This window comes from Allobosea sp. 10L417 (assembly GCF_056395485.1).
Genome location: NZ_JBFTJP010000003.1, coordinates 285793 through 342266, shown reverse-complemented (window position 1 = coordinate 342266; position 56474 = coordinate 285793). Strand labels below are relative to the sequence as shown.

The window sequence follows — 56474 nt, the reverse complement described above, 5'->3', positions numbered from 1 at the left end:
TATCCTTCCAGCCTAACGTCTACTCGGCTATTCAAGCCCTCATTCTGAGGAGCCGCAAAGCGGCGTCTCGAAGGATGCTCCAGTGCGCTCGAAAGCCTCCTGAAACATCCTTCGAGACGCGCCTGCGGCGCTCCTCAGGATGAGGGCTGGTAACTCAAACAAGCTGCCTAGCGCACCATGATCGTGCCGAGCGCCATGGCGACCGCCGCTTGCGTCGGGTCGATCACGGGCACGCCCAGCGCATCTTCCAGCGGCCTGCGATGACGCGCCATGCCGGCGCAGCCCATCACGATGGCGCCGGCGCCATCCTCATCCCTCAACTCGCGTCCGATCGCGACCATGCGCGCGAGCGTGCCTTCGCCGGACGCGCTCTCGGCCACCGACATCTCCAGCGGGCGTTCGCCGGCCAGCCGATCCATCAGCCCCATCTGGCGGAGGTAGCGGATATGGCGCGGGATCGAGCGCGACTTGATCGCGATGACGCCGAAGCGGTCGGCCCGCGTCAGCGCCGTCAGCACGCCGCATTCGGCGATGCCGAAGACCGGGCTCTGCGTGCCCTCACGGGCGACATGGAGGCCGGGGTCCGAATAGCAGGCGATGACGAAGGCATCGACGTCGTTTGCGGCCTCGATCCGGCGGCGCAGAGGAAGGGCCACGCTCTCGACATGCTCCTGCGTCTCGATGCCGATCGGCCCCTCCGCCAGCGTCTCGCAGACGATCTCCGGGCCCTCCGCAAAGCTGAGCGGCACGAGCGCCTGGCGCAGCCCTTCGGTGACCATCTCGTTCGAGTTGGGGTTAAGGACGAGGATGCGGGAGCGGCGGTTCATCGGTGAAATCCCGAGATGGTGGGCTGGTCGTTCAGCATGGCATCGCTCGGCGCTTCAGGCGACTTCTTGCACGACCCAATCTGCAAGGATCGTGCAGGCGGCCAGGAAATCCTCAATCTCCATCGCCTCCTGCGGATTGTGGCTGCCATGCTCGTTGCGCACGAACAGCATCGCGATTGGGACGCCGGCAGCGGCGAAGGCGGCGGAATCATGCGAGGCCGGGCTGCCGAGCGGCATCGTCGCGATACCCTGCCGATCCGCCGCCGCCTCCAAGCCGGCAAAAATGCCGGGGTCGACCGGCCCGACGGCGGCGCTGGCGCGGGCGCCGAGTTCGAAGGTGACGCGCCTTCGCGCTTCGATCTCGCGGATGGCGGCGATCATCTTCGCCTCGACGCGCTCCAGCACGGCAGGGTCATAGGCGCGCACGTCGAGGCTGAAGGCAAAGCTGCCCGGCACGGTGGTCAGGCCGTGGACGGCCGGATCGGTGTGGAAGCGGCCGAGCGTGACGGCCATAGGGAAGCCGTTGGCCTCCTCCTCCTGCCAGAGCCGGTCGAGCATCACCGCGAGTTCGGCGCCGGCCATCGCGGCGTCGCGGCGGAAGCGGCGGGGCGTGCCGACATGGTCGTGCCGCCCGACGATGCGGGCGTCGGGATAGCGGAAATTGCCCGGCACGCCCGTGCAGATCGCGACCGGCAGCGCGGATTCGACCAGGGTGGGTGCTTGCTCGATATGGACTTCGAGGAAGGCACGGATCGCCGCGGGGTCGAGATGGCGCTCACGCCGGCGGATCGCCGCGGAATTGCCGCCGCAGGCGTCGATGCTCGCGGCGAGCACGCGGCCATCGTCGATGCGCTTCGCTTCCAGCGCGCCGTCCGGCAGGGTTCCGAGCGCCGAGCGGCTGCCGATATAGGAAACCTGGAACCAGACGCTCTCCTCGGCCCGCACACCCATCGCCGCGACGTCGCAGCGCGGCTGGATGCCGAGCGCGCGCAGGGTCTCGATGACGACGAGCCCGGCGATGACGCCGGCCGCGCCGTCGAAATTGCCGCCATGCGGCACGCTGTCGAGATGCGAACCCATCAGAATGCGCGGGGCGCTCGCCTCGCGGCCGGGCAGGGTGACATAGGTGTTGGCGGCGAAGTCATGGGAGACGGCAAGCCCGCGCGCCTTGCCGTGTTCGGTCAGCAGGCGATGGCCGAAATCTTCGCCCGCGCCATAGGTGTCGCGGGTGATGCCGGGTTCGTCGCGGCTGCCGGTCGCCAGCCGGTCGAACAGGGCCTCCACCCAGCCGCGCTGGGCAGCGACGGCCGCGGCGATGGCCGCGTCAGTGTCGGGCGTCCTGGCGGTGGCAGTCATGTCGGTCCGTTCGAACGGGGCGCAGCCGGTCGGGCCGGCCTGCGTCGTCTTACGATACTTGCCGCCGGCAGGCAGCCCGGGAACCTTGGGCCAGCCCGCGCGGCCACACAATGGTGGCGTCTATGCGGATTTCCGGGGTGACATTCGCGCGTTGCATAGCGCCATCGCGCTCAGTCCTGGCCGTGTTCGCGGCTGTCTCGGCGGTGATCAACCTGACCCGCACAGGAAGGCGTCGGCCGCGCGCGAGATCCGGGCGCTTGCGCGAGCGGACGGCCGAGGCCGTCACCTCGGAAGCGGGCATGAGGGGGCGGGTAGCCAGATCGTAATGCCCGGAAAAGACCGGGGAGAGAGGGTCGACCACGGCAACGCCGACGCCGCTTTGCAATACGCGCCGCCGATCCGCCGAAAGACGGGCAGTCGGCACCAAGAGGCGGGCTGCGCGAGCATCTGGTTTCGCGAGTCGGGGGACAGCGAGCGGCTACGATTGAAGAGCGAGGCCGAGCCGCGCTTCACGAGCAGCGGCCACCTTGCGCTGGACCGGGGGCGGGATCATGCTGTCGTTGCCGGCGCCGAGATGGAGGCTGGGCTCGATGTTCGAGGCCGCGACGTTGAGTGCTGCGGTGCCCCAGGGCATCTGGAATTCGACCGCGAAGGGAACGGTCTTGGCATCGATGTCGGCGGCGAAGGAAGCAGCGCCGTCGAGCAAGCAAATATGTCGGAGATTTTGCTCCCCATGACGGTTTGACCTCGATCATCGTCACGAGCCTGAGGACGCGCTAGCCTTCGTCTCCCTTCCCTGTCTTGGCGGAGCTTGTCGGGGCCAAAGCATGAGCGATCCGAAGGAAGTCGAGCTGAAGCTGGTTTGCGATCCCTCGGACTTGGCTGGATTGCGAGAATGGCCGCGCTTTGCCGCCGAGGCACTGAGCACAGGTCGATTGGAGTCGACCTATTTCGACACCTCCGAGCGCCTGCTGCAGGCCTGCGGCTACGTGCTGCGGGTGAGACGAACCGATGATCGCCATGTCCAGACGGTGAAGGCAGGCGGTGACGGGCTGATCGAGCGGCGCGAATGGGAGGAGCCGGTCGACGGCCCCGAGCCCGATCGGGATGCCCTGCGCGGGACACCGCTCGCGAAGCTGCTCGGCAGGAAGGCGAAGCTCGCCGCGCTGTTCACTGTGTCCGTCGAGCGCGCCACTTGCCTCGTCAGCCAGGGAAGCTCTCGGATCGAAGTTGCGCTGGACCAGGGACGCGTGACGAATCCTGGCGCGGAGAATGGTTCGGACGTCGCGGCGATTAGCGAGATCGAGCTCGAGCTGAAGCAGGGAACGGCCGAAGACCTCTTCGCTCTCGCGCGTGAAATCTGCGAGCAGGTCCCTGTGCGTCTCGGCGTCGTGAGCAAGGCGGAGCGCGGGTTCGGCTTGATCGATGGGGAGGGCGATCGGGCTCACAAGGCCGAGCCGATCGACTTGTCGGACGACATGACGGCCGCCGACGCATTCCGCAGCATCGCTCATGGCTGCCTGCGCCAGCTGCGGCTGAACGAGGATGTTTTGCTCGGCCGCCACGACGTCGACGCCTTGCATCAGGGTCGCGTCGCGATCCGCAGGCTCCGCTCGGCAATGTCGCTGTTCAAGGACCTCCTGGCCGACGATCGGTTCGAGAGCATCAAGGCGGAACTGAAGCGCCTGTCGCAGCCTTTCGGGCGGGCCCGAAACCTGGATGTCTTCCTCACGGAGACGCTACCGGCGGAGCTGGCGCGCCATCCCGATCATGCCGAGCTGCTGAGCCTCGAAAAGCATCTTCAGAGCCAGTGTGCCGAAGCCTATCTCGCGGTGGTGCTGACGCTGCGTTCGGAGGATTGGCGGCGCTTCCTGATCGATCTGGTCGCGTGGATCAACGCCGGGCCGTGGCTCACGGCGCAGAATGATACCGAGCGCGACCAGCCCGTGAGACCCTTCGCGTCGCGGATGCTCGACAAGCGCAGGCGGCAGGTGGAGAAGCGCGGCCGAAACCTCGCGGCATTGGGCATCGAGGAGCGGCATCAGGTCCGCATCGCGGCCAAGAAGCTGCGCTACGGCGCCGAATTCTTCGCCAGCCTCTATGAAGGCAAGAAGGAGCGCAAACTCCAGAAGGCCTTCGCATCGGTCTTTTCGAAACTGCAGAGCAGCCTCGGCGGGCTCAACGACATCGCAGCCGGCCAGCAGCTGATGAAGCGCGTGGTCGGCTCCGATGCCGTCGGTTCCGTCCAGTTTGCCGCCGGCCTGGCATTGGCCGATGTCGAGGCGAAGGAGCAGAAGCTGCTCGCATCCGCCATCGAGGCCCATGGCGCGCTGATCGAGCTTCAACCATTCTGGCGCTAGAAGATCAGGGCGGCCGAAGAATTGCGGCGCATGCCCCTGGCATCTCCGCCCCGAATATTGTGGCGCGCGAGCCCGCGCCTCCCAGATGGGAGTTGCCGGCGAAGCCGCAGGGGATCAATCGGGATCGACCATCTCACTTGGGGCAGGTCGATCCATGGATCCCGACAGCGCTCCGGCAGGCGATGTGCCGTTGGCTTCAAACCCGATGCTTCTGGTCTTTCTCGATCTCTCGATCGAGGAGATCGAGATTCTCTGCCGTGTCGAGCGGTCGCGCGAACCGCTCGCGCCGCCCCGGAGCGGCAGCTGGCTCGGCTGCCTTCTGGCATCCCTGAAGAGCCGGGCGCCGAAAGGATCACAATAGCCGTTCCGACAGGGTTCCGCCCCTCGCTGGGCTCCGCCCCCGCCCTATGCCGCTGCCTCCGGCTTCTCCTCGGGGCGCGTCGATGGGCGCACGCGCTCGCGCAGGGATTGGAACACCACATAGAGCGCCGGGATGACGAAGATGCCGATGAAGGCCGCCGCGATCATGCCGCCGAACACGGGCGTGCTGACATTGCGCCTGGCGAGCATCGCCGGCCCTTCGGCGATGACGAGCGGCAGCAGGCCGAGAATGAAGGCGAAGGAGGTCATCATCACCGGGCGGAAGCGCAGACGCGCCCCTTCCGTCGCCGCATGCAGCAGCGGATGTCCCTTCTCGCGCATCTCCTTGGCGAACTCGACGATCAGAATGCCGTTCTTTGCCGCCAGGCCGATCAGCACGACGATGCCGATCTGACCATAGAGATCGAGCGTCAATCCGGCGACCACGATCGCGGCGAAGGCGCCAAGCAGGCCGACCGCGACCGAGAGCAGCACCGGGATCGGGATCGTCCAGCTTTCGTACAGCGCGACGAGGAAGAGATAGGCGAAGAGCAGGGCGAAGGCGAGGATGATTCCGGTCTGCCCCTCCGCGCGCTTTTCCTGGAACGACACGTCGGTCCAGGCCCCGCGATAGTTCGCCGGCAAGGTCTTGGCCGAAACCGCCTCCATCGCGGCGAGCGCTGCGCCGGAGGAGACGCCAGGCGCGGGCGAGCCCTGCAGGGTCACGGCGAGGCGGTTGTTGTAGCGGATCAGCGCCTGCGGCCCGACAACGACCTTCGCCTCGACGAAGCTGCGCAGCGGCACCATGTCGCCGGCGCGGCTGCGGACATTGATGCGGTAGATGTCGTCGACCGAGGCGCGATCGGCGCCGTCCGCCTGGACCTGAACCTGCCAGGTGCGGCCGAACAGGTTCATGTCGTTGACATAGTAGCCGCCGAGCGAGGCCTGCAGGGCCTGGAAGACGTTGCTGAGCTCGACGCCGAGGATCTGGACCTTGTCCCGGTCGATGTCGAGATAGATCGACGGAGCGGAATCCGAGAAGGTCGAGAACACACGCCGCAGCTGCGGGTCCTGATTGGCCGCGATGGTGAGGCCGCGCAGCGCCCGGCCGAGCGCCTTGGGATCCGATGTCCCCATGTCCATCACGACGTAGCTGAAGCCGCCGCCACTGCCGAGGCCGATGATCGGTGGTGGGGCCAGAGCCACGACGTTACCGTCGCGCACCGCCCTGAGCTTCTGCGAGAGCCGGGCGATGATCGCTTCGGCGGAATCCTCGCGGCTTGGCCGCTGATCGAAGGGCTTCAGCGAAATCATGACGAAGGCGGCGTTGGGCTGCGAATAATTGTCGAGGAAGTTGAGGCCGATGACGGTGGAGTAGTCGGCGATCGCGCTTTCGGTTTTCAGGATGCCTTCGACCTGGGCCATGGCTGCGGAGGTGCGGCCGATCGAGGCGCCGTCGGGCAATTGTGCGACGATGAAGAAGGCGCCCTGGTCGTCGTCGGGCAGGAAGCCCGTCGGCGTGATGCGGCTCATCCCGTAGATACCGGCGCCGAAGGCGGCGGTCAGCAGGAGGCTGATGAAGGAAACCCGCACGAGGCGCGCGACGGCGGAGCCGTAGCGGTCGCGCACCCAGTCGATCCCGCGCATGAGGCGGGCGATCGGCCCATGCCGCGGCCCTTCATGGCGCTTGAGCAGCACGGCGCAGAGCGCCGGGGAAAGCGTCAGGGCATTGATGGCGGAGAGCACCATCGCCACGGCGACTGTGACCGCGAACTGCCGGAACAGCTCGCCCGAAATGCCGGGGATGAAGGCCACCGGCACGAAGACCGAGAGCAGCACAAGCGTGATCGCGATGATCGGCGCCACGATCTCGCTCATCGCCTTCTTCGTCGCCTCGGCGGGGGTCAGCTCCGGATGTTCCTCCATCACGCGCTCGACGTTCTCGATCACCACGATCGCGTCGTCGACGACAATGCCGATCGCGAGGACCACGGCGAGTAGCGACACCGTGTTGGCGGAGTATCCGATGGCGTTAAGGACGACGAAGGCGCCGATCAGGCTGACCGGCACCGCGACCGTCGGGATCAGCGTCGCGCGGAAATTGCCGAGGAACAGGAAGACCACGAGGACGACGAGGACGAAGGCCTCGATCAGCGTCTTCTGCACCTCATGGATCGTCGCCTCGACGAAGGCCGTGGGGTCGTAGGTGACCTTCCACTCCAGCCCTTCCGGGAAGGACTTCGACAGGTCGCCGACCGTCTTCTTGACGGCGTCGAGCGCGGCGATCGCATTGGCGCCGGGCGACTGGTAGACGCCGATCAGCACGGCGGGGCCACCATTCAGCCGCGTGTCGCGGTCGAGATTGGCGGCGCCGAGCTCGAGCCGCGCGACATCGGAGAGCCGCAGGATCGAGCCGTCCGGATTGGTGCGCAGCACGATCTTGCCGAACTCCTCCGGCGAGCTCAATCGGCCCTTGGTCTGGATATTCAGCTGCAGCTGCTGATCGTCCGAGATCGGACGGGCGCCGATCCGACCGACGGCGGCCTGCGTGTTCTGCGACTGGATGGCGCTGATGATATCGCCGGTCGTCAGGTTGAGACCGGTCAGGTTGTCGGTGCGGACCCAGGCCCGCATCGAATAATCCTGAGCGCCGAACAGCGCGGCGTCGCCGACGCCGGGCGTCGAGCGGATGGAGTCGAGCAGGTTGATCGTGACGTAGTTCGAGACGAACAGCGTGTCGTAGTTGTTCTTCGGCGCATAGACCGCGATCACGCCGAGCAGGGCCGAGGACTTCTTCTTCACCGTCACGCCGTTGCGCTGCACCTCCTGGGGCAGCTTCGACAGCGCGACCTGCACGCGGTTGTTGACGTTGACGCTGTTGATGTCCGGGTTGGTTCCCAGCTCGAAGGAGACGAGCAGCGAATAGCTGCCGTCATTGCCGCTGACGCTCTTCATGTAGAGCATCTTGTCGGTGCCGACGATCTGAGCCTCGAGTGGCTGGGCCACGGTCGCCTCGATTACCGCCGCCGAGGCGCCGGGATAGGAGGCCGTCACCGAGACCTGCGGGGGCACGATGTCGGGATACTGTGCCACCGGGATGGCGAAGAGCGACAACAGGCCCGCGATCGTGGTGACGAGCGCGATGACGATGGCCAGGCGCGGCCGGTCGACAAAGACGGAGGTGAACATGGCTCAGCTCCGGCCGACCGGCGCAGGCACGGGCGAGGGCAGGACCGGCGACCCCGGCCGCAGATTCTGCAGCCCCTCGACGATGATCTGCTCGTTGCCGACGAGGCCCTGCTCGACGACGACATAGGCGCCGACCTCTGCGCCGATCTTGACGCGCTTGACCACGGCCTTGCCGTCCTCGACCGCGAAGACATAGGGGCCCTGCTGATCGGCGATCAGAGCCGATTGGGGGATCAGGACCTTTTCTTCGGGTTTGTCGGCCTGGACGGTGACGCGCACGAGCGTGCCGTCGATGAGCTTGCCGTCCGGATTCGGAACCTCCGCGCGCACCAGAACCGTATCGGTGGAACGGTCGACCGAGACGTCGACGAAGTCGACGCGGCCCTTGTAATTATATGCGCTGCCGTCCGCGAATCTGAGACTGACGGAGGGCGGGTCCTTCAGTTCCGCGACCGAGTTCGTCTTCAGCCCCAGGAACTCGCGCTCGCTGACCGGGAAGTTGACGTACATCGGGTCGTTGCTGACGATCTGGACGAGCACGCCGCTATCGGGGCCCACGACGTTGCCTTTGGTAACCTTGGTCCGGCCGATCCGGCCGGCAATCGGGGCCGTGATTTCCGTGTAGCCGAGATTGATCTGCGCAGTCTTCAGATTGGCTTCCGCGATCGTCTGGTTGCCCTGCGCGCTCTTCTCATCGGCGACACGCTGATCGCGGACGGCGACGGACCCTGCACTGGTGCGCAGGAGATCCTCGGCGCGCTGCCGCTGCACGATGGCATTCTGCAAGGTGCCCTGCGCGCCTTCCAGCGCGCCTTGCGCCTGTTCGACGGCCGCTTCGAACGGTGCCCGTTCGATGCGGAAGAGGGGCGTGCCTTCCTTGACGTTTGCACCGTCCTTGAAGAGCACTTCTTCGAGATACCCGGTGACGCGCGCGCGGATGTCGACGCGGTTGATGGCTGCGATGCGGCCTACGAAATCGGCGGTTTTTTCGACGGGCCGCTTTTCAGCGGGGACGGTGCCCACCGGAATCTTCGCCGGGGCGGCTTGCTGGGCGAGGGCGGTGGTCGCGGGATTCAAGGCGAGACCAACGGCCAGGGCCATCGCCGCAAGGCAGAGAATTCCAGGGCGCAGTCTTTCATCCGCGCGCTGCGAAAATCCAGGCATCCGCATTCCCTTCCCCTGCCATCTCGACCGCCGGATCGGCTCCATCGCGGGGATGGGCCGGATCGCGGCGATACTGGGCGTTTTTTTTGAAGGGCGCTACAGCCTTGTTCGAGCTGTCATAAAAGGTGCTCGTTGATCTTGGCTGTTGTTCATGCCGAAGAGCGGTCTTGACTGGTGCCGGCCGAAGCTTTGGCGGCATTGATCCCGGTGAGGGTGGTGCTCGCTCAGAACGCCGAAATATAGTCGCCATAGCCACAGCTTTGGCCGGGAGTGGAAAGCGGCGAGATGCCTGACCAAGTCATAAAATTATCGTCAAAATGACAGTTTTGAATTCTGCCATGTTGAATATTGTTTCTGGTGTCGATGTTCTGGCCGTGCGCGTCTGCAGAGGCAGTGCTCCGAATATCGCTCCTTGAGTCATATGTGAATTCGCGTCTAGAGTTCTGTCCGCTGTTATCGTTTGCTTGATTTCGATCAGTTCTGTTCCAGCATTTGGGAGGCGATCTGTGGCGGCGCTATCGTCGATTTTCCATCAATCCCCGGAAATTGCTCTCTTTCTGTCATTGGCGGTGGGCTACTGGGTCGGCAAGTTCCAGTTTGGCAAGTTCCAGCTCGGAGGTGTCGCCGGCTCGCTGCTCGCAGCGGTCCTGATCARCCAGGTCGGCGTCACCATCGACAACGGCATCAAATCTGTCCTCTTCGCGCTGTTCATCTATGCCGTCGGCTTCGAGAGCGGACCGCAGTTCTTCCGCTCCCTGGGTCGGCAATCGATCCGCGAGATCGTCATGGCGGCGGTGCTGGCGCTCAGCGGCCTCGCCACCGTCGTCATCCTCGCCAGGATGTTCGGGCTCGACAAGGGCTTGGCGGCAGGCATCGCGGCCGGCGGCCTGACGCAATCGGCGATCATCGGCACCGCCGGCGCAGCCATCGGCAAACTCGGGCTGGCGGCGGATGAAGCCCAGCGCCTGCAGGGCAACGTCGCCATCGGTTATGCCGTGACCTACATCTTCGGCTCCTTCGGCGCGATCATCGTCTGCGTCAACATTCTGCCCTGGCTCATGGGCCGCAGCATCCGGGACGACGCCATCAAGGCCGAGGCCGAGATGCTCGCGGGCATCCGGGTCTATGGCGCCGGCGAGCACCCGGCGGCGCCTGATCTGGTCGGTCGCCTGTTCAAGGTGGAGGGTGTCGCAGGGCGCTCGATCGCGGAAGTCGAGGCCCTGGCCGGTCCTGCCGCCTTCGCCATCGAGCGCCTCAAGCGCGACGGTTCGGTGATCGGCGTTGAACCGGACCTCAAGCTCAAGCCCGGGGACACCATCCTCGTCGTCGGCCGGCGTGCGGGCGTCGTCGGCGCGGCCAGCAAGATCGGCCCCGAGCTCCAGTCCTCCGATGGCATGGATCTGGTCGTGCTCAGCCGCGACGTCGCCATCGCCAGCCGAGACTTCATCGGCAAGACCGTGCAGCAGATCAGAGATGCGACGGCCGGCAATCTCCGCCACGGCATCTACGTCACCGGCCTGCAGCGCGCCGGCAAGCCGCTTCCGTTGACGGAGAATACCGTCATCGAAGCCGGCGACGTCGCGACGCTCTACGGCACGGCGGAAGATGTCCAGCGTGTGGCGAAGGTGGTCGGCACGCTGCTGGTCTCCAGCGACAAGACCGATTTCGTCTTCCACGGTCTGGGCCTCGTCGTCGGCCTGTTGATCGGCCTGCTGGTGGTTCGTATCGGCGATGTCCCGCTGACGCTCGGCAGCGGCGGCGGCGCGCTGCTGTCCGGCCTGCTCTTCGGCTGGTATCGCAGCCGCAATCTCGCCATCGGCAACATGCCGACGGCGGCCTCGACACTGCTGCGCGATCTCGGCCTTGCCGGCTTCGTCGCGGTGGTCGGGCTCCAGTCGGGGCACCAGGCCGTCACCACCATCGCTCAGAGTGGCCTGTCGATCTTCCTGATCGGCGTGGTCGTCACGATCCTGCCGTTGATCATCACCATGCTCGTCGGGCGCTACATCCTGCGCTACGACAACACCGCCGTCTTTGCCGGCGCATTGTCCGGTTCGCGCAGCGCCAACCCCGCCTTCGGCGAGGTTCTGGACAAGGCCGGGAACTCCATCCCGACCACTCCCTTCGCCATCACCTATGCGTTGGCGAACGTTTTCCTGACATTGCTCGGCCCGCTCGTCGTGGCTTTCACCTGATTTGATCGAGGAGACGTATTATGGCGACTGATTACAGCAAATACGCCAAGCTCAGCCCCTTCGAGCTCAAGGACGAACTGATCAAGCTGGCTTCAAGCCGCGAAAACCGCCTGATGCTCAATGCCGGACGCGGCAATCCGAACTTCCTGGCGACGTTGCCGCGCCGGGCTTTCTTTCGGCTCGGCCTCTTCGCCACGGCGGAGGCGGAGCTCTCCTACTCCTATATGCCCAACGGCATCGGCGGCCTGCCGCAGATCGAGGGCATCGAGGGGCGCTTCGAGCGCTTCATCGCCGAGAACCGCGACCAGCCCGGCGTCGTCTTCCTCGGCCGCTCGCTGAGCTATGTCCGTGATCAGCTCGGCCTTTCGGCTTCCGCGTTCCTGCACGAGATGGTCGAGGGTATCCTCGGCTGCAACTACCCGGTTCCGCCGCGCATGCTCAGGGTGAGCGAGCAGATCGTCGGCCACTACATCGTCAAGGAGATGATCGGGGGCTCCATCCCGCCGGGTAGCGTCGATCTCTTCGCGGTCGAGGGCGGCACTGCCGCCATGACCTATATCTTCAACACGCTGAAGCAGAACGGTCTGGTCAAGCGCGGCGACAAGGTCGCGATCGGCATGCCGGTCTTCACGCCCTATATCGAGATTCCCGAGCTCGACGAATACGGGCTGGTCGAGGTCGCGATCGACGCCGATCCCGAGAAGGGCTGGCAGTATCCGGATTCCGAGCTGGAGAAGCTCAAGGATCCGGCGATCAAGATCTTCTTCTGCATCAACCCGAGCAATCCGCCCTCGGTGAAGATGGATGATCGCAGCCTCGAAAAGGTCGCGGCCATCGTGCGCGAGCACCGGCCGGACCTCTTCATCCTGACGGACGATGTCTACGGCACCTTTGCCGACGGCTTCCGGTCGCTCTTCGCGACCTGTCCGCACAACACGATGCTGGTCTACTCCTTCTCGAAGTATTTCGGCGCGACCGGCTGGCGCCTCGGCGTCGTCGCGACGCACAAGGATTCCATCTTCGACAAGGCGCTGGACGAGCTGCCGAAGAGCGCCAAGCAGGCGCTGGACCGGCGCTATGGCTCGCTCCTGCCGGATGTCAGCCAGCTGCGCTTCATCGACCGGCTCGTCGCCGACAGCCGCACCGTGGCGCTCAACCACACCGCCGGCCTCTCGACGCCGCAGCAGGTCCAGATGGTGCTGTTCTCGCTCTTTGCCTTGATGGACGAGGCCGATGGCTACAAGGCGGAGCTGAAGAAGCTGATCCGCCGCCGCGAGGCGGCGCTCTATCGCGAGCTCGGCGTCCCCCAGGGCAACGACGAGAATGCGGTCGATTACTACACGCTGCTCGATCTATCGGCGGTGGCCAGAGACCTGTATGGGCCGGAGTTCGAGGCCTGGGTGAAGAAGAACGTCAATCCGGACGAGCTGCTGTTCAGGATCGCCGACGAAACCGGCATCGTGCTGCTGCCCGGCCGCGGCTTCGGCACGCGCCAGCCGGCGGGGCGCGCCTCGCTCGCCAATCTGAACGAGTACCAATACGCCAACATCGGCAGGTCTCTGCGCGGCATGGCCGAGGAGTTCTACAAAGTGTTCGAGAAGGGCGGCGGCTCGTCAAGCAAGAAGGGTGGCGGAAAGCCCGGGAAGAAGTCCAAGGGCTGATACGACGGCACAGCGGGAGCCCGCGACTTTCAGTCGTGGGCACTCGATCAAGAAAGGGCCGGCTGCTCAGCCCGAGCGGCCGGCTCTCTTCGTTTTCGACGCGTTCAGCGCAACAGCTGCGCTGATCAGCTCGGCCAGGGCCTTTTCGTCGATCGCATCGCCCTCGTGGAAATCGATGGCCCGGCGGACATTGCCGTCCAGGCTGGAGTTGAACAGGCCGGACGCGTCTTCCAGCGCCGCACCCTTGGCGAAGGTCAGCTTAACCACCGACTTGTAGGTTTCGCCGGTGCAGATCATGCCGTCGCGATACCAGACCGGCACGCCGCGCCATTTCCATTCCTCGACGACATCGGGAACTGTCTGCTGGATCAGGGCGCGGAGCCGGGCCAGCATCTCGCCGCGCCAGTCGCCGAGCTCTGCGATCCGCCCGTCGATCAGTTCGGACGGTGATTTCTCCGTCTGGGTTGCGGTGTCGGCCACCACGCTCTCCCTTCTTCAAATTCTGTGCGTTCACGCCTCTGGACTTGGCCTCAGCCCATCCGCGCCAGCAATTCCCCCAGCGCGGCGAGGAAGCGCGGCCAGCCAGCCCGGGCGCCCTGGAAGTAGCGCGGCTGGTTGTCCCGGAAGCCGGTCTGTTCCATGCGCAGCGCCGTGCCGGCGCCGGCCGGGGTCAAGGTCCAGGTCACCACCGTCTTCAGCTCGTGATCGCCCCATGTGTAGGACAGCGATTTCGTCTCCTCGATCTCCAGCACCTCGCACGAAACGGCGCCCCATTCGGCGCTGAAACCGAAACGATGACCGACGATCGGCTTGAAGTCGTTCTTCATCAGCCACTCCGCGATCAGATGCGGCTGGGTCAGGGCGCGCCAAAGCTTCTCGGGCGGGTGCGGGAATTCTCGCTCGACGACGACGGAGCGGAGTTCGGTGGCTGCTTCGTTCACTCGTCCATCCTCTTGAGCAGATTTTCGAGATCGTCGAATCGGCTCTCCCAGAACCCGCCCATCTGGCTGGTCCAGTCGATCAGCGGCGCCAGCGCCTTCGGTTGTGCGCTGTAGTGGGACTGGCGGCCTTCCTGCCGGTCCCGCACCAGCCCGGCCTGTTTCAACACGGCGAGATGCTTCGACACGGCCGGTTGCGAGACGCCGGCGCGGATCGTCAGGGCTCCCACAGTCTGTTCGCCATCCCTGCACAGCCATTCGAACAACGCCCGCCGTGTCGGATCGGCAAGCGTCCTGAAAAGCTGGTCGTGATCGGTCGAGATCAAAAGCATAACCCGTCAGTTATGGGATTGATCCATAGCTGACGGGTTATGAGAGAGTCAATCCGAACGTGGACAGCCGAGGGCCGTTCCGTCAGGAGACGAAGTCCTGCCGCATCGGTGTGAAGACGTCGACGAGCGTCCCGGCCTCCACGTTGACGGCGCCGTGCACCGCATCCGGCGGCACGGTGAAGCTGTCGCCGGCCTTCAGGCGTTCGGTGCGCCCGGAGATGGTGATGTCGAAGACGCCGCTTTCGACCAGCGAGCATTGGATATGCGGATGGCTATGCGCCGGGCCGATGGCGCCGGCCTCGAAGCGCACGCGCACCATCATGACATTGTCGCGATAGGTCAGGATCTTGCGCGCCACGCCGTCGCCGGCCGGCTCCCAGGCGAGATCGGCATCATGGGCGAAAGGCTCGTTCCTGCGGTCCATGTCGGTTCTCCCTCAGCGCGCGAGCCAGCCGCCATCGACGGGCAGCACGACGCCGTGGATGTAGGCGGCTGCGTCCGAGGCGAGGAACACGGCGGCGCCCCCGAGTTCCTGCGGCTCGCCCCAATGCCCGGCCGGGATCCGAGCGAGAATGGCCGTGTTGCGCTCGGGGTCGGCGCGCAGGGCCTGCGTGTTGTTGGTCGCGAAATAGCCGGGCGCGATCGCGTTGACGTTGATGCCTTTGCCCGCCCATTCGCAGGCGAGCAGCCGTGTCAGCCCGGCAAGCCCGCTCTTCGACGCCGTGTAGGACGGGATGCGGATGCCGCCCTGGAAGGACAGCAGCGAGGCAATGTTGATGACCTTGCCGCCCTTGCCGTCGGCCAGCATGCGCTTGGCCACGCCCTGCGTCAGGAAGAAGGTCGACTTCAGGTTCACGTCCATCACCGCGTCCCAATCGGCCTCGGTGAAGTCGATCGCGTCGGCGCGGCGGATGATGCCGGCATTGTTGACGAGGATGTCGAGCCGCGAGCCGTCGGCCTTCGCTGCCGCCTCGGCCTCTTCCACGATCCGCGGGATCGGCTCCAGCGTCGCGAGATCGGCGGCGATCTCATGGAAGAGCTTGCCGGTCTCGGCGACCAGCGCCTTCGTTTCGGCCATGCTCGAGCGGCCGACCGCGACGATGCCGGCACCGGCCTGGGCGAGCGCGACCGCGATCGCCTGGCCGAGGCCCGTATTGGCCCCGGTGACGATCGCGGTCCGGCCGCCCAAGTCAAAGGCCGAGTGCATCAGCGCAGGTCTCCGGTCGCAACCATGTCCATGTCGGTATAGTCGACATTGTCGCCACCCATGCCCCAGATGAAGGAATAGGCCTTCGTCCCCACGCCGGAATGGATCGACCAGCCGGGCGAGAGGATCGCCTGCTCGTTGGCGATGACGAGGTGGCGGGTCTCCTGCGGCTCGCCCATCAGGTGGAAGACGCGGGCGTCGGCCGGAACGTCGAAATAGAGATAGATCTCGCAGCGCCGGTCATGGACATGCGCCGGCATGGTGTTCCAGATGCTGCCTTCGTCGAGGGTGGTGACGCCCATCACGAGCTGACAGGTGTCGCAGACGCCGGGGATGATGTACTGGCGGATGACGCGCTTGTTGGCGGTCGCCTGCTCGCCGAGCGCGATCGTCCTGGCATCGGCCTCCCTGATCACCTTGGTCGGATGCGCGGCATGGGCCGGCGTCGAGAGCAGGTAGAACTTCGCCGGGTTGCCGGCATCGTCGCTGGCGAAGGAGACCTCGCCCGCTTCCTTGCCGACATAGAGCGCATCGCGTTTGGCGAGCGCGTAATCCTTGCCGCCGACCGAAACCTTGCCGGGACCGCCGACATTGACGATGCCGAGCTCGCGGCGCCTGAGGAAGGCGTCGGTACCGACCGCCTTCGGTGTCGGCAGGACCACCGGTTTGCCCGTCGGCATGGCGCCGCCGACGATGACGCGGTCGAGATGGCTATAGGTCAGCTTGACCTCGCCGGGGGCGAACAGCGTCTCGATCAGGAAGTGGCGTCGCAGTTCCGCCGTGTCGAAACCCTTGACGGCCTCGGGGTGCGAAACCTGGCGAATGTCGATGGTCATGATCAGTCCTTCAGTGGAACAGGCGCGGCAGCCAGAGCGACAGGCCGGGCACATAGGTGACGAGCAGGAGCACGGCGATGCTGGCGCCGTAGAAGGGCCAGATCGTGCGCATGGACTCGCCGATGGAGATGCGGCCGATGGCGCAGGCGACGAACTGCACCGAGCCGACCGGCGGCGTGTTGAGGCCTATGCCGGCGTTGAGGATCAGGATCACGCCGAAATGCACGGGGTCGACGCCGAAGGCCTTCACCACCGGCAGGAAGATCGGCGTGCAGATGATGATCATCGGCGCCATGTCCATGAAGGTGCCGAGCACCAGCAGGATCAGGTTGATCATCAGCAGGATGGTGATGGGATTGTCGGATACCGCCTTCATCGCTGCGATCGTCGCCCGCGGCACCTCGAGGAAGGCCATCAGCCAGCCGAAGGCGCCGGCGGTGCCGATCACCAGCAGCACCATCGCCGTAGTCCGCACCGCGCCCAGCGTCGCCTCGACGAAGGCCGTCCAGGTGAGTTGCCGGTAGACGAAGATCGTGACGAGGATGGCATAGACCACCGCGACGCAGGAGGATTCCGTCGCGGTGAAGACGCCGGAGCGGACGCCGCCGAAGATGATGCCGATCAGGAGGATGCCGGGCAGCGCCAGCACGACATAGCGCCCGACGGTCGCGAAGCCCGGGAAGGGCTCGCGCGGATAGCCGCGCTTCACCGCGACCGCCCAGGCAGCGACCATCAGCGCGGCGCAGAGCAGCAGGCCCGGCACGACGCCGGCGGTGAACAGGTCCGCGATCGAGAGATTGCCGCCGGCCGAGAGCGAATAGATGATCATGTTGTGCGAGGGCGGGATCAGCAGCGCGATGATTGCCGCGTTCGCGGTGACGTTGACGGCATAGTCGGCGTCGTAGCCGCGCTTCTTCATCTGCGGGATCATGAGGCCGCCGACCGCCGAGGCGTCGGCCACGGCCGAGCCGGAGATGCCGCCGAAGAGCGTGCAGGTGACGACATTGACCTGGCCGAGGCCGCCGCGCAGATGGCCGACGAGGCTCGCCGCCATCTGGATCAGCCGCTCGGCGATGCCGCCGCGGATCATCAGGTCGCCGGCATAGATGAAGAATGGGATCGCCATCATCGCGAAGGCGTTCATGCCGGAATTCATCTGCTGGAAGACGACGACGGGCGGCAGGCCCATAAAGGCGACGGTCGCGACGGAGGCGATGCCGAGGCAGAAGGCCACGGGGACGCCGATCAGCAGGAGCAGCGAGAAGACGCCGAAGAGAATCCAGAGTTCCATGGCTCAGGCCTCCTGGCTTTCGCCGAAATGGACGAAGCCGAGCGGAGCCTGTTCTTCACCGGTGATGAAGAGCAGGAGCTTTTCCAGCGCGAACAGGGCGATCAGCGCGCCGCCGGCCGCGATCGGCACATAGTCCCAGCCGCGGGAGATGCCGATGATCGGCATCCGGTCGGCCCAGGTCCCGGCCGCGAGCTGCCAGCCATAGCCCAGCATGGCCAAGCCGAAGGCGCAGACAAGGCCTTCACCAATGACGATCATCGCGGCGCGCAGCGGCGGTGGCGACATCACCAGCCCGACTTCGAAGCCGAGATGGTCGCTTTCGCGCACGCCGACGGCGGCGCCGAGCAGGATGAACCACGACATCAGGAAGAGCGATCCGGCCTCGACCCAGATCGGCGTGTCGTTGAGGACATAGCGGCCGAACACGCCCCAGGCGACCATCACGGTCATCAGGACGAGGCCGGCCCCGGCGGTGATCAGCGCGAACAGGCTGAGCTTGGCGTCGAGGCGTGTCAAAAAGGCGGTGAAGGCGCGCATGGGATGTCCGTGGATGCGGGTTTCTCATCCTGAGCCCTCATCCTGAGGAGCCGCGAAGCGGCTTCTCGAAGGACGGTTCCAGCGATCTCTGGATCATCCTTCGAGACGCGATCTCCGATCGCTCCTCAGGATGAGGGCTTTGGAAAGCGGAGCAGCCGTTTCGAGCCGCCCCACTTGAACGAGGCTCAGTTCACCGCCTGGATGGCGGCGACCATCTCCTTGAGCTTCGGGTCGGTGACGAACTTGTCGTAGACCGGCTTCATCGCATCGATGAAGGGCTTCTTGTCGACCTGGTTGATCTGGGCGCCGCCGGCCTTGACCTTGGCTTCGGACGCCTTCTCGCGCGCATCCCAGAGTTCGCGCATCTTGAGCACCGACTCCTTCGCCGCGGCCTTTATGATCGCCTGATCGGCTGCGTTGAACTTGTCGAAGCTCTTTTTCGACATCACCAGAGCTTCCGGCGAGAGCGAGTGCTCGGTCACCGAATAAAACTTCGAGACCTCGAAATGGCGGGTCGATTCATAGGACGGCCAATTGTTCTCGGCGCCGTCGATCACGCCGGTCTGTAGCGCGGAATAAACTTCGCCGAAGGGCATCGGCGTGGCGTTGGCGCCGAGTGCCGAGACCAGCGCGACGAACATGTCGGACTGCTGGACGCGGATTTTCATGCCCTTCATATCGGCCGGGCTGTTGATCGGGCGCTTGGAGTTATAGAAGGAGCGCGAACCGGAATCGTAGAGCGCGAGGCCGATGAGGTCGTGCTTCTCGAATTCCTTCAGGAGGTTGTCGCCGATCTGCCCGTCCATCGCCTTCCGCATGTGGTCGACGGAGCGGAAGATGAAGGGCAGGGATGGGATGTTGGTCGCCGGGATCAGGTTGTTGAACGGCGCCATGTTGATGCGGTTGATGTCGATGACGCCGAAGCGGGTCTGGTCGATCGTGTCCTTCTCCTGACCGAGCTGGGCGGAGTGGAAGACGTTGATCTTGACGCGGCCCTGGGTGCGCTCCTCAAGCAGCTTGCCCATGTAGCGGACCGCTTCGACGGTCGGGTAGTCGGTCGGATGGATGTCTGCCGAGCGCAGCGTCACGCTCTGGGCGAGGGCGGAGGTCGCCGCAACGGCCGAGATGGCCAGCGCGGCGGTATAGGCAAGGAAACTGCGGCGTGCGGTCATGGTGCGTTCTCCCCTGGGTTCAGACGCCTCGCCGTTTCCCGGCTTGTTCGGTGGCGCGTTGAACGTAAGCTTTCTGTCTGCGAGCCGAGCTTGGCCGCGACAGTCATTGTATGGTAGTATGTAGTTGTATGGTACGCAACAGGCCCTGGAGGTTTTTGGCTTGAGCCTTTCGCTGGCGTCACCCGCCGCTTATCCGGGCGCTTCGGCGGCTGGCCGTGTCGAAGCCGAATTGCGCCGGGCGATCATCGCGCTCGATCTGCCGCCCGGCACGCGTCTCTCGGAGCAGGAGATCGCTCTGAAATACGGCGTATCGCGCCAGCCGGTGCGCGAGGCGCTGATCGCGCTCGCCAAGACGCGGCTCGTCGACGTGCAGCCGCAGCGCGGCACGGTCGTGGTCAAGTTCTCCGTCCGCAAGATGATGGAGGCGCGCTTCGTGCGCGAGGCGGTGGAGGTCGCGATCGTCCGGCAGGCCTGCCTGTCCTTCTCCGCGCAAAGCCGGCAGCGCATCGCCGATCTCCTGGAGATGCAGGACAAGGCCGCGTCGCGGAACGACCATGCTGCCTTCCAGCGCTATGACGAGCTTTTCCATGTCGAGCTGACGGAAGGCGTCGGCATGCCGCTCGCCTGGGAGGCGATCCGGGATATCAAGGCGCATATGGACAGGGTCTGCCAGCTCACCTTGCCGGGGCCGGGCGCGATGCAGCCGCTGGTCGAGCAGCATCGGGGCATCGTGGCGGCGATCGATGCAGGCGACCCCGCGGCGGCCGAGGCCGCGATGCGCCATCATCTCACCGAGATCCTGCGCGCCCTCCCGAAGACCGAGGCTGCGCATCCGGACCTCTTCGAATAGCCGGCTGAGCGTCAAGTCGCGGGCAGGATCAGCGGCATCTGGCCGCGCTTTGGTGCACAATTGAAAGCGGCGTGATGCGAGTATGGGCCTCGCGGACAGCTTCGCGCATGCTATGAAGGCTGCAGAGCTGAACGTTCCAAGCCTGCTCCGTTGGAGATGCTCCATGCGATTTTGTCGAGTAGCCGCCGCAGTTGCCTTCACTGTGCTTCTGCTATCGCCGCCTTCCGCGCAGGCGCAGTCGCGGCTGAAGGCGCTGATCGAAAGATTGCGCGGCGACACGATGCCGGAAGGGATCGTCAAGACCAACGGGCGCATCGAGGCGACGCAGGTCGATGTCGCCTCGAAATATGCCGGCCGCCTGGCGGAGGTCACGGTCAAGGAAGGTGACGAGGTCACGGCCGGTCAGGTGATCGCCCGGATCGCCTCGCCGGAATACGAGGCGCAGCTGCGGGCCGCGCAGGCGCAGGTGCTGCGGGCACGCCAGGCGCTTGCCGAGGCGGAAGCCCTGATCGCCCAGCGCAAGAGCGATCAGATCCTTGCCAGGACTGATGCCGATCGCGGCAAGGAGCTGGTCGAGAAGGGCTATCTCAGCAAGCAGGTCTTCGACCAGCGTTCGGCCAAGGCCGATGCCACCGACGCGGCCTTGCGAGCCGCCCAGGCGCAGCGCGACCAGGCTCAGTTCGCGATCCACGCGTCCGAGGCCGATGCCGAGCAGATCAGGGCGATCCTGGTCGATCTCGTGCTCCTCGCGCCGCGGAGCGGGCGCGTCCAGTACCAACTGGCCCGGACCGGCGAGGTGGTCTCGGCCGGCACGCGCGTCATCACCATCCTCGACCTGTCTGATGTCTACATGACGATCTACCTGCCGGCGGCGCAGGCCGGTCAGCTCGCCCTGGGCGACGAGGCCCGCATCATTCTCGATCCCGTGCCGCAATACGTCATCCCGGCGACGGTCAGCTTCGTCGCGGCCGACGCCCAGTTCACGCCGAAGGCCGTCGAGACTGCCGAGGAGCGCGAGAAGCTGGTCTTCCGCGCTAAACTTCAGGTCGACAAGGATCTGCTCGCCAAATACCACCGGCAGGTGAAGACCGGCGTGCGCGGCCTCGGCTTCGTTCGCACCTCTCCCTCCGCGAAATGGCCCGACTCGCTCGCTGTGAAGCTGCCATGACGGAGGTCGTGCCTGCCGCCAGCCTCGCGGGCGTCACGCACCGCTACGGCAAGGTGACCGCCCTTGATGCGCTGACGCTCGATATCCCCGCTGGCCGCATGATCGGCGTGATCGGGCCGGACGGCGTCGGCAAGTCGACCCTGCTGGCACTCGTCGCCGGCGTGCGAGCGATCCAGCAGGGCAGCGTGCACGCGCTCGGCGGCGATCTCGGCGTCAAGGCCGAACGCGAGGCACGGCGCGGGCGCATCGCCTATATGCCGCAGGGTTTGGGCCGGAATCTCTATCCGACGCTGTCCGTCTTCGAGAATATCGACTTCCATGCGCGGCTCTTCGGGCAGGACGCGGCCGAGCGTCGCCAGCGCATCGATGAACTGCTCACGGCGACGGGGCTGGATCCCTTCGAGGGCCGCCCTGCCGCCAAGCTCTCCGGCGGCATGAAGCAGAAGCTCAGCCTCTGCTGCGCGCTCATCCACGATCCCGACCTGCTCGTCCTGGACGAGCCGACGACCGGCGTCGATCCGCTCTCGCGCGGCCAGTTTTGGGATCTGATCGATACGATCCGCGCCCGCCGGCCCAGCATGAGCGTCATCGTCGCCACCGCCTATATGGAGGAGGCCGAACGCTTCGACTGGCTCGTGGCGATGGATGACGGCAAGGCGATCGCCACCGGAACGCCCGCAGAGCTGCGCCGCAAGGCTGGGCAGTCGACGCTGGAAGCAGCCTTCGTTGCCCTGCTGCCCGAAGCCAAGCGGGCGCAGCACCGCGAGGTCGTGCTCCGGCCGCGGGTCGTGAGCGATGATGCGACCCCTGCGATCGAGGCCGAGGGGCTGACGCGCCGCTTCGGCGATTTCGTCGCCGTCGACCATGTCAGCTTCCGCATCGGCCGCGGCGAGATCTTCGGCTTCCTCGGCTCGAACGGCTGCGGCAAGTCGACGACGATGAAGATGCTGACCGGCCTGTTGCCGGCGACCGAGGGCACCGCGAAGCTGTTCGGCCAGCCGCTCGCCGCCGACGACATGGAGACGCGGCGCAATGTCGGCTACATGTCCCAGGCCTTCTCGCTCTACAGCGAGCTCACGGTGCGGCAGAATCTGCTGCTGCATGCCGAGCTCTATCATCTGCCATCGGCAGAGATTCCCGGCCGCATCGCGGAGCTCCTGACCCGCTTCGACCTCGAGACCGTCGCCGACGAGCGGCCCGACAGCCTCCCGCTCGGTATCCGCCAGCGCCTCCAGCTCGCTGTCGCCGTCCTGCATCGCCCGGCGATGCTGATCCTCGACGAGCCGACTTCGGGCGTCGACCCGATCGCGCGCGACGCCTTCTGGCGCACGCTGATCGACCTCTCTCGCGACGACGGCGTCACCATCTTCCTCTCGACCCATTTCATGAACGAGGCGGAGCGCTGCGACCGCATCTCCTTCATGCATGCGGGCAAGGTTCTGGCGGTCGGCACACCGGAAGAGCTGGTGCAGAAACGCGGCGTCGACACGCTGGAAGAGGCCTTCATCGTCTATCTCAAAGAGGCGGCCGGCATCGAGGACGTGCCGGTGGAAGCTACGGCCATCCCGGCCGCCGCCGCGCAGCCCGCGCGGCCGGCCCGCCGCTTCGATCCGCGCCGGCTCTGGGCCTGCACCCGGCGCGAGACGATGGAGCTGCTGCGGGATCCGATCCGGCTGAGCTTCGCCTTTCTCGGGCCGGTGCTGCTGATGCTGGCCTTCGGCTTCGGCATTTCCTTAGATGTCGAGAACCTGAAATTCGCGGCCTATGATCAGGACAACTCGATGGAGAGCCGGCAGCTGGTCGAGGCCTTCTCCAGCTCGCGCTACTTTAGCGAGCAGCCGCCGATCCGCTCCGCAGCCGAGCTGGACCAGCGCCTGAGAAGCGGCGAGCTGCAGCTCGCGATCGAGATCCCGCCCTCCTTCGGCCGCGACCTGATGGCCGACCGGACGCCTGAGCTCTCGGTCTGGCTCGACGGCGCCATGCCGTTCCGGGCCGAGACGACGCGCGGCTACGTCACCGGGCTGGCGACGCAATACGCGCAGGGCTTCGTGGCCGCCCAGGCCGCGTCGAGCCATGTGCCGTCGCCCGTCACGATCGAGACCCGCTTCCGCTACAATCAGGATTTCAAGAGCGCCAATGCGATGGTGCCGAGCGTGATCATGCTGATGCTGATCCTCATCCCGGCGATCATGTCGGCGATCGGCGTCGTCCGCGAGAAGGAAACCGGCTCGATCGCCAATTTCCGCTCGACCCCGATCAGCCAATTCGAATTCCTGTTCGGCAAGCAGCTGCCCTACATCGCCGTGGCGATGGCCAGCTTCGTCATGCTCGTCATTATCGCGCTGACCGTCTTCGCGGTGCCGATCAAGGGCTCGGCCTGGGTGCTGTGGCTCGCGACCCTGCTCTACGTCTCCGCCACGACCGGCTTCGGCCAGCTCATCTCCAGCTTCACGCGCACGCAGGTCTCGGCTGTTTTTGCCACCGCGATCCTGTCGATCATTCCGGCGGTCAATTTCTCCGGCCTGATGGTGCCGGTCGCTTCGCTTTCGGGCGGTGGCCGTCTCATCGGCATGAGCCTGCCCCCGGCCTGGTATCAGCCGGTCAGCGTCGGTGTCTTCACCAAGGGGTTGGGGCCGAGTGAACTCTGGCCCAATCTCTTGATGCTCGGCTTCTTCTTCCTGCTCTTCCTCGCGGTCGCTCAGCTCGGCCTGCGCAAGCAGGAGGCTTGAGATGGCCGCGCTCGTCATACACCTCCAGAACATCCTGCGCCTCGTGGTGAAGGAACTGCGCAGCCTGCGGGCAGACCCGATCATGTTGGTGCTGGTGGTCTATGCCTTCAGCATCGCCGTCTACACGGTCGCGACCGGCGTGACGCTCGAGGCTCGGGACCTGACGATCGGCATCGTCGACGAGGACCAGTCGGAATTCTCGCGCACGCTGCTCGGCGCCTTCAACCCCCCGCTCTTCAAGGTCTCGAAGCGCATCGCCGCCAACGAGATCGATGCCGAGATGAATTCCGGCCGCCTCGTTTTCGTGCTCGAGATTCCACCGAAGTTCCAGGCCGACCTGCAGGCGGGGCGAGCCGCGACGCTGCAGCTCAACATAGATGCCACTGCGATGAGTCAGGCTGGCAATGGCGCGGTCTATATCCAGCAGATCATCGCGCAGGAGATCGCGAACCGGCAGGCCGGGCGCGAGACGACGACCACGCTGCCGATCAATCTCGTGGTGCGGGCGCGCTTCAACCCCAATCTCGATTCCGGCTGGTTCAGCTCGGTGATGCAGGTGCTCAACAACGTCACGCTGCTGACCATCATCCTGACCGGCGCGGCGCTGATCCGCGAGCGCGAGCAGGGAACGGTCGAGCATCTCCTGGTAATGCCGGTCACTCCGATCGAGATCATGCTTGCCAAGATGGTCGCGAACGCCCTGGTCATCCTGGTGGCCGCGGTCGCCTCTCTCGTCCTCATCGTCGAATTGGCCTTGGGCGTCCCGATCGCCGGCTCGATCCCGCTCTTCGTGCTGGGAACCGCAATCTATGCCTTTTCCGTCGCAGCGCTCGGCATCCTGCTCGGCACCGTGGCGACGACGATGGGGCAGTTCGGCCTGCTCGCGATTCCGGTCTTCGTGGTCACGCAGCTTCTGTCCGGCGCGACGACCCCGATGGAGAGCATGCCGGTCTGGCTGCAGTGGATCATGCAGATCTTCAGCCCGACGCCGCATTTCGTATCCTTCTCGCAAGGCGTGCTCTATCGCGGCGCGGGGTTCGACGTGGTCTGGCCGGAGATTGCCAAGATCATTGCGATCGGCGCGGCCTATTTCGCCTTCGCGCTCGCCCGGTTCCGCAAGGTGATTTTCGCTTGAGGCGGCGCGGCGGGCAGAGGCGGAACGGGAGCAGCGCCGATGCGTGAGATGGTCGTCCATCTGAGCCTGTTCGCCATCGCCTTGGCCGGTGCCATCGCTGGATTGATCGCAGGCCGTGTCAGCAGCGCATGGTCGCCGGACTTGATCTGGACGGCGGTCACCATCCCCGTGGCGGTTGCGCTGGCGGTCTCGATGCTCCGCGACATGCTGGCCGGGCGGCTCGGCGTGGATGCGATCGCGCTCGTCGCGATGATCGCGTCGATCGCGATGGGCGAGCCGCTAGCCGGCGCGGTCGTCGCCATGATGTATTCCGGCGGCAACCTGCTCGAGGACTATGCGCGCGGCAAGGCGGAGCGCGAACTCAGGTCGCTGCGCGACCGGACACCGCGCATCGCCCACCGGCAGGACGCGGACGGGCTCGTCGATATCGCTGCGGAGGAGGTGGCGGTTGGCGACGAGCTGCTGGTGCGGGCGGGCGAGATGCTGCCGGTGGATGGCGAGCTTCTCGATGCCGAGGCCCGGCTTGACGAATCCGCGGTCACCGGCGAGCCGCTGCCGGAGGCGAAGGCGAAGGGCGAGGCGCTGCGCAGTGGCACAGTCAACGCCGGCGAGGCGTTCCGCTACCGCGCTTCGGCGCCGGCGCGTGAGAGCACCTATGCCGGTATCGTCCGCATGGTTGAGGCGGCGCAGACAGCGAAGGCCCCCTTCATCCGCATGGCCGATCGCTTCGCGCTGCTGCTGCTGCCGGCGACCCTGGTCGTCGCCGGCCTCGCCTGGTGGCTGTCGGGCGATCCGATCCGCGCCCTCGCCGTGCTCGTCGTCGCCACGCCCTGCCCGCTGATCCTCGCGGCGCCGGTCGCCTTCATCGGCGGCGTCTCGCGCGCTGCCCGTGCCGGCATCCTGATGAAGGGCAGCTCGGCCATCGAGGCGCTCGGGCAAGTCCGCACGGCGATCTTCGACAAGACGGGTACACTGACCGAGGGCGGAGCCCGGCTGGTGGCGCTGGAGGCCGCGCCAGATGTCGAAGCGGCCGAGATCCTCCGTCTCGTGGCTTCGCTCGAGCAGGCCTCGCATCATGTGCTCGCCGAGACCCTGGTCGCGCTGGCGCGCCAGAAGGCGCGGCCGCTGTCGCAGCCAACCGAGGTGCGGGAATATCGGGGCTCGGGTCTGGAAGGCATCGTGGACGGCAGGCATGTCCGCGCCGGCTCGCGCAATCTCGTCCTGGGAGACGAGCCGCTCCCGAGTTGGGCGCGGACGGCGCAAGCGGGCCTCGACGGTGCTGCCGCTCTTGCCGTCTTTGTCACCATCGACGGGCAATTCGCCGGCTTTCTCGCCATGGCGGATGCGGTGCGGCCCGACGCGCGCGAGACGCTGGATCGCCTGCATGGTGCCGGGGTCAATCGCATCCTGATGGTGACGGGCGACGATGCCGGCACGGCGGCGGAGGTTGCCGCTCACCTCGCTATCGACGACGTCAAGGCCGAGTGCAGCCCCGCCGAGAAGGTCGCTGCCATCGCGGCGGAGAAGGCTCGTCAGCCGACGATGATGGTCGGCGACGGCTTGAACGACGCACCCGCGCTGGCCGCCGCCGATGTCGGTGTGGCGATGGGCGCCCGCGGTGCGACGGCCTCCTCCGAAGCGGCCGACGTGGTGATCCTCGTCGACAGGATCGACCGGGTCGCGGAAGCGGTCGTGATCGCGCAGCGGACGCGGGCGATCGCGCAGCAGAGCATCGTCGTCGGCCTCGGCCTGTCCGGGATCGCCATGATCTTCGCCGCCTTCGGCTACATTCCGCCCGTGGTCGGCGCGTTCCTGCAGCAGGGCATCGACATCGCCGTCATCCTCAACGCCCTGCGCACGCTAGTAGGCCCTATGGCGCGGCGCCCGACTGCGGAGGCCGCTCCGGCGCCGCGAATCGCGGAAGGGCTTTGACCTGTCGCAAGGCTGTCGCGGTTGCCTCGGCAAGATCGGCTGCCTACCTTCCGAATGTGATCGAGAAAACGGATGTTTCGACCATGGCGACGAGCCGAAGCGCGATAAAGACGTCTTCCCAGCCGGCGAACGGAGCCGACGAGCTCAGCCTGCCCTGGTTCTGGCCCGTCGACGCCGCCTTGCGCTTGACGGAGCGCAATCTCGATTTCCTCTCCGAAGCAGTGAAGATCACCCGGCCGCCGCCGCCGGGCTGGGCGACGCCACACACCGTCCGCCTCGACCTGCCGACGATGTCCTTGCGCGAATTCGGCAAGGCCGGCTCGGATGGTATTCCCGTGCTGGTCGACGCCCCCTATGCCGGGCACAGCGCGACCATCGCCGACTACGACAAGGGGCAGAGCCTCGTCGAGACGCTGCTCGCGAACGGCCTCGAACACGTCCTCGTCACCGACTGGAAGCCGGCGACGCAGGAGATGCGCTATTTCAGCATCGACACCTATCTGGCCGAGCTCAACGCCGCGATCGACGATCTCGGTGGCGTCGTGCATCTGGTCGGCCTCTGCCAGGGCGGCTGGCTGAGCGCGATGCTGGCCTCCCGCTTCCCGGGCAAGGTCAAGTCGCTGGTGCTGGCCGGCGCGCCGATCGACGCCGATGCCGGCGACGGGCCGATCAAGCGCATGGCGAAGACCATGCCGCTGAAGAGCTATCGCGCCATGGTCCGGACGGGGCGGGGCCTGATGCCGGGGCGCTTCATGCTGGCGGGCTGGAAGAACATGCATCCCGACGAGCACTACGTCGACAAGTACGTCCGGCTCTACCAGAACATCGCCGACAAGAACTATCTCGACCGGACCGAGACCTTCGCGGCCTGGTACGAGAACCCGCTCGACCTGCCCGGCGTCTACTACCTCCAGGCCATCGAGCAGATCTTCAAGGACAACCGCTTCGCCAAGGGCGAGTTCGTCGGGCTGGGCCGGCGCCTGAGCCTGAAGGACGTGACCTGCCCGGTCTATCTCCTGGCTGGCGCCGGGGACGACATCACCACCAGCGAGCAGGTCTTTGCGGCGGAGGACCTCGTCGGCACGCCGAAGAAGAAGATCGAGAAGAAGTTGGTGCCCGGCGGCCATATCGGCCTGTTCATGGGCCGCAAGACGCTTGGCGAAACCTGGCCCGGCATCGCCCGCTGGATCGCCGCGCAGAGCTAGAGAGGCGCCATGACGACGCTAACCTCCACCGAATATTTCCGCCTCGCGCTAGGCCGTTGCGAGGATCTCCCGGCGGTGCGGACCGGGGTGGTGCATCCCGTCAAGGCCAATGTGATCGAGGCGGTGGCCGACGCCGTGGCTGAGCAGCTCATCGATCCCGTGCTGATCGGTCCGGCCGCGCGCATCCATGCCGCCGCGCAGGAGGCCGGCATCGACATCTCGCCCTGGCAGGTCATCGATACCGAGCACAGCCATCAGGCGGCGGCGAAGGCGGTATCGCTGGCCGCCGCCGGCGAGCTCGAGGCGCTGATGAAGGGTTCGCTGCACACCGACGAACTGCTGGGCGCGGTCGTGCACGCCGATTCCGGCCTGCGGACCGAGCGGCGAATCTCCCATGCCTTCGTGATGCACATCGAGAGCTATCCCAAGCCCTTCATCATCACCGACGCCGCGGTCAACATCTCGCCCGATCTCGCCGCCAAGGCGGACATCGTCCAGAACGCCGTCAATCTCTGGCATGTCGCGCTGAACGGCATCGACGAGTTGCCCAAGGTCGCGGTGCTGGCGGCCGTCGAGACCGTGAACCCGCGCATGACAGCGACGCTCGATGCTGCCGCGCTTTCGAAGATGGCTGATCGAGGCCAGATCACCGACGCCATCGTCGACGGGCCGCTCGCCTTCGATAACGCCATCAGCGCGGAAGCGGCGAAGGAGAAGGGCATCGTCTCGGCCGTTGCCGGCCATGCCGACATCCTGCTCGTGCCCGAGATCGAGGCCGGCAACATGCTGGCCAAACAGCTCACCTTCCTCGGCGGCGCCGATGCGGCCGGGATCGTGCTTGGCGCGCGTGTGCCGATCATCCTGACGAGCCGGGCCGACAATCTGCGGGCGCGCCTACTCTCCTGCGTCCTGGCGGTTCTTCTGGCTGATGCGCGGCGCACGGGGCGGCTCAGGTGATCGATACCATCCTCGTCCTCAACGCCGGCTCATCCAGCCTGAAATTTCAGGTTTTCCGCAGCGACGACCTTAGCGTGCTCGCGCGCGGCAAGGCGGTGCGTCTCGGCGAGCCGGAGCCGGCCATGGATGCAGGCCTCGCGGACGGCCCGCGCGAGCGCATCGCGCTGCCGCAGGCCTGCGACCACGATACGGCGCTCTCCGCCGTCCTCGCCTTTGTCGACCGCCACGACGATGGCTGGAGCATGAAGGCGGTTGCCCACCGCATCGTCCATGGTGGCGAACGTTATGCCGATCCGGTCGTGCTGACGCCCGAGATCTTCGCCGCGCTGGAGGCGCTCTCGCCGCTGGCGCCGCTGCATCAGCCGCACAATCTCGCCGCGGTGGCGGCCGCCCGGCGCCTAATGGCCGACGTCCCCAACGTCGCCTGCTTCGATACCGCCTTCCACGCGCGGCACGATGCGCTCACCCATGAATTCGCGCTGGAGCAGGGACTGCGCGACAAGGGCATCCGCCGCTACGGCTTCCACGGCCTCTCCTATCAATGGCTGGAGATCGTGCTGGCCGAGCGGCATCCCGACCTCCATGCCGGCCGCGTCGTTGCTGCCCATCTCGGCAATGGCGCAAGCCTCTGTGCCATCCGGGGCGGGCGCAGCATCGATACGACGATGGGGATGACGACGCTCGACGGGTTGCCGATGGGCACGCGCTGCGGCGCGCTCGACGCCGGAGCGGTGCTCTACATGTTCCAGAGCCTGGGCATGAATGCGGGGGAGGTTTCGAACGCGCTCTATGAGCGCTCCGGCCTGCTCGGCCTCTCCGGCCTCTCCAACGACGTCGAGACGCTGCTGAACAGCGACGATCCCCGCGCGCGCTTCGCCCTCGATTATTTCACGCTGAAGGTCGCGCAGTTCAGCGCGGCGATGGCGGCGGCGATGGGCGGCATCGATGGCCTCATCTTCACCGGCGGCATCGGCGAACATGCCGCGCCGGTCCGTAGCGCGATCCTCGATCGCCTCACCTTCCTCGGCGATTTCAAGGTTCTGGTGATCCCGGCTAATGAGGAGAAGGTCATGGCTGTTCAGGCGAAGGCGCTGCTCGCCTGAGCGATAAGCAGGGGAGGCTGCGATGATCAGCGCCCGAACGGGTTTCATGCGACGCGTCGACCTGCCGGCGGCGATCGCCGGCGCCCTCTGGCTTGGGCCGATGCCGGGCCGGCTGCGGCCGCTGGTGGACGATCTGGCCGATCTGGCCCGGCGAGGCATCGCCCGCATCATCTGCCTGACGCCCTTCGAGGAGATCGAGTTGAAGGCGCCGGACTACGCCGCGCGGCAGTCCGACCTCGGCATCCCCGTCACATGCTTCCCGATCGGCGATTTCGGCGTTCCCGATGATGGCGGCGGCCTGAAGGCTCTCGCCGAACAGGCTGCTCGCGATCTCGAAGCGGGCAGGCAGCTGTTTGTTCACTGCGCCGCCGGCATCGGCCGGACCGGCATGGTCGCGACCTGTATCCTGGTTGCGCTCGGCCTGAGTGGTGCCGACGCGGTCGCAGCCATCGCCGCCGCCGGCTCGGGGCCGGAGACGGAGATCCAGAAGCAGCTGGTCGCGCGCTACGCCGAAGAGGCTGTGCATCCCGGAGACAAGACCTCCGGCTCGTGAGCGGGGTGCAAGACCTGCGGCACATTGGTGCCGGCCGTCACGCGCCCGCTTCGTCACGCTCCAGATCGACCAGATACTCGATATGGCGGCGTCCGGCGGTGCCCGGCCGGATCGCCACGGCGACACCGAAGACTTCGCGGATCGTCTCCTCCGTCAGCACAGATTCCGGAGCGCCCGCAACCAGCAGGCGCCCGTGATGCAGCAGCGCGATCTCGTCGCAGAACAGCGCGGCGAGGTTGAGATCGTGCAGCGCGACGATGCAGGTGATGCCGAGCCGCCGGATCAGCGTCAGAATAGAGAGTTGGTGCTGGATGTCGAGATGGTTGGTCGGCTCGTCGAGGATGAGCTCGCTCGGCTCCTGCGCCAGCGCCCGGGCGATGTGGACGCGCTGGCGCTCCCCGCCCGATAGCGTGTGCCAGAGCTGCTCGTGCCTCTCGGCGAGCCCGACGCGGGCGAGCGCCGCGTTGACGGCGGCCTCGTCCGCAGCGGCCCAGGAGGCGAGCGCGGCGCGATGCGGCGTGCGGCCGAGGCGCACGACGTCGCAGACCGAGAGCTGGACCTCGGTCGTCGCCTGCTGCTCGACGAAGGCAAGCCGGCGCGCCAGTTCGCGGCGTGGCACGGCGGCGATGTCGCGCGCGTCGAGCGTCACGACGCCGCTCGCCACGTTGCGCAATCGGCAGAGCAGCCGGAGCAGGCTCGATTTGCCCGAGCCGTTGGGGCCGATCAAGCCGAGGATGCGGCCGGGAGCGGCATGAAGCGTCACGCCGTCGACGATCATCCGTCCGGCTGCGCCCCAGCGCACATCTTGGGTCGCGAGCGTCATGCGGGCTTCCGGGCGCGGTAGAGGATCAGCGCGAAGGCCGGTGCGCCGAACAACGCGGTGACCACGCCGATCGGCAGGATCTGCTGCGGCACCAGCACGCGCGAGAGGATATCGGCGAGGATCATGAAGATCGCGCCGATGACGAGGCTGGCCGGCAGCAGCCGGGCATGGCCCGAGCCGACGAGGAAGCGCGCGGCATGGGGGATGACGAGGCCGACGAAGCCGATCGTGCCGACGATGCTGACCATCGCGGCGGTCATCACGGCGGTCGTTGCGAACAGGACGATCCTCACGCGCATTACCGCCACGCCCAGTGAGGCGGCGGCGTCGGCGCCGAACGCGAAGGCATCGAGCGCCTTGGCGTGCAGCATGCAGATGCCGAAGCCGATCAGCGCAACCGGGGTCGCGATCCACAGATCCGGCCAGCGCACCCCGCCGAAATTGCCCAGCAGCCAGAACATCACGCCGCGCGCCTGCTCGGCGCTGGCGAGCGTCGTCACGATGGTTGCGGTCGCGGCGTTGAAAAGCTGCGAGGCGGCGACGCCGGCCAGGATGACGCGGTCGCTCGCGCCGCCGGCCCCCGCCGCTAGCAGCGCGACGACGGCAAGCGCCGCGCAGGCGCCGATGAAGGCGCCGGTCGACAGGCTGACCGCCATGCCGCCGATGCCGACCCCGAGGATCAGCACCGCGACGGCGCCGGTGGAGGCGCCGGCCGAGATGCCGAGGATATAGGGCTCGGCCAGCGGGTTGCGCAGCAGCGCCTGCAGGATCACGCCGGAAAGCGCCAGCGCCCCGCCGCATAGCCCCGCCATCAGCGCCCGGCTCAGGCGGTAGTCGAAGATGACGCCCTGCTGGATCGCGCCGACCGGCAGGCCGAGATCGAACAATCCGTTGCCGAGCGCCTTGAGCGCGACATCGAACGGGATCGCCATCTCGCCGATCGTCACCGCCAGCGCCACCGAGACGGTAAGCGCCACCAGCGAGAGGAGCGCGATGCCGATCCGCGCCGGCCAATTCGGGCCGTGGGCGGCGTGGCTCAAGGGGTGAGGCCGAAGCTGGCGATCGCCTTGGCGAGCGTCTCGATCCCATCGACCGTGTCGAGCCCCGCGCGGGTCGCGCCCACGTCGATGATCACGACGCGGTTGTTCGTCACCGCGTCGAGCTTGCTGGCAACGGGGTCGGTCTTCAGGAATGCGAGCTTCTTTTCGATGTCATCAGCCGGGAAGCGGCGGCGGTCCATCTTCACGGTGACGATTACGGCCGGGTTGGCGGCGGCGATGCTCTCCCAGCCGACCAGCGGCCATTCCTCATTGGTGGTGATGATGTTGCGCGCCCCGAGCTTGGACAGGATATAGGCGGGCACGCCGTTCCTACCGGCCATGAAGCCGTCGCCCTTGATGTCCTTGCTGGAGAACCAGACGACGACGGGCACATCCTGCGCTTTCAGCTTCGCGACGGACTCGACCGCCTTGTCCTCGCGCGCCTTCAGTTCGGCGACAAGCTTCTCTGCGCGGTCGGAAACATCGAAGATCTGCCCGAACTCGCGGATGTTGCGATAGACCAGCTCCATCGAGAACATCTGCGTGCGCACGCCGTCACCCGGGCCTGAATTGTCCTTGCCGACGCAATCGGTCGGCGAGACATAGGTCGGCACCTTCACCTTGTGGAACTGGTCGCGCTTGCCGACGATGCCGTTCGGCCCGACATGCCATTCGAACATCGCGGTGACGAGATCGGGCTCCTGCCCGACCACCGCCTCGAAGCTCGGATCATTGTCGGCGAGGCGCTTCACCTTGGCGTTGACGGCCTCATAGGGCTTGGCCACCGGCGAGAACCAGACGGCGGTGCCGACCACCCGGTCTCCGAGGCCGAGCGCGTAGAGAATCTCTGTCTGGGTCTGGCCGATCGCGACCACGCGCTTGGGCGGTGCGTTGAAGGTGATGGTCTCCCGGCAATTCTCCAGCGTCAGCGGGTATTGCGTCGGCGCTGCGGCGACCGGCGCGGCGAACAGGACAAGGCCGGCTGCGGCGGCGAAAAGGGTGGGCAGCAGCGAAAAGGCGGGACGCATGGGGGCAACCGGGCTGACGCGGGCACCGCGTCGGCGAAACCGGGCGGTTTCGGCGCGATGTTCACAAGATGTAACAATGTTGCATTTCTCATAGGTCGCACGACGTGGACGCGTCAAGCGTGTCGCGGCCCTTGCGGCGGCCCGGCCGAAGATCATGGACATGGAATTCATCGCTCCCCGAGATGAGGCGGGGGAGCTTCGATGGATACGGCCGGAAGGCGCAGCTCTGGAGCCGGCCGCCGACGCGCACCCCTCCGGAACACCCCGCCCGAAAGACGCCTTGCGATCGCGGCAGGTCTCCTGGCTCACGGGTCGACGCCTGATCCGCCCGGCCTTCCCGGCGCAGGGCGCCAGTGGACGATGGACGGAGGGCTCGCCGCTTACAGTTGCGGGGGCAGCCTCGGCATTGGCGCGGGAAGCGCCTCACCGAATTCCCTCTTAGCTCCGGGCGTGACCCGGAGAACCTCGATCGAGCGGCACCATAGAGCGGCGCCGAAGCCCGTCAAGCGATACGACGTTAGGTCAGCGTCCGGAACAGGCTGAATTGCGAGAAGAGCGCGGCGGTGCCGCCGGTATGGAGCACGCAAGCGGGCTCGCCGCCGGCAATCCCTCCATCGGCAACCCGCTCGAGGAAGCAGGCGCAGGTCTTCGCGGTGTAGACATGTTCGATCAGGATGCCCTCGGTGCGCGCGAAGCTCAGGATGGCCGCTTCCGAGGCCGGAGTCGGGGCGCCCCAGCCGTCGCCGAGATAGCCCATGTGATAATGCAGGGGCGCGGCCTCCAGCGAGTCGACGTCGAGCCCCGTCCGCTCCCGCAGGCCCTCGTAGATCGCCCGGACACGCCCCGCCAGCTCCGTCAGCGCATACTCGACGCTGACGAGATGGATGCGGAAGGGGTGCCCCAGCAGGGCGTTGCCGAAGAGGAAGCCAGCCTCGGTCGGCCCCATCGAGCCGGCAAGAAAGACATGCTTGATCGGGGCTTCTTCACCTTGCGACTGCTCATGCAGCTCGAAGGCGGCCCGAACATAACCCATCGCGCCCAGCACGGGATCGCCGACGATGTAGGGCGTCCGGCCCTGCCGGGCGAGTTCTGCGGCGGCCGCTGCAAGCGCCGCGTTGCGCTGGCTTTCATCGACCGGTCCGAGGAAGCGCAACTCCGCGCCGAACAGCCGGTTGAGGAAGGAGGCCTGGCGGTTCTCCTGCGTGTCGGCCGCATTGTGCAGGACGAGGCAGTCGAGCCCGACGAGCGAAGCCGCCGCGGCCGTCAGACGGCAGAGATTGGAGCTGGCGCCGCCGCCTACTAGGAGGATATCGGCCTTCTGCCGCAGCGCGTCCCCCAGCCAGTATTCAAGGCTCCGCAGCTTGTTGCCGCCGAGCGCGATTGGCATCAGATCATCGCGCTTGGCGTAGATGCCGGGCCGCGCGAGCTTCTCCTCGAAACGGTGCAGCCGCTGAAGCGGCGTCGGAGTGTCGAGCAGAACGTGGCGGGCCTCGCGCAGGAGGCTGGAGAGCTCAGGCTTCATCGTTTCGCCCCACTATGCCGGCCATCAGCCGCCATACTGGTCGTCGGAGACCTGCTCCAGCCACTCCACGACCTTGCCGTTCTCGGCTTCCTGAACGGCGATATGGGTCATCCCGGTCGAAGGCGCCGCGCCGTGCCAGTGCTTTTCGCCGGGCGGGAACCAGACAACGTCGCCGGGCCGGATCTCCTCGATCGGACCGCCCCAGCGCTGCACCCGGCCGACCCCGCTGACGACGATCAGCGTCTGGCCGAGGGGATGCGTATGCCAGGCCGTCCGCGCCCCCGGCTCGAAGGTGACGCTCGCGCCCTGCACGCGCTCCGGCGCATGCGGATTGAAGAGCGGGTCGATCCGGACCGATCCGGTGAACCAGTCGGCCGGTCCTTTTCCGGATGGGCGCGAGCCCGCGCGCATGATCTCCATGACGATCTCCTGATGGTTTGAACTGCGGCGACCGGGAATCGGTGCTGTCGACAGCCACGCGAAGCCCATTGTTTCGGCAGGAGGGGATCACCCGAAGACTGCGACCGTCAAGGCCTCTCGCGCTGGTCGCAACGGCGTTCTCGATTGGGACTTTCTCAGAGCGAGAGCTGCGAACCCGCCTCCCGGCAGGAGGCCTTGAGCGCGAGCAGGATCGCCGCTTCATCGGTCGCGATGCCGTGCCGCTGCAGGCAGGGCACGAGGATCGCCGCTTCGGCATGACCGCTCGGGCCGATCACCGGGCAGGCGATGTCGGTCACCGCCATGATGTCGCGGCTCGGCGCGACGCGATGTCCGGTGGCGCGGATTTCCGCGAGGGTGCGATTGGTCTCGTCGCTCTCCAGCTTGTCGCGGTCGGCCTCGGAGGCCTCCTTCATCAATTGCCGGCGCCGCGTCTCGCTCTGGAAGGCGAGGATAAGCAGGCCCGAATTCGCGTCGAGCGCCGGCCTTCCATAGCCCGGCCGCACGATGACGCTGGCGTCGAGATGGCCGGAGGTGGTCGCGAGCACCACGGTCTGCGCCCGGCTCAGCACGACGAGATGCGCGGCCTGCCCGCTATCCTCGCTGAAGCGCTCCATCAGCGGCAGTACGATCGAGGTGAGCTGGCGCCCGCCCGGCGTGCGGATGCCGAGGTCGAACAATCGGCGTGACAGGGCGAGGCGGTCGGTGCCGGCCTCGCGGGCGAGATAGCCGCGCTGCTGCAGCACGAAGACCATGCGGAAGATCTCGCTTTTCGAGCGGGCGAGGCGCTCGGCGATCTCACGCGTCGAGAGCGGCTCGCCCGCCTCGGCGAGGAGCTCGAGGATGTCGAGCCCCTTCTCCAGCGCGGGCGCCGCGTAGGAACTTTTGTCTCCGTTCTCGGAGTCGGGCAGGTCGCTCATATCTTCCTGTTTCATATATGAAGCTTGACATCAAATAAGAAACGAACCTAGCCTCCTCGTAAAGGGGAGGCGGATGGTGCGGTGGCCTGATCATATCGCGCGTTCGAACAACGCTGCGAGACAGCCGCAAGGCGGCCGGGCATGAAATATGGCCTGCAGTTCCGCGATGTTTTCGCGGCCTGGGAATCGATCCTCGCCGGCGTCTGGGTCACGCTGCTCCTCTCGGCGGCGGCGATGATCGGCGGCCTCGTCATCGGCATCGCCTGCGCGGCGGCCCGCGTCTATGGCCCGGCCTGGCTGCGCCGGATCGTCGGCAGCTATGTCGAAATCATCCGCAACACGCCGCTGCTGGTGCAGCTCTTCCTGATCTTCTTCGGCCTGCCCAGCTTCGGCCTGAGGCTCGACGGTTTCACCGCCGCGATCATCGCGCTCGTCGTCAATCTCGGCGCCTATACCACCGAGATCGTCCGCGCCGGGCTCGAGGCCGTGCCCAAGGCGCAGGTCGAAGCCGGCCATTCGCTCGGTCTCTCCGGCCTGCAGGTTTTCCGCTATGTCGTGATGTTTCCGGCGCTGAAGGCGATGTTCCCGGCGCTCGCCAGCCAGTTCGTGCTGCTGATGCTGGCGACCAGCGTCGTCTCGCAGATCTCGGTCGAGGACCTCTTCCATGCGGCCTCGATCGTGCAGTCGCGCACCTTCCGCGACTTCGAGGTCTACACCGTCATCGGCGTGCTCTATCTCGGGCTCGCGATTGCCTTCCGCGGCCTGTTCGCGGGCATCTACTACTGGGCGTTCGTCAGGCGATGATCCGCGAATTCGGCCTCATCGATGTGATGTATCTGATCGCGGCGGCGCGCTGGACGCTGGCGCTCACCGTCACCGCCTTCATCGGCGCCTCGCTGATCGGCATCCTCATCGCCATCGCCCGCATCCTGCCCTTCGCGCCGCTGCGCTGGGTTTCGGCGGCCTATATCCACATCGTCCAGGGCACGCCGCTGCTGGTCTGGCTGTTCGTGATCTTCTTCGGCTTGCCGCTGATCGGCATCTCGGTCAATCCGTGGATTGCCGCCGCGACCGCCTTTTCGGTCTATGGCAGCGCCTTCCTGGGTGAGATCTGGCGCGGCGCACTGGTCTCGATTGCGAAGACGCAGTGGGAGGCCGGTGCCTCGCTCGGGCTCTCGCTCTGGGAGCAGCTGCGCTACATCATCGTGCCGCAATCGGTCCGGGTGGCGATCCCGCCGACGGTCGGTTTCCTCGTCCAGCTGATCAAGAACACCTCGCTCGCCGCGGTGATCGGCTTTGTCGAGATCACCCGCGAAGGACAGCTCACGGCGGCCGGCACCTACAAGCCCTTCGCCGTCTACATCACCGTCGCCGCGATCTATTTCGCGATGTGCTTCCCCCTCACGCAATGGAGCCGCTCGATCGAGCGGAAGCTCGATGTCGCTCGTTGAAATCCATGGGATCAACAAGAGTTACGGTGCCGTCCAGGTGCTGAAGGATGTGACGCTCGACGTCGCCAAGGGCGAGATCATCGCCGTGATCGGCCGCTCCGGCTCGGGCAAGAGCACGATGCTCCGCTGCATCAACGGGCTGGAGCCGGTGCAGGCCGGCGTCATCCGTGTCGACGGCACGCAAGTCAACGATCCCAAGACCAATCTGCGCAAGCTGCGCCAGGAGGTCGGCATCGTCTTCCAGAGCTTCAACCTGTTCCCGCATCTCTCGGTCTGCGACAACATCACCTTGGCGCCACGGGTGGTGAAGAAGCAGGCGCCGCAGGCCGCCCGCGAGGTGGCGCGCGAGGTGCTTGCCCGTGTCGGTCTTGCCGACAAGCTCGACGCCTATCCCTCGCAGCTTTCCGGCGGCCAGCAGCAGCGCGTCGCCATCGCTCGCTCGCTCGCCATGCGGCCGAAGCTGATGCTGTTCGACGAGGTCACCTCCGCCCTCGATCCCGAACTGACCGGCGAGGTGCTCAAGGTCCTCGAATCCGTCGCGCAGGAAGGCATGACCATGATCCTGGTGACGCATGAAATGGGTTTCGCCCGCCGCTTCGGCTCGCGCGTCGTCTTCATGCATGAGGGGCGTATCCACGAGCAGGGCCCGGCCGCTGCCGTGCTGGCTGAGCCGAAGACGCCGGAACTCCAGACCTTCCTCAGCGCTGTCCTGCACTGAGGCGGAACCAAAAACCGACATCAACGAGGGGAGAAAAGACGATGCGTTCATTGTTCGCAGGTTTAGCCGCCCTGGCGGTCGCAGCCTTCGGTGCGGCGGAGGCCAAGGCCGACAAGCTTCAGGACATCCTGTCCAAGGGCGTGGTGCGCATCGGTGTACCGCTCGACGCGCCGCCCTTCGGCGCCCAGGATGCCGACCGCAAGCCGATCGGCTTCGACATCGAGATGGCCGAAATGGTCGCCAAAGGTCTCGGTGTGAAGCTGGAGATGCAGCAGATCACCGGCGCCAACCGCATCCCATTCCTGATGACCGACAAGGTCGACATCGTCATCTCGGTGATGGGCCTGACCCCTGAGCGCGCCCGGCAGATCCAGTTCACGGCGCCCTACGCCAACACCTTCCTGGCGGTCTACGGCGCCAAGAATTCGACGGTGAGCAGCCCGGAGACGATCGGCTCCGCGCGTGTCGCCGCCGCCAAGGGCACGACGCAGGAGCTCGCCATCTCGGCAGCGGCGCCCAAGGCCAGCCTGATGCGGACCGAGGACGATGCCACGGCAGCGGCGGCCTATATCACCGGCCAGGCCGATCTGCTCGCCACGAACTCGATCGTGGCGCAGGCGCTCGCCAAGCAGAACCCGAACAAGGAGTTCGAGCGGAAATTCGTCATCCGCCGCAGCCCGGCGCATATGGGCGTGCAGATGGACCAGCATAATCTCGTGCGCTGGCTCGACGGCTTCATCTTCTTCAATTCCATGAACGGCGAGCTGGACCGGCTCCATCGCAAGTATCTGGATATGCCGATGGACCCGCTGCCGACGCTCTAGTCGGAGCCACATCCGTCATTCTCGGGCGAAGCGTAGCGCAGACCCGAGAATCTCCTGACCAGAAGGCGCTGGTCGGGAGCCTTCTTCTGCCGGAGATGCTCGGGGCAAGCCCGAGCATGACGGCTCGTCTCGCCCTTCCTTTGCCGGAGAGGGCTCCCAAGCCACGTCCCATCGAGCCCGCCATGACCAGCTCCCGCCCCAAGCCGAACCCGCGCCCCTCCAGCGCCTTCCTCACCGTCGATCTCGACCGGGAGGGCAAGCAGACCGGCTTCCTGATGATCCCGCACTCGCCGCATGACGATGCCTGGGGCGCGACGCGCGTGCCGATCGCCGTGATCAAGAACGGCGCCGGCCCGACCGTGATCATGGAGGGCGGAAACCATGGCGACGAATACGAGGGCCCGATCACGATCTGCGATCTGATCCGCGATCTCGATCCCGGCCGCGTCCAGGGCCGCCTCATCCTGATGCCGGCGAACAATGTCCATGCCGTCATGGCCGGTCAACGCACCTCGCCGGTCGACGGGCTGAACTTCAACCGCACCTTCCCGGGCGATCCGCGCGGCACCATCACCCAGCAGATCTCGGCCTTCGTCAGCGACCATATCCTGCCGATCGGCGACGCCTTCCTCGACCTGCATTCGGGCGGCTCCTCGCTCGACATCATCCCGAGCGCCATCGTCGAGCCGACTGATGACCCGGCGCTGCACAAGCGCAACGTCGCCGCCGTGCAGGCCTTCGACGCACCGATGACCGTCGTCATCAGCAATCTCGGCGAGCCCCGTACGGCGACCGCCGCCGCCTGCCGGGCCGGGCTCGTCACGGTCGGCACGGAGATGGCCGGCGCCGGCACGGTCTCGCTCGAAGCGCTTTCGGTCTGCCGGCGCGGCGTCGCCAATGTGCTCGACCATCTCGGCGTCGTCGTCAGGGAGAAGCCTGAGCCGAAGCGCGGCGACGGCCAGATCCTCGAACTGCCCGGCATCTCCGCTTACGTCTATGCGACGGCGGACGGCATCTTCGAGCCCTTCCACGCCAATGGCACCAAGGTCAGCGCCGGCGAACCGGCCGGCCGCATCCACTGCACCTGGGACCCGGCGCGCCCGCCCGAGACGCTGCACTACGCCGCCGACGGCATCCTTTATGGCCGTCGCCAACCCGGCCGCGTGAAGCCGGGCAATTGCTGCCTGATCGTCGCGGCGCCCTATCGCGGAACCCTGTGATGATCGCGCTCGACGAGATCCGCGCCGCCCGTGAGCGCATCGCGCCCCACATCCGGAAAACCCCGATGCTGCCCTATGCGAAGACGCGCGGCGGCGATTTCGGCGGCGACGTCACGCTGAAGCTCGAATTGCTGCAGGCCGCCGGCTCCTTCAAGGCGCGCGGCGCGATGAACCGGCTCCTGACGCTGTCGAAGGATGAGCTCGCGCGCGGCGTCGTCACCGCATCGGGCGGCAATCACGGCCTCGCCATTGCCCGCTCGGCCCATGTGCTCGGCGTGCCCGCGACGATCTTCCTGCCGTCCAACGCGGCGCCCGACAAGATCGCCAAGCTGCGCGACTGGGGCGCGGACGTCCATATCGTCGGCGCGATCTGGGACGATGCGAATGCGGCTGCACTCGCCCATTCAGCAAAGACCGGCGCGACCTATGCTCATCCGTTCAGCGATCCCGTCGTTGTGGCGGGGCAGGGCACGCTCGGCCTCGATATCCTCGACGACATGCCGGACGTGGACATCATCCTCGTCGCCATCGGCGGCGGCGGTTTGATCACTGGCCTCTCGACGGCGGTGAAGGCTTTGCGCCCACAGACGCGGATCATCGGCATCGAGCCTGTGGGCTCCCCAACTCTGCATGCCTGCCTCGCCGCCGGGCGCTTGGTCGCGCTCGACCGGCTGGAGACACGCGTCGCCACCATGTCCTGCCGCCAGACGGATCAGGCGATCTATGAGGCGGTGGCCCGCAATGTCGACGAGATCGTGCTGATCACCGATGCCGAGATGGAACAGGCGGCGAAGTCGCTCTGGTTCGAATTCGGCATCGCAGCCGACCTGTCGGGCGCAGCCGCGCTGGCGGCGCTGCAGTCCGGACGGGTCGCGCTTACCGGCGGCGAGAAAGTCTGCGCGCTGGTCTGCGGTGCCGGAACCGATGGCTGCTTGCCGAGTTAGGCGCGGACCTCGTCGTTGAAGAAGCCGGGCGGACCCATCTGTCCGCCTTTCAGCACGATATCGAGCCCGTCGAGACGCGGATCTTCGGAATGGGCGCGGCAGAACGGGGCGCCGGGCACGCATGGTCCGCGATAGGACAGGCCCCAGAGAGGCAGGGCGCGGATAGCCATGGTCGAGGTGTCGCCACCGGCTACGACGAGCCGGCTAAGGCGCGCCTCGGCCATGATCGCGGCAAGCAGGCGCCCGGTCGCGCCCGCCACTTTAGCGGCTGATGCGGGCGCGCCCTCCGGCTGCTCGGTCACCAGCATCACGTCACCTTGGGCAAGCTCGGAAAGGGTCGCTGCCTGCAACTGGGCGCCATAGGCTTCGTCCGAGAGCAGCCGTTCCGGCCGAACAGGAAGCATCGTATAGCCTCTGGCGGTTTCAACCTGAGCGCGGGTCACCGGCGACAGACTACCGACGAGGGCAAGCAAGGGCCCGCCGTGGCGCTGATGGGTCTCGTCGGCCAGCGCGGCGGCGAACGCCCTTGGATGCCCGGCCGCGAAGGCGCGTGCAACCGAGCTGGCGCCCACGGCCAGCATCGGCCCATTCTCCAGCGAAGTCGCAAGCAATCCGCCGATCGCCGCGAGGTCGGCTTCGGCGGCGACATCGAAGAGAACGGCCGCGTTTCCGTTGGAGAGAGCATCGGCCTGTGCGACCGAGTGGCCCGCATAGGCACGGAAGTCGACGAGCCCGACATCGTCGAGGCCTTGCGCGGCAAGATGCCGGCGCAGATCGGCCTCCGCCATCGGCGTCACCGGGTGGCGGCTCATCGTCGGGTGCCGGTCGATGCGGTGGATCGTGCCGTCGCCGCCAGCCGCGAACAGGTTTCCGAACAGGCAGAAGCGCCCGAGATTGGGTTGACCGCCGAGGATCGGCACGAGCGGGTTCGGAAAGAAGGGTCTCAGCGCCGCAACCGCCGCGCCGATGCTGCCGATATGGGGCGCGCTGTCGAAGGTGGAGCAGCATTTGTAGTGCATCAGCCCGACGCCGCGTTCGGCGAAGAAGCGCCCGATCTCGGCAAGCTCGGCTGCGATCGCCTCCGGCGCCATGGCCCGGCTCGCCCCGGCGATGCCGATCGCGTCGAGCGGACCGGCGGCGTCGAGCTGTGCGGCGCTCGGCTGGCTTAGGAAAAGCAGGGCCCGAAATCCGCCTTCGGCCAACGTTGCCAGCGTATCGGTCGAGCCGGTGAAATCGTCGCCATACCAGCCATAGAGAGGCGTGCGCTTCGCAGTCACGGCGCGCTAACCCGCCTCGCCGCCGAAGGTGTCGAGTGCCTGTTGCAGCTCGGGATGCGCGCGGGCTGCCTCGGCGATCGGCATGCCGTCGGCGACCGCCGCCCACGCCTGCCGGATGCTGGCGACGCCGGCCTTTGGCCCGCCAGGATGGGCGAGGATGCCGCCGCCGGCCATGAACAGCAGGTCATCATGGCCGATCGCGTCCCAGGTCGGTTGCGCGGTGCCGGCCCATTGCCCGGAGGAGAAGGCGGGCATCACCCGGTCGTCGGCTCCTTCCGTCAACGGCGTCACGCAATCCCTGGCGGAGGTCACGACCTCCTCGTCCTCCTGCGCGAATTTCCCCTTCAGGCCATGGACATGCATATGATCGACGCCAGCCAGCCGCCACAGCACCTGATAGGCCTGGAAGCCGATGCCGAGCAGCGGGTGGCGCGAGAGGGCGCCATAACCGTTGCGATGCCCGTGCAGGGCAAGATCGGTCGAGCGGCGCAGGCTCTCGATCGCGGAGAAACCGCACCAGTTCAGGCTCGCCATCACGCAGGAGCCGCCTTCGCGCGCGACGAGATCGGCATGGCGGCGCATCGCGTCGGTCTCGTCGGTGATGTTGAAGGCGACCATGACGTGCTTGCCGGTCTTGTCCTGATGCCGGCGCACGGCCGCCATCACCGCCGGAATGCGCTCGGCCAGCGGCGCATGCACCGGATCGGCCGAGATCTCGTCATCCTTGATGAAGTCCAGCCCCGCCTCGCAGAGGCCTGCGACGAGCTCGGCCGTCTGCGCGGCGCTCAGGCCGACATTCGGCTTGATGATCGAGCCGACGAGCGGCCCTTTTGCCACGCCGGTCAGGCGGCGCGTGCCGGCAATGCCCTGCGCCGGCAGCGGGAAACGCTGGCGATAGGACCAGGGCAGCGAAATGCTTTCGAGCCGCAGGCCCGTGACTTCGCCGAGATCGTAGAGATTGCCGGCGACGACGGCAGCCAGCGTCGCGAGATTGGCGCCGACATTGTCGACCGGGAAGGAGATAGTGATCCGCGCCCGACGCCATGGCCCGCCGACGCCCTTTCGGGCGAGCCAGGCATTCGGCAGGCTGGGCTCCGTCGCCGGCGCCAGCTCCTCGATCCGCGTGACGACGGCACGGGCCCGCTCGCGTAGTTCGTCGGTCTCGCCGGCGACGCGGGCGAAGGTGCCGCAGGATTGCTCGCCCGCCATCACCTCCGCGACCTCAGCCGGGTCGAGCGGGGTTTCGATCAGGTAGGTCGCTTCGAAGCGGTTCTCGGTCATCGCACGCATCCAGGCCGTTCATAAGGCGTCATTCTCGCGCTTGACCCGAGAATCTCAGGACCAGAGGGCGCTGGTCCTGAGATGGTCGGGTCAAGCCCGACCTGACGTGGCGCTTTCGCGATCTCAGGCCGCCGCCGCAGTGAGCTTGCTCAGGTCCGGGAAGGGCCGGACGGGGTCCTTGCCGTCCCAGGTCTCCGAGGCCTCGCGGATCAGCCGGAACATCTCGCCCTTGGGTCCGGCGACCTCCGAGAGCTCGATCACCGTGCCCGGATGGTAATGCGTGTCGAAATAGACGAAGCGGCCGCGTTCGCCGACCTCGCCTGACATCACCGGCTTGAAACCCTCGGCAAGGAGGCGCTCCATGTCGGCGTCGTAGTCCGAGGTCCAGTAGGCGACGTGCTGCAGGCCGGTCAGCCCCGCATCGGTGAAGTCCTTGTACATGGACGGCACGGCGTTGCGGCACTGGATCAGCTCGATCTGGAGCGGGCCGGAATTGGCCAATGCCACCGAGTTGTGCGGCTCGTAGGCCTCGCCCTTGTAGCGGTAGTTCCTGATCGGAACCTTCGGATTGTAGAAGAACGGCCCGACGCCCAGCACGCGGCTCCAATAGTCCATCGCCGCCTCGATATCCGGGACGACATAGCCGGCCTGACGGATCTGGCCAAAGAAGCGGCTCATGGGCGTTGCTTTCTGAGTATCAGGTTCTGAGGAAGCCGATGGAGATCCACGGCACGGCAGCGACGACGACGAGGCCGATGAGCAGGGCGAGGATGTAGCCCCAGATGTATTTCAGGCCTTCGTCGGGATTGATCTTGCTGATCGCGCAGGCCCCGTAATAGCCGACGCCGAAGGGCGGGGCGAAAAGCCCGATGCCCATCGCGAAGATCACGACCATCGAATAGTGCACCTCATGCACACCGACCTGCTTGGCGATCGGGAAGACCAGCGGCCCGAACAGCACGATCGCGGGGATGCCCTCAAGCACGCTGCCGAGGATGGTGAAGGCGACGATCGAGATGGCGAGGAAGCCCCAGCTTCCGCCCGGCACGGCCGCCATCATCTGGGCGAGGTCGCGCGAGAAGCCGGATTGCGTCAGGCCCCAGGCCATCGCGGTGGCGCAGCCGATGATGAAGATGATGGCGCCGGTGAGCGAGGCCGTTTCGACCAGCATCCGCGGCAGCCGGCGCCAATCGAACTGGCGATAGAGCAGGATGCCGGCCAGCACCGCATAGGCGATGCCGATGGTGGAGACTTCCGTGGCTGTCGCCACGCCCTCGACCACCGCGGCGCGGATGACGAAGGGCAGGGCGATGGCCGGGGCCGCGATCAGGGCAAGCTTGGCGATCTCGCGCTTGGAGAAGCGGGTGACGTTGCTGAGGTCTTCGCCGCGGCAGCGCCACCAGACCACGAAGCAGAGCGCCGCGCCCAGCACCACGGCGGGCAGCATGCCGCCGGTGAACAGCGCCGCGATCGAGACGCCGGTCACCGAGCCGATGGTGATCAGCACGATCGAGGGCGGGATCGTCTCGGTCTGCGCGCCAGTCGCCGAAAGCAGGGCGACGAGGTCGCCGGGCTTGGCGCCGCGCTTCTTCATCTCGGGGAAGAGAACCGGCGCGATCGCCGCCATGTCGGCGATCTTCGAGCCGGAAATGCCGGAGACCAGATACATCGCGCCGACCAGCACATAGGACAGGCCGCCCCGGACATGGCCGAGCAGGCTCGCCAGGAACTGGATCATGGCGCGCGCCATGCCGGTCATCTCGATCAGCGCGCCCAAGAAGATGAAGAGCGGCACGGCGAGCAGGATGAGATGGCTCATGCCCTCGTCGAGCCGGCCGACCATGACGAGCATCGGCGTCGACGTCGTACAGGCGAGGTAACCGAAGGTGGCGAGCGCGAAGGAGAAGGCGATCGGCACACCGGAGAAGACGTTGAGTGCGACGACGCCGACGAAGAAGACGATCAGGTTGAGCTTGCCAAGCGGCTTCAGCATCGGCCCGATGAGCCAGAACAGCAGCACGAGCAGCGCCGTCAGCCCGATCGCCATGAGCACCGGCTTCAGCGAGCCGAAGCGCAGCAGCCGGCAACCCGCCGCGATCAGCATCAGCCCGACGCCGACCGGAATCGCCGCTGCCCGCCAGGCATTGGTGATCTCCAGCGCCGGGGTAACGATGAAGCTCTCCTCCTGCGCATACTCGATCGCATGCGGGATGATCAGCAGCAGGAAGGCGATGGAGGCGGTGATCGCGACCGCCTCCAGCAGCGCCCGCGTCGGCGGCGAGACGCGGCTGACGAGGCCGGTCATCCGCATATGCTCGCCGCGCCGCAGCGCCACGACGGCGCCGAGCATCGACAGCCACAGGAACAGGATCGAGGCGAGCTCGTCCGACCAGACGAGCGGTGCATGGAAAACGTAGCGGGCCGCCACGCCCGCCCCGAGGATGATGATCTCGACCAGCACCAGCACTGCCGCCGCCGTCTCGACCAACCCGCCCAGCACGCGGTCGAGATGGCCTGCGAAGCGGCCGATCCCGGTCGTGGGCATGGCGGCAGCGGGAAGGGTCGCGCTGTGAACATCCATCGGGGCGTTTCCTGATTTATGCGTTGGGTGCCTTATAGGCCCGCCCGCATTCCTCAGGCCAGCTTGCCGACGGCGCCTTCGAGCAGGCTCCAGGCCTCCGCTCCGAAGCGCTCCTGCCACTCCTTGTAGAAGCCGGAATCGCGCAGCTTGGCGCGGAAGGATTCGGGGTCGGTCTTGTTGAAGGCGAGGCCCTTCGATTGCAGGTCCGCCTGCACGGTTTCGTTGAGTTTCTTGATGTCGCCGCGCTGGGCGACGCCGGCATCGTTGATCGCATTGGCGACGATCGTCTGGATGTCGGCCGACAGGCCGCGCCAGGCGCGTCCGTTGGCGATGAACCAGAAACCGTCCCAGATATGGTTGGAGACGGCGCAGCTCTTCTGCACCTCGTAGAGCTTGGCGACCTGGATGATCGGCAGCGGGTTCTCCTGCGCGTCGACGACCCTGGTCTGCAACGCCGAATAGACTTCCGAGAACTGCAGGCTCGCCGGGGCGGCGTCGAGCGCCTTGAACATCGAGATCGAGAGCGGGCTCACCGGCACGCGGATCTTCAGGCCGGCCATTTCCTTGGCCGATTCGATCGCCTTGCCCGAGGTGGTCATCTGGCGGAAGCCGTTGTCCCACATCTTCTCGAAGGCATAGAGGTTCACCTTGGAGATGGCGTCACGGACATGGGCGCCGAGCTTGCCGTCCATCGCCTTCCAGACCTGATCGTAATCGGCGAAGGCGAAGCCGACCGCGTTGATCGCCGCGACCGGCACCAGCGTCGCGATGACGAGCGCGGAGGGCGTGAAGAAGGTGATGCCGCCATTGCGCACCTGGCTCAGCATGTCGGTGTCGCCGCCGAGCTGGTTGTTCGGGAAGATCTTGATCTCGACCCGGCCGTTCGTCTCCTTCGCCACGCGCTCGGCCGCTTCCTGGGCGCGGATGTTGAGCGGGTGGCTGAGCGGCAGGTTGTTGCCGTATTTCAGCTCGATCTCGGCGGCGCGCGCGATGTGCGGCATGCCGATGAGCGAGGCGGCGGGGGCGGCGGCCAGCGTGCGCAGCACCGTGCGGCGCGTGAAGTTCGTCATGGTGGTCCTCCCGATATCGCTGATGCGATTTGATTTGTTTGAGGTCTTCTTGCCTCAAGAGTAGAAAGCAGGAATGATGGTCGTCAAACTCAATTATTGATGGTTTTTGATGCTGCTCCATGAGTGATTCGAAGGCTGCAGACGGGCTGCAACGCCGCCGGATGGCGCGCATCGCCGATGTGGCGGCGCTGTCGGGCGCCTCGACCGCGACGGTCGACCGGGTGCTCAACCAGCGCCCCGGCGTACGCGCCGTGACCGTGCAGCGCGTCCTGAAGGCGGCGAGCGAGCTCGGTTACGTCCTCGATTCCAGCCTGCCGGCGCAGGCCCTGACGCCGATGCGGCTCGCCTTCCTCCTGCCGGCCGGCAGCAATCGCTTCCTGGCCATGCTCGGGCGCCATATCGCGGCGGCGCAGGACCAGCTCGCCTCGTTCAATATGCGCGCCCGCGTCGAGTTCATCGAGAGCTTCAAGCCCGAGCTGCTGGCCCAGCAGCTCCGGCAGATCGGGCGCGATGTCGATGGCATCGCCTTCATGGCGCTGGAGCACCCAGCCGTGCGCGAGGCGGTCAACACGCTGGCCGAGCGCGGCGTGCCCACGGTGACGCTGATCTCCGACGTCGCCAATTCGCGCCGCGCCGCCTATGTCGGGCTCGACAACCGTTCGACCGGCCGCACGGCCGGTTATCTCGTCGCCCGCTTCATCGGCAAGCGCCCGGCCAAGGTCGCGATGATCGCCGGCAGCCTGAGCTATCGCGCCCATGAGGAGCGAGAGATGGGCTTCCTCCATCTCTTCGAGGAGATGTTTCCCCAAATCGAGGTGGTCGGGCTGCGCGAAGGGCTGGACGATGAAGGGCGCAATTATCGCCAGGCCAAGGCCCTGCTGGGCAAGCACCCGGATCTTGCCGGCATCTACAACATCGGCGGCGGGCCGGAGGGCATTGCCCGCGCGCTCAAGGAGGTCGGCCGCCAGCAGGAGATCGTCTTCGTCGGCCATGGCTTGACGCCCGAGACTCGCGTGCTCCTGCTTGACGGCACGATGGACGCCGTCATCACCCAGCATCCGCATGCGGCGCTGATGAGCTGCATCGCGATCTTCGCCAATCTGCGGGCAGGGCGACCTGCCCTGGAGGGAACGGCGGCCCCGAGCATCGAGATCATCCTGCGCGAGAACCTGCCCTAGACCGGCGGTCGAGGCTTGCAAATTCGGAAACAAAGAGGGAACATGACCGGATGTCCCTTCAGGATTCCGTTCTCAACCCATCGCCCGCCCGGCCCGACATCACGCGCATGGTCTGCCGCGGCGCCGCCCGCCATCTGCGCGAGCGCGGCTATGCCATCGTCAAGGAGATGACCTTCGCCAATGGCCGGCGCGGCGACATCGTCGCCCTGTCGCCGTCGGGCGAGCTCTGGGTCGTCGAGGTCAAGTCCGGCATTGCCGACTACCGCGTCGACGGCAAATGGCCGGATTATCGCGACTATTGCGACGGCTTCCTCTTCGCGGTCGCGCCTGAGTTCCCGCGCGAGATCCTGCCCGACGATGTCGGTCTGATCGTCGCCGATGCCTATGGCGGCGAGCTGCTGCGCGAGCCGCCGCGCCATCCCTTGAGCCCGGCGCGCCGCAAGATGCTGACCATCGCGCTGGCGCGGCTGGCCTCGGGCCGGCTCGCATTGATCGAGGACCCGGTCGGCTCAGATTGAGACGGCTTCCCGCTTTGCTTGGGCCTTTGCCGGCTCCAGTGGCTTGGCGAAACGGCGCAGGTCGATTTCGGCGACCAGGAAATCGATGAAGGCGCGTACCCGGGCGGGCAGACGCCCGCCATGGCCGACATAGACGGCGTTGATCTCCTCGACATCGCCGGGGTTGAACTCCTGCAGCACGGGCACGAGGGCGCCTGAGTCGATGTCGGCGGCGACGTGGAATAGCGCCAGCCTGGTGAGGCCCTGGCCCGCGACGGCCAGGCGCCGGGCGCTCTCGCCATCACCGATCAGCACTTTGCCATGCATCGGCAGGTAGACCCGTTTGCCGTCGATTCTGAACGGCCATTCGTCGCGGAGGCGCGCGAAGTTGAAGGTGATCAGGTCGTGCGCGGCGAGGTCGGCCGGCGACGACGGCGCCGAATGCCGTGCCAGATACGACGGGGCGCCGACGATGACCGTCGGGCTCTCGCCGAGCTTGCGCGCGATCAGTTGCGATGGGCGCATGGGCCCGACGCGGATCGCGACGTCGGCGCGTTCATCCACCAGGTCGATGACCTGATCGGTGATGGTGATGTCGAGCTGCACGCCGGGATGGGCCGCCATGAAGCGCGGTGCCAGCGGCAGCAGGAAATGCCAGCCGACCGCGACATTGGCGTTGACGCGCAGCCGGCCGCGCGGGATCTGGCAGGCCGCGACCGCCCGCTCCGCCTCGTCGAGTTCGGCGAGTACGCGAAGCGTCCGCTCATGAAATGTCGTGCCTTCCTCGGTCAGCATGAATTTGCGGGTCGAGCGTACGATCAGCCGGACGCCGAGCCGCGCCTCCAGCCGCGCGACGAGCTTGCTGACCGCCGAGGGAGTCATTCTGAGCGCACGCGCCGCCGGCGAGAAGCCGCCGAGCTCGACGACGCGGGCGAAGACTTCCATTTCGCCGGAACGGTTGATCTCGGAGCGCGGCATCGTGAATTCAACTCACAATTGCTGATCTTTGCTGTAGTCTAATTCACAAGCCTTCGCGGCGCTATCTCCGGGCCCGAACAAGTTCCCGGAGGCATCCCATGCCCGTTGCCCTTTATGCCCTTACCGTCGGTGCCTTCGGCATCGGCGTCACCGAATTCGTGATCATGGGCCTGCTGCTGCAGGTCTCCGACGATCTCGGCGTCAGCGTGCCGCTAGCGGGCCTGCTGATGACCGGCTATGCGCTCGGCGTCTTCGTCGGCGCGCCCATCCTGACGATCGCGACACGCTCTCTCCCCCGCAAGACGACGCTGCTGGTGCTGATGGCGATCTTCACCCTAGGCAACCTCGCCGCCGCACTGGCGCCGAGCTTCGCCTGGCTGATGTCGGCCCGCATCGTCACCGCGCTGGCGCACGGCACCTTCTTCGGCGTCGGCTCGCTTGTCGCCACGAGCCTCGTCGCGCCGGAACGCAAGGCTTCGGCCATCGCCCTGATGTTCACCGGGCTCACACTTGCGACGCTGCTCGGCGTGCCCTTCGGCTCCTGGCTCGGCCTCGCCTTCGGCTGGCGCTCGACCTTCTGGGCCGTGACCGCCATCGGCCTTGTCGCCTTGGTCGTCCTTGCCGCGCTCGTCCCCGCGGACCGCGAACGCGTCATCCCCGGCTCGCTTGCCGAGGAGTTCAAGGTTCTGACGCGGCCGCAGGTCCAGCTCGGCCTGGTCATGACCGTGCTGGGCTTCGGCGGCATCTTCGCGGTCTTCACCTTCATCCAGCCGATCCTCGTCGAGCTCGCCGGTTACAGCGAGGGGGCGATCTCGCCGATCCTGCTCGTCTTCGGCGCCGGGCTCGTCATCGGCAACCTGCTCGGCGGGCGCTGGGCCGACCGGGCTCTGGCACCGGCCCTGATCGGAACCATCGCGCTGCTGACCGCGGTGATGTTCGCCTCGACCTTCGGGTTCCACAGCCGGATCGGCGCCGTCATCGCGGCCTTCGCCCTGGGCGCAGCCGCCTTCGCCACCGTCGCGCCGCTGCAGATGTGGGTGCTGCAGCAGGCCGGTGGCGCCGGGCAGGGGCTGGCATCGAGCCTGAACATCGCCGCCTTCAACCTCGGCAATGCCTTCGGCGCCTGGCTTGGCGGCGCGGTCATCACGCAGGGACTGGGCTATGGCGCCATCGCGCCGATCGCGGCGGTGGTTCCGCTGGTCGCGCTCGGCCTCGCCGTCTTCGCGGTGGCGCTCGACCGGCGCGCGGCCCGCATCGTTCCCGCCTGCGCGACCTGAGGCAGGGAAAACTCACGAACAAGCGAAAGCCTGCCGGACATGCCATCCGGCGGGCTTTCTTCTGTAGGTCGTCGAATCAGCGTGGAGCGCGTTTGGCCAGGATGCGCTGCAGCGTGCGCCGGTGCATGCCGAGGCGGCGCGCCGTCTCCGAGACATTGCGGCTGCACAGCTCGTAGACGCGCTGGATATGCTCCCAGCGCACGCGATCCGCCGACATCGGGTTTTCCGGCGGCTGGGGCCGGGCGTCGCGCGCGGCGGCAAGTGCGGCATGGATCTCGTCGGCATCGGCCGGCTTGGCGAGGAAGTCGAAGGCGCCGAGTTTCACGGCGCTGACAGCGGTGGCGATGTTGCCATAGCCGGTCAGCACCACCCCGCGGGCTCCCGGCCGGCGCTCCTTGAGCCGAGCGATCACGTCGAGCCCATTGCCGTCACCGAGACGCAGATCGATCACCGCGAAGGCGGGTGCGGCCTGCTCGACCGCCGCGATTCCGGCGGCGACGCTGTCGGCCGTGCGAACGATATAGCCGCGGCCTTCCATGGCGCGGGCGAGGCGGGTGAGGAATGGTTTGTCGTCATCGACCAGCAGCAACGACATGTCCGTGTTTTCGGGCCTGTCGGTCTCGCTCGGCGCGTCCTGCATTTTGATCTCCTGACCGCTTGTCCATGCGCGCTGCGGTGGCGCGAAGTGAGGTTTCGAAACGCCGGCCGCACGCCCGTTCGGGCTTGCGGTCAGCTAAGCTCATGTAATGCCGATGCTTCCAGCTTGGTACCCCCCATGGCGGGCAGGTCCGCTTCAAAAATGTCGCGGGGCCAGACGATGCGGATCGAGGCGCCGCTCGAAGGGGCAGGGCGATTCGAGAACTCCAGCGTCGCGCCGCCGCGTTCGAGCAGCGTCTTGGCGATGAAGAGGCCGAGCCCGAGCCCGCCGCCGGCACGGTTCTCTGCCGAGCCCCGCGACAGATAAGGCTCGCCCGCCCGCATCAGCACATCCGGCGGGAAGCCCGGGCCGTCGTCGGCGATCGTCAGCACGACGCGGCTTTGCGTCCATTCGGCCGTGATGGCGACGGTGGAGCGTGCGAAATCGACCGCATTGTCGACGATGTTGCCGAGTCCGTAGATCATGCCGGGGTTGCGCCGGCAGACCGGTTCCGGCTTGTCGCCGGTCATGCTGATCTCGAAGGGCACGCCGAAGGGCCGCTGCGGCCCGGCCGCTTCCTCGATCAGCAGCCTGAGCGTCAGCTGGTCCAGCGGGCCGGCATCGTCGTCCTGCAGGCTGGAGAGCTTGCCGAGAATGCCGCGGCAGCGTTCGACCTGCTCGCGCAGCAGTGCGATGTCCTCGGCCATCTCGCCATCCGGCGGGGCGAGGCGGGTGAGTTCGCGGGCAACCAGCGCGATGGTGCCCAGCGGGGTGCCGAGCTCATGGGCTGCTGCTGCGGCGAGCCCGTCGAGTTGGGACAGGTGCTGCTCGCGCGCCAGCACGAGCTCGGTCGCCGCGAGCGCGTCGGAGAGATCGCGCGCCTCCTTGGCGACTCGCCAGGCATAGATGCCGGTGAAGGCGAGGCCGAGCACGAGCGCGACCCAGTTGCCGAGTTGATAGAAGGGCGGCAGCACGGGCCGTTCCTCGCCCGCCCAGGGCAGCGGGAGGTGGAAGCGGCTGAGCAGGGTCGCCAGGACGATCGCCAGCAGGCCGAGCAGCAGGGTGCGTTCCGGCGGCAGCGCCGTCGCCGAGATCATCACTGGCGCCAGGAACAGGATCGCGAACGGGTTCTGCAGCCCGCCGGTCATGAAGAGCAGGGCCGCAAGCTGGGCGATGTCGAACCCGAGCAGCGCTGTCGCCGAGCCATCCTGCAGCCGATGGCTGAGCGGAAAGCGGACCCGCAGCGCGATATTGAGCCCGGCCGAAACGGCGATGATCGTGAAGCACCAGCCGAAGGGCAGGGGGAAACCGAGGCCGAAATGCACGCCGGCGACGGCCGCGCTTTGGCCGGCGATGGCGAGCCAGCGCAGCCTGACCAGCGTGTCGAGCCGCAGATGGCGGCCCGTGCGGGCGAGAAGAGGTGGCGAGAGGTCCGAGGCACTCACCGCTGATCGGCCTCCTGCGCGGCTCCCGCCGAGAGCGGGAATGACGGTTTCATCCACATGGCAGGAGAATCTTAGCCTTTAGCTGGGTTGAATGAGAACAAAATCAACGTAAGCTGCGTTATTGCGGCGCATCATTCCTTGCTGCGTCGCCAGAAGGACACGCGATCGCATGTACGGGGACACAATGTCGTTTGCCTATCATGCCTACGAAGCGGTTCACATGATGGTGAGCCCGGTGCGCGGGGTCTCCGACGCCATGCACCTCGCCTTCAAGAACCCGGCCAATCCGCTGACCTATACGCCTTTCGGGCGTACGGTCGCGGCCTCCTGCGAATTGTTCGAGCGCGCCACGCGTCGCTATGGCAAGCCGGCCTTCGGTCTCGACGAGACGACGATCAACGGCGTCAAGGTCTCGGTCGAGGAGCGGGTCGTCTGGGAACGCCCCTTCGGCAAGCTCGTCTATTTCGACCGGAAGATCGCGGGCCGGCGCAAGCCGCAGCCGAAGGTGCTGATGGTGGCGCCGATGTCGGGCCATTACGCCACGCTGCTCCGCGGCACGGTCGAGGCCTTCCTGCCCGGCCATGAGGTGTACATCACCGACTGGACCGACGCGCGGCTGGTGCCGCTGACGGAGGGCCGCTTCGATCTCGACGATTATATCGATTACGTCATCGCCATGCTGCAGACGCTGGGGCCGGACACCCATGTCATGGCAATCTGCCAGCCTTCCGTGCCGGTCATTGCCGCGATCGCCCGCATGGAGGCCGAGAGCGATCCCTGCGCTCCGCGCTCGATGACGCTGATGGGCGGGCCGATCGATACCCGTTGCTCGCCGACCGCCGTGAACCAGCTCGCGATGGAGCGCGGCACGGACTGGTTCCGCCGCAACTGCATCACCGTCGTTCCCTTCCCGCATATGGGAGCGTTCCGGCAGGTCTATCCGGGCTTCATGCAGCTCTCGGGCTTCATGGCGATGAACATGGACCGCCACGTCACCGCCCATTACGACATGTTCAAGCATCTCGTCGGCGGGGACGGCGATTCGGCCGAGAAGCACCGCGAGTTCTACGACGAATATCTCGCCGTGATGGACCTGACGGCGGAGTTCTACCTCCAGACCGTCGACACCGTCTTCGTCAAACACGCCTTGCCCAAGGGCGAGATGATGCATCGCGACAAGCCTGTCGACCTCAAGGCTATCCGCCGCGTCGCGCTGATGACGGTCGAGGGCGAGAACGACGACATCTCCGGCGTCGGACAGACCCAGGCGGCGCATGATCTCTGCGCCAACATCCCCGCCGACAAGCGCGTCCATTATCTCCAGCCGAAGGTGGGTCATTACGGCGTTTTCAATGGCTCGCGCTTCCGCTCCGAGATCCAGCCCCGCATCTCCGATTTCATGGTCAGCCTCGACATGGAGGCGGCCAAGAGCCGTCGCAGCGAGAGCGCGGACGAGCAGCGCAAGGCTCTGAAGGTCGTCGGCTGACGGGGCGCAGCAGCCCCGCTCTTTCCCATCGCTCGCGAATCCCGCACAATCGTAGGCGATGCGCATCTCCCTGTTCAGGCGCCAGCCGGACCCCGACCGGATTGAGGTCGGGCATGCCGGCACGCTTTATCCCGTATCGATCAAGCGGCGCGCCAATGCGCGGCGGATGACGCTGCGCGTCTCGCAAGCGACTGGAGAGATCACCCTGACCCTGCCCGAGCGGGTCGACTTCGCTGCGGGGCGTACCTTTGCCGAGAATCATGGTGGCTGGATCGCCGCGCGTGTCGCGAAGCGCCCGTTGGCGGTGCCGTTCGAGCCGGGGCAGGTTGTGCCGCTGCGCGGCGTGCCCCATCGGATCGTCCACTGGTCGAAGGCCCGCGGGCTGACGCAGGCGACGCAGGACAAGGACGGCGCCCCTATCATCGCGGTCGCGGGCGAGGCGGCCCATGTCGCGCGCCGGGTCAAGGATTTCCTCAGGCGGCTCGCGCTCGAGGATCTGGAGAAGGCGGTGCGGCGCCACACCGCTGCGCTCGGCATCCCTGCCCGCAAGATCACCATCCGCGACACCACGAGCCGCTGGGGTTCGTGCTCCTCGCAGGGGCATCTGAACTTCTCCTGGCGGCTGATTCTCGCGCCGGCCTCGGTGCTCGACTATCTCGCGGCCCATGAGGTGGCGCATCTCAGGGAGATGAACCACTCGCATCGTTTCTGGGCGCTGACCCACAAGCTCTGCCCGCATACCGAGGAGGCGGAGGCCTGGCTGAAGCGCCACGGCGCGAGCC

General features: G+C 66.6%; 51 protein-coding genes and 1 riboswitch (1 of these 52 running past the window's edge). Of the genes, 23 read left to right on the top strand and 28 right to left on the bottom strand.

Features of this window, described 5'->3' with window-relative positions; translation table 11 throughout:
• Positions 1 to 167 precede the first annotated feature (167 nt).
• From AC1DE3_RS12050 to AC1DE3_RS12040, 3 genes are all read right to left on the bottom strand, one after another.
• Complete coding sequence (locus AC1DE3_RS12050) at positions 168 to 827, bottom strand: aspartate/glutamate racemase family protein (RefSeq protein WP_476779763.1); 660 nt, start codon at positions 825 to 827, stop codon at positions 168 to 170.
• Positions 828 to 881: 54 nt separating this feature from the next.
• Positions 882 to 2183, bottom strand: a complete 1302-nt coding sequence (locus tag AC1DE3_RS12045; RefSeq protein ID WP_476779764.1) for a hydantoinase/carbamoylase family amidase — start codon at positions 2181 to 2183, stop codon at positions 882 to 884.
• Positions 2184 to 2661: 478 nt separating this feature from the next.
• On the bottom strand, positions 2662 to 2889 hold the full coding sequence (locus tag AC1DE3_RS12040; RefSeq protein WP_441509516.1) for a hypothetical protein: 228 nt from the start codon (positions 2887 to 2889) through the stop codon (positions 2662 to 2664).
• Between the two features lie 121 nt (positions 2890 to 3010).
• On the opposite strand from AC1DE3_RS12040, the gene AC1DE3_RS12035 reads away from it, so the two are divergent.
• Positions 3011 to 4543, top strand: a complete 1533-nt coding sequence (locus tag AC1DE3_RS12035) for a CYTH and CHAD domain-containing protein (RefSeq protein ID WP_441509515.1) — start codon at positions 3011 to 3013, stop codon at positions 4541 to 4543.
• A 405-nt stretch (positions 4544 to 4948) separates the two neighbouring features.
• Here the strand turns inward: AC1DE3_RS12035 and AC1DE3_RS12030 are convergent, their stop codons facing one another.
• Together AC1DE3_RS12030 and AC1DE3_RS12025 are read right to left on the bottom strand one after the other, a co-directional pair.
• Positions 4949 to 8092: an efflux RND transporter permease subunit gene (locus AC1DE3_RS12030; protein ID WP_441509514.1), complete on the bottom strand. Its 3144-nt coding sequence runs from the start codon at positions 8090 to 8092 to the stop codon at positions 4949 to 4951.
• A 3-nt stretch (positions 8093 to 8095) separates the two neighbouring features.
• Positions 8096 to 9256, bottom strand: coding sequence for an efflux RND transporter periplasmic adaptor subunit (locus AC1DE3_RS12025; protein WP_441509513.1), 1161 nt, complete (start codon positions 9254 to 9256; stop codon positions 8096 to 8098).
• Between the two features lie 506 nt (positions 9257 to 9762).
• Here AC1DE3_RS12025 and aspT point away from each other — a divergent pair.
• Both aspT and AC1DE3_RS12015 read left to right on the top strand, forming a co-directional pair.
• Complete coding sequence (gene aspT, locus AC1DE3_RS12020) at positions 9763 to 11451, top strand: aspartate-alanine antiporter (protein ID WP_476852398.1); 1689 nt, start codon at positions 9763 to 9765, stop codon at positions 11449 to 11451.
• Between the two features lie 20 nt (positions 11452 to 11471).
• Positions 11472 to 13112: a bifunctional aspartate transaminase/aspartate 4-decarboxylase gene (locus AC1DE3_RS12015; RefSeq protein WP_441509511.1), complete on the top strand. Its 1641-nt coding sequence runs from the start codon at positions 11472 to 11474 to the stop codon at positions 13110 to 13112.
• 66 nt (positions 13113 to 13178) lie between these two features.
• Here the strand turns inward: AC1DE3_RS12015 and AC1DE3_RS12010 are convergent, their stop codons facing one another.
• From AC1DE3_RS12010 to AC1DE3_RS11970, 9 genes are all read right to left on the bottom strand, one after another.
• Positions 13179 to 13595: a DUF1801 domain-containing protein gene (locus AC1DE3_RS12010; protein WP_441509510.1), complete on the bottom strand. Its 417-nt coding sequence runs from the start codon at positions 13593 to 13595 to the stop codon at positions 13179 to 13181.
• Between the two features lie 47 nt (positions 13596 to 13642).
• The gene (locus AC1DE3_RS12005; RefSeq protein ID WP_441509509.1) at positions 13643 to 14053 is read right to left on the bottom strand and encodes an SRPBCC family protein; all 411 of its coding nucleotides are present in this window, start codon (positions 14051 to 14053) and stop codon (positions 13643 to 13645) included.
• Positions 14050 to 14382 carry an ArsR/SmtB family transcription factor gene (locus AC1DE3_RS12000; protein ID WP_441509508.1) on the bottom strand — a complete coding sequence of 111 codons (333 nt, stop codon included), beginning with the start codon at positions 14380 to 14382 and terminating at the stop codon, positions 14050 to 14052. Before AC1DE3_RS12000 ends, AC1DE3_RS12005 begins: the two co-directional genes overlap by 4 nt.
• A gap of 82 nt (positions 14383 to 14464) precedes the next feature.
• Complete coding sequence (locus tag AC1DE3_RS11995; RefSeq protein ID WP_441509507.1) at positions 14465 to 14806, bottom strand: cupin domain-containing protein; 342 nt, start codon at positions 14804 to 14806, stop codon at positions 14465 to 14467.
• 12 nt (positions 14807 to 14818) lie between these two features.
• Positions 14819 to 15589, bottom strand: a complete 771-nt coding sequence (gene kduD / locus AC1DE3_RS11990) for a 2-dehydro-3-deoxy-D-gluconate 5-dehydrogenase KduD (RefSeq protein ID WP_441509506.1) — start codon at positions 15587 to 15589, stop codon at positions 14819 to 14821.
• Entirely contained in the window at positions 15589 to 16425 is an 837-nt protein-coding gene (kduI, locus tag AC1DE3_RS11985; RefSeq protein ID WP_441509505.1) for a 5-dehydro-4-deoxy-D-glucuronate isomerase, read from the bottom strand. Before kduI ends, kduD begins: the two co-directional genes overlap by 1 nt.
• A 10-nt stretch (positions 16426 to 16435) precedes the next feature.
• Positions 16436 to 17716, bottom strand: coding sequence for a TRAP transporter large permease (locus tag AC1DE3_RS11980; protein WP_441509504.1), 1281 nt, complete (start codon positions 17714 to 17716; stop codon positions 16436 to 16438).
• Positions 17717 to 17719: 3 nt separating this feature from the next.
• Positions 17720 to 18253 carry a TRAP transporter small permease gene (locus tag AC1DE3_RS11975; protein WP_441509503.1) on the bottom strand — a complete coding sequence of 178 codons (534 nt, stop codon included), beginning with the start codon at positions 18251 to 18253 and terminating at the stop codon, positions 17720 to 17722.
• 185 nt (positions 18254 to 18438) lie between these two features.
• On the bottom strand, positions 18439 to 19425 hold the full coding sequence (locus AC1DE3_RS11970; RefSeq protein ID WP_441509502.1) for a TRAP transporter substrate-binding protein: 987 nt from the start codon (positions 19423 to 19425) through the stop codon (positions 18439 to 18441).
• A gap of 160 nt (positions 19426 to 19585) precedes the next feature.
• On the opposite strand from AC1DE3_RS11970, the gene AC1DE3_RS11965 reads away from it, so the two are divergent.
• From AC1DE3_RS11965 to AC1DE3_RS11925, 9 genes are all read left to right on the top strand, one after another.
• Positions 19586 to 20275: a GntR family transcriptional regulator gene (locus AC1DE3_RS11965; RefSeq protein WP_441509501.1), complete on the top strand. Its 690-nt coding sequence runs from the start codon at positions 19586 to 19588 to the stop codon at positions 20273 to 20275.
• Positions 20276 to 20438: 163 nt separating this feature from the next.
• Positions 20439 to 21443: an HlyD family secretion protein gene (locus AC1DE3_RS11960; RefSeq protein WP_441509500.1), complete on the top strand. Its 1005-nt coding sequence runs from the start codon at positions 20439 to 20441 to the stop codon at positions 21441 to 21443.
• Positions 21440 to 24172, top strand: a complete 2733-nt coding sequence (gene rbbA / locus AC1DE3_RS11955) for a ribosome-associated ATPase/putative transporter RbbA (protein WP_476779765.1) — start codon at positions 21440 to 21442, stop codon at positions 24170 to 24172. The genes AC1DE3_RS11960 and rbbA overlap by 4 nt, the downstream gene beginning before the upstream one ends.
• 1 nt (position 24173) lies before the next feature.
• The gene (locus AC1DE3_RS11950; protein ID WP_441509498.1) at positions 24174 to 25307 is read left to right on the top strand and encodes an ABC transporter permease; all 1134 of its coding nucleotides are present in this window, start codon (positions 24174 to 24176) and stop codon (positions 25305 to 25307) included.
• 39 nt (positions 25308 to 25346) lie between these two features.
• The gene (locus tag AC1DE3_RS11945) at positions 25347 to 27239 is read left to right on the top strand and encodes a heavy metal translocating P-type ATPase (protein WP_476779766.1); all 1893 of its coding nucleotides are present in this window, start codon (positions 25347 to 25349) and stop codon (positions 27237 to 27239) included.
• An 83-nt stretch (positions 27240 to 27322) separates the two neighbouring features.
• Complete coding sequence (locus AC1DE3_RS11940) at positions 27323 to 28444, top strand: alpha/beta fold hydrolase (RefSeq protein ID WP_441509496.1); 1122 nt, start codon at positions 27323 to 27325, stop codon at positions 28442 to 28444.
• Between the two features lie 9 nt (positions 28445 to 28453).
• A complete protein-coding gene (locus AC1DE3_RS11935) occupies positions 28454 to 29401 on the top strand; it encodes a bifunctional enoyl-CoA hydratase/phosphate acetyltransferase (protein ID WP_441509495.1) in 948 nt (315 codons plus the stop codon).
• Positions 29398 to 30504 carry an acetate/propionate family kinase gene (locus tag AC1DE3_RS11930; RefSeq protein ID WP_441509494.1) on the top strand — a complete coding sequence of 369 codons (1107 nt, stop codon included), beginning with the start codon at positions 29398 to 29400 and terminating at the stop codon, positions 30502 to 30504. Before AC1DE3_RS11935 ends, AC1DE3_RS11930 begins: the two co-directional genes overlap by 4 nt.
• A gap of 22 nt (positions 30505 to 30526) precedes the next feature.
• A complete protein-coding gene (locus AC1DE3_RS11925; RefSeq protein WP_441509493.1) occupies positions 30527 to 31057 on the top strand; it encodes a protein-tyrosine phosphatase family protein in 531 nt (176 codons plus the stop codon).
• Between the two features lie 37 nt (positions 31058 to 31094).
• On the opposite strand, the gene AC1DE3_RS11920 is transcribed toward AC1DE3_RS11925, so the two are convergent.
• The 6 genes from AC1DE3_RS11920 to AC1DE3_RS11895 all read right to left on the bottom strand — a co-directional run bounded on the left by AC1DE3_RS11920 (position 31095) and on the right by AC1DE3_RS11895 (position 36828).
• Entirely contained in the window at positions 31095 to 31880 is a 786-nt protein-coding gene (locus tag AC1DE3_RS11920; RefSeq protein ID WP_441509492.1) for an ABC transporter ATP-binding protein, read from the bottom strand.
• Positions 31877 to 32920, bottom strand: coding sequence for a FecCD family ABC transporter permease (locus AC1DE3_RS11915; RefSeq protein ID WP_441509491.1), 1044 nt, complete (start codon positions 32918 to 32920; stop codon positions 31877 to 31879). Before AC1DE3_RS11915 ends, AC1DE3_RS11920 begins: the two co-directional genes overlap by 4 nt.
• Complete coding sequence (locus AC1DE3_RS11910; protein ID WP_441509490.1) at positions 32917 to 33948, bottom strand: ABC transporter substrate-binding protein; 1032 nt, start codon at positions 33946 to 33948, stop codon at positions 32917 to 32919. Before AC1DE3_RS11910 ends, AC1DE3_RS11915 begins: the two co-directional genes overlap by 4 nt.
• Positions 33949 to 34221: 273 nt before the next feature.
• Positions 34222 to 34431: riboswitch (cobalamin riboswitch) on the bottom strand.
• A gap of 34 nt (positions 34432 to 34465) precedes the next feature.
• Positions 34466 to 35470: a 1-aminocyclopropane-1-carboxylate deaminase/D-cysteine desulfhydrase gene (locus tag AC1DE3_RS11905; RefSeq protein ID WP_441509489.1), complete on the bottom strand. Its 1005-nt coding sequence runs from the start codon at positions 35468 to 35470 to the stop codon at positions 34466 to 34468.
• Positions 35471 to 35494: 24 nt separating this feature from the next.
• Positions 35495 to 35890, bottom strand: coding sequence for a (R)-mandelonitrile lyase (locus AC1DE3_RS11900; protein WP_441509488.1), 396 nt, complete (start codon positions 35888 to 35890; stop codon positions 35495 to 35497).
• Between the two features lie 155 nt (positions 35891 to 36045).
• A complete protein-coding gene (locus tag AC1DE3_RS11895) occupies positions 36046 to 36828 on the bottom strand; it encodes an IclR family transcriptional regulator (protein ID WP_441509487.1) in 783 nt (260 codons plus the stop codon).
• 141 nt (positions 36829 to 36969) lie between these two features.
• Here AC1DE3_RS11895 and AC1DE3_RS11890 point away from each other — a divergent pair, with 141 nt between their 5' ends.
• From AC1DE3_RS11890 to AC1DE3_RS11865, 6 genes are all read left to right on the top strand, one after another.
• A complete protein-coding gene (locus AC1DE3_RS11890) occupies positions 36970 to 37632 on the top strand; it encodes an amino acid ABC transporter permease (RefSeq protein ID WP_441509486.1) in 663 nt (220 codons plus the stop codon).
• Positions 37629 to 38279: an amino acid ABC transporter permease gene (locus tag AC1DE3_RS11885; RefSeq protein WP_441509485.1), complete on the top strand. Its 651-nt coding sequence runs from the start codon at positions 37629 to 37631 to the stop codon at positions 38277 to 38279. Before AC1DE3_RS11890 ends, AC1DE3_RS11885 begins: the two co-directional genes overlap by 4 nt.
• Positions 38266 to 38997: an amino acid ABC transporter ATP-binding protein gene (locus AC1DE3_RS11880; protein WP_441509484.1), complete on the top strand. Its 732-nt coding sequence runs from the start codon at positions 38266 to 38268 to the stop codon at positions 38995 to 38997. Before AC1DE3_RS11885 ends, AC1DE3_RS11880 begins: the two co-directional genes overlap by 14 nt.
• A 41-nt stretch (positions 38998 to 39038) precedes the next feature.
• Complete coding sequence (locus AC1DE3_RS11875; protein ID WP_441509483.1) at positions 39039 to 39821, top strand: transporter substrate-binding domain-containing protein; 783 nt, start codon at positions 39039 to 39041, stop codon at positions 39819 to 39821.
• A 182-nt stretch (positions 39822 to 40003) separates the two neighbouring features.
• Positions 40004 to 41041, top strand: a complete 1038-nt coding sequence (locus tag AC1DE3_RS11870; protein ID WP_441509482.1) for a succinylglutamate desuccinylase/aspartoacylase family protein — start codon at positions 40004 to 40006, stop codon at positions 41039 to 41041.
• Positions 41041 to 41985 (top strand): threonine ammonia-lyase, encoded by a 945-nt coding sequence (locus tag AC1DE3_RS11865; RefSeq protein ID WP_441509481.1) that lies wholly within the window; start codon positions 41041 to 41043, stop codon positions 41983 to 41985. The genes AC1DE3_RS11870 and AC1DE3_RS11865 overlap by 1 nt, the downstream gene beginning before the upstream one ends.
• Here the strand turns inward: AC1DE3_RS11865 and AC1DE3_RS11860 are convergent.
• The 5 genes from AC1DE3_RS11860 to AC1DE3_RS11840 form a co-directional block, all read right to left on the bottom strand.
• The gene (locus AC1DE3_RS11860) at positions 41982 to 43262 is read right to left on the bottom strand and encodes a four-carbon acid sugar kinase family protein (RefSeq protein WP_441509480.1); all 1281 of its coding nucleotides are present in this window, start codon (positions 43260 to 43262) and stop codon (positions 41982 to 41984) included. The genes AC1DE3_RS11865 and AC1DE3_RS11860 overlap by 4 nt on opposite strands.
• Before the next feature lie 6 nt (positions 43263 to 43268).
• On the bottom strand, positions 43269 to 44543 hold the full coding sequence (locus tag AC1DE3_RS11855; RefSeq protein ID WP_441509479.1) for a ribulose-bisphosphate carboxylase large subunit family protein: 1275 nt from the start codon (positions 44541 to 44543) through the stop codon (positions 43269 to 43271).
• 123 nt (positions 44544 to 44666) lie between these two features.
• Positions 44667 to 45221, bottom strand: coding sequence for a VOC family protein (locus AC1DE3_RS11850; protein WP_441509478.1), 555 nt, complete (start codon positions 45219 to 45221; stop codon positions 44667 to 44669).
• Positions 45222 to 45240: 19 nt separating this feature from the next.
• A complete protein-coding gene (locus tag AC1DE3_RS11845; RefSeq protein WP_441510099.1) occupies positions 45241 to 47088 on the bottom strand; it encodes a TRAP transporter large permease in 1848 nt (615 codons plus the stop codon).
• Between the two features lie 89 nt (positions 47089 to 47177).
• Entirely contained in the window at positions 47178 to 48194 is a 1017-nt protein-coding gene (locus AC1DE3_RS11840) for a TRAP transporter substrate-binding protein (protein WP_441509477.1), read from the bottom strand.
• Positions 48195 to 48313: 119 nt separating this feature from the next.
• Here AC1DE3_RS11840 and AC1DE3_RS11835 point away from each other — a divergent pair, with 119 nt between their 5' ends.
• Positions 48314 to 49372, top strand: a complete 1059-nt coding sequence (locus AC1DE3_RS11835; RefSeq protein WP_441509476.1) for a LacI family DNA-binding transcriptional regulator — start codon at positions 48314 to 48316, stop codon at positions 49370 to 49372.
• A gap of 50 nt (positions 49373 to 49422) precedes the next feature.
• Positions 49423 to 49890, top strand: coding sequence for an MmcB family DNA repair protein (locus AC1DE3_RS11830; RefSeq protein WP_441509475.1), 468 nt, complete (start codon positions 49423 to 49425; stop codon positions 49888 to 49890).
• Here AC1DE3_RS11830 and AC1DE3_RS11825 read toward each other — a convergent pair.
• Entirely contained in the window at positions 49882 to 50847 is a 966-nt protein-coding gene (locus AC1DE3_RS11825; protein WP_441509474.1) for a LysR family transcriptional regulator, read from the bottom strand. The genes AC1DE3_RS11830 and AC1DE3_RS11825 overlap by 9 nt on opposite strands.
• A 98-nt stretch (positions 50848 to 50945) precedes the next feature.
• Here AC1DE3_RS11825 and AC1DE3_RS11820 point away from each other — a divergent pair, with 98 nt between their 5' ends.
• The gene (locus tag AC1DE3_RS11820; protein ID WP_441509473.1) at positions 50946 to 52124 is read left to right on the top strand and encodes an MFS transporter; all 1179 of its coding nucleotides are present in this window, start codon (positions 50946 to 50948) and stop codon (positions 52122 to 52124) included.
• Between the two features lie 76 nt (positions 52125 to 52200).
• On the opposite strand, the gene AC1DE3_RS11815 is transcribed toward AC1DE3_RS11820, so the two are convergent.
• Both AC1DE3_RS11815 and AC1DE3_RS11810 read right to left on the bottom strand, forming a co-directional pair.
• Positions 52201 to 52764 carry an ActR/PrrA/RegA family redox response regulator transcription factor gene (locus AC1DE3_RS11815; protein ID WP_441509472.1) on the bottom strand — a complete coding sequence of 188 codons (564 nt, stop codon included), beginning with the start codon at positions 52762 to 52764 and terminating at the stop codon, positions 52201 to 52203.
• Between the two features lie 89 nt (positions 52765 to 52853).
• Positions 52854 to 54206 (bottom strand): ActS/PrrB/RegB family redox-sensitive histidine kinase, encoded by a 1353-nt coding sequence (locus AC1DE3_RS11810; protein WP_441509471.1) that lies wholly within the window; start codon positions 54204 to 54206, stop codon positions 52854 to 52856.
• A 184-nt stretch (positions 54207 to 54390) separates the two neighbouring features.
• Here AC1DE3_RS11810 and AC1DE3_RS11805 point away from each other — a divergent pair, with 184 nt between their 5' ends.
• Together AC1DE3_RS11805 and AC1DE3_RS11800 are read left to right on the top strand one after the other, a co-directional pair.
• Positions 54391 to 55692, top strand: a complete 1302-nt coding sequence (locus AC1DE3_RS11805) for a polyhydroxyalkanoate depolymerase (RefSeq protein ID WP_441510098.1) — start codon at positions 54391 to 54393, stop codon at positions 55690 to 55692.
• A 58-nt stretch (positions 55693 to 55750) separates the two neighbouring features.
• Positions 55751 to 56474: the 5' portion of a M48 family metallopeptidase gene (locus AC1DE3_RS11800; protein WP_441509470.1), read on the top strand. Its footprint extends 17 nt past the window's final position; only the first 724 of its 741 coding nucleotides appear in the window; its start codon is at positions 55751 to 55753; its stop codon lies beyond the right edge, outside the window.

Bases quoted from the DNA above. Each gene is read 5' to 3' on its own strand.
- AC1DE3_RS12050 (WP_476779763.1), bottom strand. From the start codon at position 827: ATGAACCGCCGCTCCCGCATCCTCGTCCTTAACCCCAACTCGAACGAG.
- AC1DE3_RS12045 (WP_476779764.1), bottom strand. From the start codon at position 2,183: ATGACTGCCACCGCCAGGACGCCCGACACTGACGCGGCCATCGCCGCG.
- AC1DE3_RS12035 (WP_441509515.1), top strand. From the start codon at position 3,011: ATGAGCGATCCGAAGGAAGTCGAGCTGAAGCTGGTTTGCGATCCCTCG.
- AC1DE3_RS12030 (WP_441509514.1), bottom strand. From the start codon at position 8,092: ATGTTCACCTCCGTCTTTGTCGACCGGCCGCGCCTGGCCATCGTCATC.
- AC1DE3_RS12025 (WP_441509513.1), bottom strand. From the start codon at position 9,256: ATGCCTGGATTTTCGCAGCGCGCGGATGAAAGACTGCGCCCTGGAATT.
- AC1DE3_RS12015 (WP_441509511.1), top strand. From the start codon at position 11,472: ATGGCGACTGATTACAGCAAATACGCCAAGCTCAGCCCCTTCGAGCTC.
- AC1DE3_RS12000 (WP_441509508.1), bottom strand. From the start codon at position 14,382: ATGCTTTTGATCTCGACCGATCACGACCAGCTTTTCAGGACGCTTGCC.
- AC1DE3_RS11995 (WP_441509507.1), bottom strand. From the start codon at position 14,806: ATGGACCGCAGGAACGAGCCTTTCGCCCATGATGCCGATCTCGCCTGG.
- kduD (WP_441509506.1), bottom strand. From the start codon at position 15,589: ATGCACTCGGCCTTTGACTTGGGCGGCCGGACCGCGATCGTCACCGGG.
- kduI (WP_441509505.1), bottom strand. From the start codon at position 16,425: ATGACCATCGACATTCGCCAGGTTTCGCACCCCGAGGCCGTCAAGGGT.
- AC1DE3_RS11980 (WP_441509504.1), bottom strand. From the start codon at position 17,716: ATGGAACTCTGGATTCTCTTCGGCGTCTTCTCGCTGCTCCTGCTGATC.
- AC1DE3_RS11975 (WP_441509503.1), bottom strand. From the start codon at position 18,253: ATGCGCGCCTTCACCGCCTTTTTGACACGCCTCGACGCCAAGCTCAGC.
- AC1DE3_RS11970 (WP_441509502.1), bottom strand. From the start codon at position 19,425: ATGACCGCACGCCGCAGTTTCCTTGCCTATACCGCCGCGCTGGCCATC.
- AC1DE3_RS11960 (WP_441509500.1), top strand. From the start codon at position 20,439: ATGCGATTTTGTCGAGTAGCCGCCGCAGTTGCCTTCACTGTGCTTCTG.
- rbbA (WP_476779765.1), top strand. From the start codon at position 21,440: ATGACGGAGGTCGTGCCTGCCGCCAGCCTCGCGGGCGTCACGCACCGC.
- AC1DE3_RS11950 (WP_441509498.1), top strand. From the start codon at position 24,174: ATGGCCGCGCTCGTCATACACCTCCAGAACATCCTGCGCCTCGTGGTG.
- AC1DE3_RS11945 (WP_476779766.1), top strand. From the start codon at position 25,347: ATGCGTGAGATGGTCGTCCATCTGAGCCTGTTCGCCATCGCCTTGGCC.
- AC1DE3_RS11940 (WP_441509496.1), top strand. From the start codon at position 27,323: ATGGCGACGAGCCGAAGCGCGATAAAGACGTCTTCCCAGCCGGCGAAC.
- AC1DE3_RS11935 (WP_441509495.1), top strand. From the start codon at position 28,454: ATGACGACGCTAACCTCCACCGAATATTTCCGCCTCGCGCTAGGCCGT.
- AC1DE3_RS11925 (WP_441509493.1), top strand. From the start codon at position 30,527: ATGATCAGCGCCCGAACGGGTTTCATGCGACGCGTCGACCTGCCGGCG.
- AC1DE3_RS11920 (WP_441509492.1), bottom strand. From the start codon at position 31,880: ATGACGCTCGCGACCCAAGATGTGCGCTGGGGCGCAGCCGGACGGATG.
- AC1DE3_RS11910 (WP_441509490.1), bottom strand. From the start codon at position 33,948: ATGCGTCCCGCCTTTTCGCTGCTGCCCACCCTTTTCGCCGCCGCAGCC.
- AC1DE3_RS11905 (WP_441509489.1), bottom strand. From the start codon at position 35,470: ATGAAGCCTGAGCTCTCCAGCCTCCTGCGCGAGGCCCGCCACGTTCTG.
- AC1DE3_RS11900 (WP_441509488.1), bottom strand. From the start codon at position 35,890: ATGGAGATCATGCGCGCGGGCTCGCGCCCATCCGGAAAAGGACCGGCC.
- AC1DE3_RS11895 (WP_441509487.1), bottom strand. From the start codon at position 36,828: ATGAGCGACCTGCCCGACTCCGAGAACGGAGACAAAAGTTCCTACGCG.
- AC1DE3_RS11890 (WP_441509486.1), top strand. From the start codon at position 36,970: ATGAAATATGGCCTGCAGTTCCGCGATGTTTTCGCGGCCTGGGAATCG.
- AC1DE3_RS11885 (WP_441509485.1), top strand. From the start codon at position 37,629: ATGATCCGCGAATTCGGCCTCATCGATGTGATGTATCTGATCGCGGCG.
- AC1DE3_RS11880 (WP_441509484.1), top strand. From the start codon at position 38,266: ATGTCGCTCGTTGAAATCCATGGGATCAACAAGAGTTACGGTGCCGTC.
- AC1DE3_RS11875 (WP_441509483.1), top strand. From the start codon at position 39,039: ATGCGTTCATTGTTCGCAGGTTTAGCCGCCCTGGCGGTCGCAGCCTTC.
- AC1DE3_RS11870 (WP_441509482.1), top strand. From the start codon at position 40,004: ATGACCAGCTCCCGCCCCAAGCCGAACCCGCGCCCCTCCAGCGCCTTC.
- AC1DE3_RS11865 (WP_441509481.1), top strand. From the start codon at position 41,041: ATGATCGCGCTCGACGAGATCCGCGCCGCCCGTGAGCGCATCGCGCCC.
- AC1DE3_RS11855 (WP_441509479.1), bottom strand. From the start codon at position 44,543: ATGACCGAGAACCGCTTCGAAGCGACCTACCTGATCGAAACCCCGCTC.
- AC1DE3_RS11850 (WP_441509478.1), bottom strand. From the start codon at position 45,221: ATGAGCCGCTTCTTTGGCCAGATCCGTCAGGCCGGCTATGTCGTCCCG.
- AC1DE3_RS11845 (WP_441510099.1), bottom strand. From the start codon at position 47,088: ATGCCCACGACCGGGATCGGCCGCTTCGCAGGCCATCTCGACCGCGTG.
- AC1DE3_RS11840 (WP_441509477.1), bottom strand. From the start codon at position 48,194: ATGACGAACTTCACGCGCCGCACGGTGCTGCGCACGCTGGCCGCCGCC.
- AC1DE3_RS11835 (WP_441509476.1), top strand. From the start codon at position 48,314: ATGAGTGATTCGAAGGCTGCAGACGGGCTGCAACGCCGCCGGATGGCG.
- AC1DE3_RS11830 (WP_441509475.1), top strand. From the start codon at position 49,423: ATGTCCCTTCAGGATTCCGTTCTCAACCCATCGCCCGCCCGGCCCGAC.
- AC1DE3_RS11825 (WP_441509474.1), bottom strand. From the start codon at position 50,847: ATGCCGCGCTCCGAGATCAACCGTTCCGGCGAAATGGAAGTCTTCGCC.
- AC1DE3_RS11820 (WP_441509473.1), top strand. From the start codon at position 50,946: ATGCCCGTTGCCCTTTATGCCCTTACCGTCGGTGCCTTCGGCATCGGC.
- AC1DE3_RS11815 (WP_441509472.1), bottom strand. From the start codon at position 52,764: ATGCAGGACGCGCCGAGCGAGACCGACAGGCCCGAAAACACGGACATG.
- AC1DE3_RS11805 (WP_441510098.1), top strand. From the start codon at position 54,391: ATGTCGTTTGCCTATCATGCCTACGAAGCGGTTCACATGATGGTGAGC.